The 54010-nt window shown below is 73.1% G+C and carries 58 protein-coding genes, 3 tRNA genes, 1 pseudogene and 1 riboswitch (1 of these 63 running past the window's edge); of the genes and pseudogenes, 18 read left to right on the forward strand and 44 right to left on the reverse strand.

Features of this window, described 5'->3' with window-relative positions; all coding sequences use genetic code 11:
* Positions 1–4: 4 nt before the first annotated feature.
* The 3 genes from ABT160_RS02995 (at position 5) to ABT160_RS03005 (ending at position 1813) form a co-directional block, all read left to right on the forward strand.
* Complete coding sequence (locus ABT160_RS02995; protein WP_351643049.1) at positions 5–733, forward strand: amino acid ABC transporter ATP-binding protein; 729 nt, start codon at positions 5–7, stop codon at positions 731–733.
* Positions 734–909: 176 nt separating this feature from the next.
* Complete coding sequence (locus ABT160_RS03000) at positions 910–1668, forward strand: IclR family transcriptional regulator (protein WP_351642701.1); 759 nt, start codon at positions 910–912, stop codon at positions 1666–1668.
* A gap of 71 nt (positions 1669–1739) precedes the next feature.
* Positions 1740–1813: transfer RNA gene (locus tag ABT160_RS03005), tRNA-Lys, on the forward strand.
* Between the two features lie 55 nt (positions 1814–1868).
* Here ABT160_RS03005 and ABT160_RS03010 read toward each other — a convergent pair.
* The 5 genes and pseudogenes from ABT160_RS03010 to ABT160_RS03030 form a co-directional block, all read right to left on the reverse strand.
* Positions 1869–2324 (reverse strand): phospholipase, encoded by a 456-nt coding sequence (locus ABT160_RS03010; RefSeq protein ID WP_351642704.1) that lies wholly within the window; start codon positions 2322–2324, stop codon positions 1869–1871.
* 158 nt (positions 2325–2482) lie between these two features.
* Entirely contained in the window at positions 2483–4144 is a 1662-nt protein-coding gene (locus ABT160_RS03015; RefSeq protein ID WP_351642707.1) for an AMP-binding protein, read from the reverse strand.
* A gap of 64 nt (positions 4145–4208) precedes the next feature.
* On the reverse strand, positions 4209–4799 hold the full coding sequence (locus tag ABT160_RS03020; RefSeq protein WP_351642710.1) for a lytic polysaccharide monooxygenase auxiliary activity family 9 protein: 591 nt from the start codon (positions 4797–4799) through the stop codon (positions 4209–4211).
* A gap of 145 nt (positions 4800–4944) precedes the next feature.
* Positions 4945–6018: pseudogene (locus ABT160_RS03025) on the reverse strand (SPFH domain-containing protein); the annotation flags it as partial.
* Positions 6019–6184: 166 nt separating this feature from the next.
* Entirely contained in the window at positions 6185–7513 is a 1329-nt protein-coding gene (locus tag ABT160_RS03030) for a peptidoglycan-binding protein (RefSeq protein WP_351642713.1), read from the reverse strand.
* Between the two features lie 184 nt (positions 7514–7697).
* Between ABT160_RS03030 and ABT160_RS03035 the strand changes: the two genes are divergently transcribed.
* Positions 7698–7771: transfer RNA gene (locus ABT160_RS03035), tRNA-Lys, on the forward strand.
* Between the two features lie 65 nt (positions 7772–7836).
* On the opposite strand, the gene ABT160_RS03040 is transcribed toward ABT160_RS03035, so the two are convergent.
* The 14 genes from ABT160_RS03040 to ABT160_RS03105 form a co-directional block, all read right to left on the reverse strand.
* Positions 7837–8841 (reverse strand): glycoside hydrolase family 6 protein, encoded by a 1005-nt coding sequence (locus tag ABT160_RS03040; RefSeq protein WP_351642715.1) that lies wholly within the window; start codon positions 8839–8841, stop codon positions 7837–7839.
* Positions 8842–9146: 305 nt separating this feature from the next.
* On the reverse strand, positions 9147–9824 hold the full coding sequence (locus tag ABT160_RS03045; protein WP_351642718.1) for a class F sortase: 678 nt from the start codon (positions 9822–9824) through the stop codon (positions 9147–9149).
* 1 nt (position 9825) lies between these two features.
* Entirely contained in the window at positions 9826–10323 is a 498-nt protein-coding gene (locus tag ABT160_RS03050; protein WP_351642721.1) for a hypothetical protein, read from the reverse strand.
* A 173-nt stretch (positions 10324–10496) separates the two neighbouring features.
* Positions 10497–11276, reverse strand: a complete 780-nt coding sequence (locus tag ABT160_RS03055) for an HAD-IIA family hydrolase (RefSeq protein ID WP_351642723.1) — start codon at positions 11274–11276, stop codon at positions 10497–10499.
* Between the two features lie 79 nt (positions 11277–11355).
* Positions 11356–12924 (reverse strand): alkaline phosphatase family protein, encoded by a 1569-nt coding sequence (locus ABT160_RS03060; protein WP_351642725.1) that lies wholly within the window; start codon positions 12922–12924, stop codon positions 11356–11358.
* Positions 12925–13031: 107 nt separating this feature from the next.
* Positions 13032–14090 (reverse strand): 2-aminoethylphosphonate ABC transporter substrate-binding protein, encoded by a 1059-nt coding sequence (locus ABT160_RS03065; RefSeq protein ID WP_351642728.1) that lies wholly within the window; start codon positions 14088–14090, stop codon positions 13032–13034.
* Positions 14091–14160: 70 nt separating this feature from the next.
* Positions 14161–14958, reverse strand: coding sequence for an ABC transporter permease (locus ABT160_RS03070; RefSeq protein ID WP_351642731.1), 798 nt, complete (start codon positions 14956–14958; stop codon positions 14161–14163).
* Positions 14939–15841 (reverse strand): 2-aminoethylphosphonate ABC transporter permease subunit, encoded by a 903-nt coding sequence (locus ABT160_RS03075; protein WP_351642733.1) that lies wholly within the window; start codon positions 15839–15841, stop codon positions 14939–14941. The genes ABT160_RS03070 and ABT160_RS03075 overlap by 20 nt, the downstream gene beginning before the upstream one ends.
* A complete protein-coding gene (locus tag ABT160_RS03080) occupies positions 15834–16886 on the reverse strand; it encodes an ABC transporter ATP-binding protein (protein WP_351642736.1) in 1053 nt (350 codons plus the stop codon). Before ABT160_RS03080 ends, ABT160_RS03075 begins: the two co-directional genes overlap by 8 nt.
* A complete protein-coding gene (locus ABT160_RS03085) occupies positions 16883–17584 on the reverse strand; it encodes a phosphonatase-like hydrolase (protein WP_351642738.1) in 702 nt (233 codons plus the stop codon). Before ABT160_RS03085 ends, ABT160_RS03080 begins: the two co-directional genes overlap by 4 nt.
* A gap of 5 nt (positions 17585–17589) precedes the next feature.
* On the reverse strand, positions 17590–18711 hold the full coding sequence (locus tag ABT160_RS03090; RefSeq protein WP_351642740.1) for a TIGR03364 family FAD-dependent oxidoreductase: 1122 nt from the start codon (positions 18709–18711) through the stop codon (positions 17590–17592).
* A 156-nt stretch (positions 18712–18867) separates the two neighbouring features.
* Positions 18868–19626, reverse strand: coding sequence for a GntR family transcriptional regulator (locus ABT160_RS03095; protein WP_351642743.1), 759 nt, complete (start codon positions 19624–19626; stop codon positions 18868–18870).
* Between the two features lie 152 nt (positions 19627–19778).
* On the reverse strand, positions 19779–20873 hold the full coding sequence (locus tag ABT160_RS03100; RefSeq protein ID WP_351642745.1) for a hypothetical protein: 1095 nt from the start codon (positions 20871–20873) through the stop codon (positions 19779–19781).
* A gap of 177 nt (positions 20874–21050) precedes the next feature.
* Positions 21051–22205, reverse strand: coding sequence for an ROK family transcriptional regulator (locus ABT160_RS03105; RefSeq protein WP_351642748.1), 1155 nt, complete (start codon positions 22203–22205; stop codon positions 21051–21053).
* Positions 22206–22261: 56 nt separating this feature from the next.
* On the opposite strand from ABT160_RS03105, the gene ABT160_RS03110 reads away from it, so the two are divergent.
* Both ABT160_RS03110 and ABT160_RS03115 read left to right on the forward strand, forming a co-directional pair.
* Positions 22262–23341 carry a Gfo/Idh/MocA family oxidoreductase gene (locus tag ABT160_RS03110; protein WP_351642750.1) on the forward strand — a complete coding sequence of 360 codons (1080 nt, stop codon included), beginning with the start codon at positions 22262–22264 and terminating at the stop codon, positions 23339–23341.
* A complete protein-coding gene (locus tag ABT160_RS03115; protein ID WP_351642752.1) occupies positions 23338–23808 on the forward strand; it encodes a heme-degrading domain-containing protein in 471 nt (156 codons plus the stop codon). The genes ABT160_RS03110 and ABT160_RS03115 overlap by 4 nt, the downstream gene beginning before the upstream one ends.
* A 61-nt stretch (positions 23809–23869) precedes the next feature.
* On the opposite strand, the gene ABT160_RS03120 is transcribed toward ABT160_RS03115, so the two are convergent.
* The 6 genes from ABT160_RS03120 to ABT160_RS03145 all read right to left on the reverse strand — a co-directional run bounded on the left by ABT160_RS03120 (position 23870) and on the right by ABT160_RS03145 (position 28728).
* Complete coding sequence (locus tag ABT160_RS03120; protein WP_351642755.1) at positions 23870–24727, reverse strand: fumarylacetoacetate hydrolase family protein; 858 nt, start codon at positions 24725–24727, stop codon at positions 23870–23872.
* A 160-nt stretch (positions 24728–24887) separates the two neighbouring features.
* Positions 24888–25634: a YidC/Oxa1 family membrane protein insertase gene (locus tag ABT160_RS03125; RefSeq protein ID WP_351642757.1), complete on the reverse strand. Its 747-nt coding sequence runs from the start codon at positions 25632–25634 to the stop codon at positions 24888–24890.
* Between the two features lie 129 nt (positions 25635–25763).
* Positions 25764–26081 carry a DUF6412 domain-containing protein gene (locus tag ABT160_RS03130; RefSeq protein WP_351642760.1) on the reverse strand — a complete coding sequence of 106 codons (318 nt, stop codon included), beginning with the start codon at positions 26079–26081 and terminating at the stop codon, positions 25764–25766.
* 129 nt (positions 26082–26210) lie between these two features.
* Positions 26211–27680: a sodium:solute symporter family protein gene (locus ABT160_RS03135; protein WP_351642763.1), complete on the reverse strand. Its 1470-nt coding sequence runs from the start codon at positions 27678–27680 to the stop codon at positions 26211–26213.
* Positions 27677–27865: a DUF3311 domain-containing protein gene (locus ABT160_RS03140; protein WP_502984151.1), complete on the reverse strand. Its 189-nt coding sequence runs from the start codon at positions 27863–27865 to the stop codon at positions 27677–27679. Before ABT160_RS03140 ends, ABT160_RS03135 begins: the two co-directional genes overlap by 4 nt.
* A gap of 50 nt (positions 27866–27915) precedes the next feature.
* Entirely contained in the window at positions 27916–28728 is an 813-nt protein-coding gene (locus ABT160_RS03145) for a class E sortase (RefSeq protein WP_351642766.1), read from the reverse strand.
* A gap of 113 nt (positions 28729–28841) precedes the next feature.
* Here ABT160_RS03145 and ABT160_RS03150 point away from each other — a divergent pair, with 113 nt between their 5' ends.
* From ABT160_RS03150 to ABT160_RS03165, 4 genes are all read left to right on the forward strand, one after another.
* Entirely contained in the window at positions 28842–29843 is a 1002-nt protein-coding gene (locus ABT160_RS03150; RefSeq protein ID WP_351642769.1) for a tetratricopeptide repeat protein, read from the forward strand.
* Positions 29844–29982: 139 nt separating this feature from the next.
* Positions 29983–30450 carry a hypothetical protein gene (locus ABT160_RS03155; RefSeq protein ID WP_351642771.1) on the forward strand — a complete coding sequence of 156 codons (468 nt, stop codon included), beginning with the start codon at positions 29983–29985 and terminating at the stop codon, positions 30448–30450.
* A gap of 13 nt (positions 30451–30463) precedes the next feature.
* The gene (locus tag ABT160_RS03160; RefSeq protein ID WP_351642773.1) at positions 30464–30706 is read left to right on the forward strand and encodes a hypothetical protein; all 243 of its coding nucleotides are present in this window, start codon (positions 30464–30466) and stop codon (positions 30704–30706) included.
* A gap of 39 nt (positions 30707–30745) precedes the next feature.
* Positions 30746–31054 carry a hypothetical protein gene (locus ABT160_RS03165; RefSeq protein ID WP_351642776.1) on the forward strand — a complete coding sequence of 103 codons (309 nt, stop codon included), beginning with the start codon at positions 30746–30748 and terminating at the stop codon, positions 31052–31054.
* Positions 31055–31145: 91 nt separating this feature from the next.
* On the opposite strand, the gene ABT160_RS03170 is transcribed toward ABT160_RS03165, so the two are convergent.
* From ABT160_RS03170 to ABT160_RS03190, 5 genes are all read right to left on the reverse strand, one after another.
* A complete protein-coding gene (locus ABT160_RS03170) occupies positions 31146–32450 on the reverse strand; it encodes a DUF445 domain-containing protein (protein WP_351642778.1) in 1305 nt (434 codons plus the stop codon).
* 142 nt (positions 32451–32592) lie between these two features.
* Positions 32593–33306: a DUF1707 SHOCT-like domain-containing protein gene (locus ABT160_RS03175; RefSeq protein WP_351642781.1), complete on the reverse strand. Its 714-nt coding sequence runs from the start codon at positions 33304–33306 to the stop codon at positions 32593–32595.
* A 9-nt stretch (positions 33307–33315) separates the two neighbouring features.
* Positions 33316–34374 carry an ABC transporter ATP-binding protein gene (locus ABT160_RS03180; protein ID WP_351642784.1) on the reverse strand — a complete coding sequence of 353 codons (1059 nt, stop codon included), beginning with the start codon at positions 34372–34374 and terminating at the stop codon, positions 33316–33318.
* 39 nt (positions 34375–34413) lie between these two features.
* Positions 34414–35250: an ABC transporter permease gene (locus tag ABT160_RS03185; protein ID WP_502984152.1), complete on the reverse strand. Its 837-nt coding sequence runs from the start codon at positions 35248–35250 to the stop codon at positions 34414–34416.
* Positions 35243–36043, reverse strand: coding sequence for an ABC transporter permease (locus tag ABT160_RS03190; RefSeq protein WP_351643055.1), 801 nt, complete (start codon positions 36041–36043; stop codon positions 35243–35245). Before ABT160_RS03190 ends, ABT160_RS03185 begins: the two co-directional genes overlap by 8 nt.
* 265 nt (positions 36044–36308) lie before the next feature.
* On the opposite strand from ABT160_RS03190, the gene ABT160_RS03195 reads away from it, so the two are divergent.
* Positions 36309–38759 (forward strand): transglycosylase domain-containing protein, encoded by a 2451-nt coding sequence (locus tag ABT160_RS03195; RefSeq protein ID WP_351642786.1) that lies wholly within the window; start codon positions 36309–36311, stop codon positions 38757–38759.
* 38 nt (positions 38760–38797) lie between these two features.
* Here the strand turns inward: ABT160_RS03195 and ABT160_RS03200 are convergent, their stop codons facing one another.
* The 3 genes from ABT160_RS03200 to ABT160_RS03210 all read right to left on the reverse strand — a co-directional run bounded on the left by ABT160_RS03200 (position 38798) and on the right by ABT160_RS03210 (position 40035).
* Positions 38798–39118 (reverse strand): DMT family transporter, encoded by a 321-nt coding sequence (locus ABT160_RS03200; protein WP_351642789.1) that lies wholly within the window; start codon positions 39116–39118, stop codon positions 38798–38800.
* 35 nt (positions 39119–39153) lie between these two features.
* A riboswitch (guanidine-III (ykkC-III) riboswitch) is annotated at positions 39154–39220 on the reverse strand.
* Positions 39221–39315: 95 nt separating this feature from the next.
* Positions 39316–39654 (reverse strand): GroES family chaperonin, encoded by a 339-nt coding sequence (locus tag ABT160_RS03205; protein WP_351642791.1) that lies wholly within the window; start codon positions 39652–39654, stop codon positions 39316–39318.
* Positions 39655–39711: 57 nt separating this feature from the next.
* Entirely contained in the window at positions 39712–40035 is a 324-nt protein-coding gene (locus tag ABT160_RS03210) for a DUF3618 domain-containing protein (RefSeq protein WP_351642792.1), read from the reverse strand.
* A gap of 134 nt (positions 40036–40169) precedes the next feature.
* Between ABT160_RS03210 and bcp the strand changes: the two genes are divergently transcribed.
* Complete coding sequence (gene bcp / locus ABT160_RS03215; protein ID WP_351642793.1) at positions 40170–40637, forward strand: thioredoxin-dependent thiol peroxidase; 468 nt, start codon at positions 40170–40172, stop codon at positions 40635–40637.
* A gap of 251 nt (positions 40638–40888) precedes the next feature.
* Positions 40889–40972 (forward strand) — tRNA-Leu (locus ABT160_RS03220).
* Between the two features lie 17 nt (positions 40973–40989).
* Here the strand turns inward: ABT160_RS03220 and rdgB are convergent.
* The 4 genes from rdgB to ABT160_RS03240 all read right to left on the reverse strand — a co-directional run bounded on the left by rdgB (position 40990) and on the right by ABT160_RS03240 (position 43220).
* Positions 40990–41592, reverse strand: coding sequence for an RdgB/HAM1 family non-canonical purine NTP pyrophosphatase (rdgB, locus tag ABT160_RS03225; RefSeq protein WP_351642796.1), 603 nt, complete (start codon positions 41590–41592; stop codon positions 40990–40992).
* A 53-nt stretch (positions 41593–41645) separates the two neighbouring features.
* On the reverse strand, positions 41646–42029 hold the full coding sequence (locus ABT160_RS03230) for a hypothetical protein (protein WP_351642798.1): 384 nt from the start codon (positions 42027–42029) through the stop codon (positions 41646–41648).
* A 122-nt stretch (positions 42030–42151) separates the two neighbouring features.
* Positions 42152–42883 (reverse strand): ribonuclease PH, encoded by a 732-nt coding sequence (gene rph / locus ABT160_RS03235; protein ID WP_351642800.1) that lies wholly within the window; start codon positions 42881–42883, stop codon positions 42152–42154.
* A gap of 103 nt (positions 42884–42986) precedes the next feature.
* Complete coding sequence (locus tag ABT160_RS03240) at positions 42987–43220, reverse strand: PTS sugar transporter subunit IIB (protein ID WP_351642803.1); 234 nt, start codon at positions 43218–43220, stop codon at positions 42987–42989.
* 201 nt (positions 43221–43421) lie between these two features.
* Here ABT160_RS03240 and ABT160_RS03245 point away from each other — a divergent pair, with 201 nt between their 5' ends.
* The 4 genes from ABT160_RS03245 (at position 43422) to ABT160_RS03260 (ending at position 48675) form a co-directional block, all read left to right on the forward strand.
* Complete coding sequence (locus ABT160_RS03245) at positions 43422–44717, forward strand: PTS transporter subunit EIIC (protein ID WP_351642805.1); 1296 nt, start codon at positions 43422–43424, stop codon at positions 44715–44717.
* Positions 44718–44913: 196 nt separating this feature from the next.
* Entirely contained in the window at positions 44914–46155 is a 1242-nt protein-coding gene (locus tag ABT160_RS03250; RefSeq protein ID WP_351643057.1) for a PTS transporter subunit EIIC, read from the forward strand.
* 245 nt (positions 46156–46400) lie between these two features.
* Entirely contained in the window at positions 46401–47666 is a 1266-nt protein-coding gene (locus ABT160_RS03255; protein ID WP_351642807.1) for a PTS transporter subunit EIIC, read from the forward strand.
* A 97-nt stretch (positions 47667–47763) separates the two neighbouring features.
* Entirely contained in the window at positions 47764–48675 is a 912-nt protein-coding gene (locus tag ABT160_RS03260; RefSeq protein ID WP_351642810.1) for a DUF7916 family protein, read from the forward strand.
* A 10-nt stretch (positions 48676–48685) separates the two neighbouring features.
* On the opposite strand, the gene ABT160_RS03265 is transcribed toward ABT160_RS03260, so the two are convergent.
* Positions 48686–49438 (reverse strand): MBL fold metallo-hydrolase, encoded by a 753-nt coding sequence (locus ABT160_RS03265; protein ID WP_351642812.1) that lies wholly within the window; start codon positions 49436–49438, stop codon positions 48686–48688.
* A 226-nt stretch (positions 49439–49664) separates the two neighbouring features.
* Here ABT160_RS03265 and ABT160_RS03270 point away from each other — a divergent pair, with 226 nt between their 5' ends.
* Positions 49665–50129 carry a type II toxin-antitoxin system PemK/MazF family toxin gene (locus ABT160_RS03270; RefSeq protein WP_351642814.1) on the forward strand — a complete coding sequence of 155 codons (465 nt, stop codon included), beginning with the start codon at positions 49665–49667 and terminating at the stop codon, positions 50127–50129.
* A gap of 17 nt (positions 50130–50146) precedes the next feature.
* Here the strand turns inward: ABT160_RS03270 and ABT160_RS03275 are convergent, their stop codons facing one another.
* The 6 genes from ABT160_RS03275 to ABT160_RS03300 all read right to left on the reverse strand — a co-directional run.
* On the reverse strand, positions 50147–51097 hold the full coding sequence (locus tag ABT160_RS03275; RefSeq protein WP_351642817.1) for a PLP-dependent cysteine synthase family protein: 951 nt from the start codon (positions 51095–51097) through the stop codon (positions 50147–50149).
* Between the two features lie 7 nt (positions 51098–51104).
* Entirely contained in the window at positions 51105–51383 is a 279-nt protein-coding gene (locus ABT160_RS03280) for a MoaD/ThiS family protein (protein ID WP_351642819.1), read from the reverse strand.
* Between the two features lie 107 nt (positions 51384–51490).
* The gene (locus ABT160_RS03285; protein WP_351642822.1) at positions 51491–51610 is read right to left on the reverse strand and encodes a putative leader peptide; all 120 of its coding nucleotides are present in this window, start codon (positions 51608–51610) and stop codon (positions 51491–51493) included.
* Between the two features lie 69 nt (positions 51611–51679).
* Complete coding sequence (locus tag ABT160_RS03290) at positions 51680–52453, reverse strand: ABC transporter ATP-binding protein (RefSeq protein ID WP_351642824.1); 774 nt, start codon at positions 52451–52453, stop codon at positions 51680–51682.
* 34 nt (positions 52454–52487) lie between these two features.
* Positions 52488–53534, reverse strand: coding sequence for a FecCD family ABC transporter permease (locus ABT160_RS03295; protein WP_351642827.1), 1047 nt, complete (start codon positions 53532–53534; stop codon positions 52488–52490).
* Between the two features lie 2 nt (positions 53535–53536).
* On the reverse strand, positions 53537–54010 hold the 3' portion of the coding sequence (locus ABT160_RS03300) for an ABC transporter substrate-binding protein (RefSeq protein WP_351642830.1). 504 nt of this gene lie beyond the right edge of the window; only the last 474 of its 978 coding nucleotides appear in the window; the start codon falls outside the window, past its right edge; its stop codon occupies positions 53537–53539.

A 54010-nucleotide genomic window follows, 5' to 3' on the forward strand; every position in this document is an offset into this window, starting at 1 on the left:
GGCCCTGGTCGAGCTGCGGGACGTGACCAAGCGCTTCGGGGACAACACCGTCCTGGACGACCTGTGCATGTCGGTGCGGCCCGGCCGGCACGTCACCCTGATCGGCCCGTCCGGCTCCGGCAAGACCACCATCCTGCGGATGCTGATGACGCTGGAGCGGCCCGACTCGGGCACGATCCGGGTGAACGGCAGCACCCTGTACCCGGCGGGCGAGAAGGAGCGCCGGGAGGCCCGCAGGAAGATCGGCATGGTCTTCCAGCAGTTCAACCTCTTCCCCAACATGAGCGTCCTGCGCAACATCACCGAGGCGCCGGTGCGGGCCCTGGGCCTGGACCGCGACGAGGCCGAGGCGCGCGCCCTGGACCTGCTGGACCTGGTCGGCCTGAAGGACCGCAGGGACGCCAGGCCGAACCAGCTGTCCGGCGGGCAGCAGCAGCGGGTGGCCATCGCCCGGGCGCTCGCGATGCGGCCGAAAGTCCTCTTGCTGGACGAGGTGACCTCCGCCCTCGACCCGGAGCTGGTGGCCGGGGTGCTGGACCTGCTGCGGTCGATCGCGACCAGTACGGACATCACGATGCTGTGCGTGACGCACGAGATGACCTTCGCCCGGGACATCTCCGACGAGGTGCTGATGTTCGATTCCGGCAAGGTCATCGAGTCGGGAGCGCCGGAAAAAATCTTCTCGGATCCGGTGCACGAACGCACGCGCGAGTTCCTCGGGGCGGTCCTCTGACCTGAGATTCTGCGGTACAGGCATGACCTGGGCATATGCCAACCGGGCCCGCCCCCGCCGGGGACGCTTGGGCGGGCCATCAATCTCGCCAACAGCCGCACCGGAAACGGTTCTTGACGGCTATCGTGGTACGGAAGCTTGCGGTCGCTACCTGCTGGATCTGCTAGGGGGAAACCGTGGCGCTGAAGCCCGAGCCCACCGCACCGTTCCACTCGGTGCAATACGCGCTGCGCGTACTCGAAGCCGTCGCACGGCACGGTGGCGGGGTGACCGACGTCCAGATCGGCCGCGAGACGGGACTGCCGACCGGCCACCTGACCTCCCTCCTGCGCATGCTGCGCCGCGAGGGGTACGTCGAGCAGGTGGCCGACGGCGCCTACGTGATCGGCGACTCCACCGTCCTGCTCGGCTCCGGGGTCACCCGCCGCGAGGCCCTGGAGCGCAAGCTCCAGGAGACCCTCACCGAGCTGCGCGACTCGGTCGGCGCCGCCGTCTACATCAGCCGGTACATCGACGGCGAGGTCAAGATCACGCAGTACGCGGACGGGCCGCGCGCCCCGAAGGTCAACGAGTGGGTGGACTTCCGCTCGGCGGCCCACGCCAGCGCGGTCGGCAAGTGCCTGCTCACCCAGCTCGACTCCAACGGGCGCCGCGACCACCTGTCCCGCCACAAGATCGCCCGGCTCACCTCGCGGACGATCACCAACGAGAAGGTCCTCTTCTCCAAGCTGGACAGCCAGCCCCCGACCGTGCCGGTCCTGGACCTCCAGGAGTACGCGGTGGGCACGGTCTGCGCGGCGGTGCCGCTGACCGCGGGCTCCGCCGTGGGCTGCCTGGCCCTGTCGCTCCCCATCGAGCACGCGCACCGGCTGCGCTCGGCGGCGGACACGCTCAACCGCAGGGCCGCCCCGGTGGTGCTCTCGCTGGCGATCTAGGGCCCGGCGGGGCCCTGGGGCAGTGGTCACGAGCACCCCCGGGGACCAGGTAGTATTAACCCTGTCAGCACGCGCCGCTAGCTCAGTTGGTTAGAGCAGCTGACTCTTAATCAGCGGGTCCGGGGTTCGAGTCCCTGGCGGCGCACAGACGGTCGAAGGCCCCCCACTCCGGTGGGGGGCCTTCTTCGTGCCTCCGGGCCTCAGCTGCCGAGGTTCTTCACGGCCTGGTAGTAGGTCCAGGCCGTGCCGTTGCACGAGGCCTTCTTGACCGCGCCGTAGCCGCTGCAGACCCGCTTGAGGTCCTCGTAGAAGGCCGAGTCGATTCTCGCCTTGTTCGCCGGGAAGATCCCGGCGGCCTTGTGGTTGCGGTAGCCGAAGTCGTGCCGGGCGCAGGCGTTCTTGAAGGGGAAGCCGAGCGGGTTGTCCGGGGACTTGGAGCAGTAGTCGGTGGACCAGTCGAAGGCGTACGCGCTCCAGGCGGACGGGTTGGCCCGGGCGGCGGCCCAGGCGTTGTAGCTGGCGGCGCTGGTCTGGGTCCAGCTGCTGAGCACCTGGGGCTTGTCGGCGGGGGCGGCGGCGGCCTGCCCGGCCGTCACCAGTACTGCGGGCACGGCCAGAACGGCGGCGGCCAGCGAGAGGCCTTTCACGCGGCGCATGGGGGGACCCTTCCGTCACAGAGAGCAGCGGGCGCCCGGGAGTTGGGTCCGGGCGCCCACACTGTGCCGTGCCGGGCGGTGGATCCACTCGGGTTTTCCTCGAACTGGTGCCGTCCGTACGGGAATTGTTCGCGCCCCTGTCCCCGTGCCGGACCCGTTCAGCGGCCCAGCAGGTCCGCGCGGCCCGCCTCCTCGTACCGCGCGCGCAGCTCCGCCACGTCGTCCGCGGCCAGCTCCCGGTACCCGGGCTCCCCCGGCGGGCGCCACCACACGCCCTCCCCCACCAGGAACCCCTCGCGCCGCAGCCCCACCCGGTGCACCTTGTTGGTCGCCGTCACCGGCATCCGCGGGACCACCCGCACGAAGCGCGGGGCCATCTTGGTGCCCAGGTCCGGCTGGGCGGCCAGGAACGCGGCGAAGGCCTCCGGGGCGAACGGCCCGTCCAGCACCAGCGCCGCCATCACCTGGTCCCCGGCGACCGGGTCCGGCACCGCGTACACCGCGACCCCGGCCGCCCGCTCCCAGCGCGCCAGGATCGCCTCGATCACCGCGGCGGCCAGGTTCTCGCTGTCCACCCGCAGCCGGTCGTCGGTGCGCCCGGCGAAGTAGAGGAAGCCGTCGGCGTCCCGGAAGAACAGGTCCCCGGTCCAGTACCAGCCGCCGCGGCGGCGCTCGGCCTCCGCCTCCGGGTTGCGCCAGTACCCCTCGAAGGGGTTGGCGCCCCGGTTCACCAGCTCCCCGATCGCCGCGTCCCCGTTGAGCAGCCGCCCCGAGGCCGAGAAGCGCGCCGCCTCGCGCTCCTCGCCCGTCTCCGGGTCCACCACGGCCAGGTCGCCCCCGGCCGCCCGGCCGACCGCGCCCGCCGGGGTGCCGGGGGTGCGCTGGACCGCCGCGCCGCCCTCGGAGGAGCCGTACCCCTCCACCAGCGGCACCCCGAAGCGGCGCCGGAAGCGCTCGGCGTCCACCGCGCCCGCCTCGGTGCCGAAGCCCAGCCGCAGGGCGTGGTCGCGGTCGTCCGGGCCCTCCGGGGTGGCCAGCAGGTACTGGACCGCGCGGCCCACGTAGGTGAAGTACGTGGCGCCGAACTCCCGTACGTCGGCCAGGAAGCCGGAGGCGGAGAACCGGCTCCGCAGGGCCACCGCCGCGCCGGTGACCAGCGCGGGGGCCCAGTTGGCGATGACGGCGTTGCCGTGGAAGAGCGGCATGCAGACGTAGTGCACCCCGTCGCCGGACAGCTCCAGCTGGCGGGCCAGCGAGGCGCCGGCGGCGGCCAGCCTGCCCTGGGTGCACAGCGCGGCCTTGGGCGCCCCGGTGGAGCCCGAGGTGAAGTAGAGCAGCAGCCGGCTGCCGGGGCCCACGGGGGCGGCGACCGCGTCGCCGGGCCGGGCTCCCGCATAGCCGGCGAGCAGGGTCGCGTACGCCTCCGTGTCGGTCACCAGCACGCGCACGCCCGGCAGCGCGAGGCCGTCGAGCAGGGGAAGGAGCGCGCGCTCGGTGACCAGCACCCGGCAGTCGGTGTGCAGCACGTCGCGGGCCAGCTCGGGGCCGCGCCGGGTCGGGTTGACGCCCGCGACGGCGGCCCCGGCCAGGGCCGCCGCGCCCAGCCACAGGGGGAACTCCGGGGTGTTGTCGAGCAGGACGCCGACGTGCGGCTCGGCTCCCGGTGGCAGCAGGTCCACCAGGAGCGCGGCGCGCGCGGCGGCGCCCGCGGCGACCTCGTGGCGGGTGAGGGTCAGGCCGTGCGCGCGCAGGCCCGTCCTGCCGTCGCCCCACATCCGCCGTACGAGCTCCGCCGCGGTGTCCGCACCGTCCGCACCCATGCGGCGGACCATAACTGACACGGCGTCAGAAATGAATGCCCCGGTCCGGCTCCGACCGGACCGCTCAGAACTGCACGTCCGAGCAGGAGTAGAAGGCGTTGCCGGTGTCCGCGATCGTCCAGACCGCGAGGATCAGGTGCCGCCCGGTCTTGCCCGCCGGGACGGTCCCGGAGTGCGAGAGCGTGGCCGGGGGCTGCTGGTTGTTGTAGGGGACGGTGAGGAACGGCTGCGGGTCCAGGGAGGCCCGGGTGAGCTTGGCGTTGCTGTTCCAGCCGTTCTTGGTGATGTAGTAGCGGAAGTCGGTCGTGGCGTGGCGCGCCGTGAACTGCCAGCGGAAGGTGTAGCTCTGCCCGCTGGTCAGCCTGGTGGTCGGCCACGCCCCGCCGCGCGGGTCGTCGAGCTGGGAGAACCTGCTGTTGCCACCCGCGCAGAGGGTGCCGTCCGCGGGCCCGCCGGACGGGAAGCCCTTGGGCCCCTCGACCGACTGCGGTTCCCACTGGATGTCGCCGCAGTTGGAGACGGTCTTGTTGGCGCAGAGCTTCTGGCGGCTGATCGGCAGGTCCGTGTAGCCGTGGCTGGTGGCCGTTCCGGAGGCGAGGAAGGACATCCCCGCCACACCGAGGGCCACGGCGGCCGTAGCTGTCTTGTGTCGCATGCTGTCGCTCCAGGAGAACGTGGGGGAGTTCCGTGAACCGTGCTGCACGCGTGCGTGTGGGACTGCGCTAGCGAATGCCGAACTGGGGATTCCGGTCTAGACCAAGTACCAATGTATTAACGGGACTTGAACATGTCCAGACCAGTCACAACCCCTCTCCACCAGGGCGCGAGCCGGTGTAGAAGGCCACCGTCAGGTCCTTCACCAGCGCCTTGCGCTCGTAGTCGTCCAGCTCGACCAGACCACGCGTGGTCAGCCGGTGGACCATGTCGTCCACGGCGTCCACCACGGACGTCAGCACGCTGTCGCGGTGCTTGGCGTCGATCGCCGCGATCCGCCGCCGCTGCATCGCCCCCGCGATCTCCGGCGCGTACTCGATCCGGGTCGGCTGCGCCGAGAACACCTCGATCCCCACCGGCGCGCACTCCGCCGACAGCATCCGGGTCAGCGCCTCGCCCACCGCCTCCGCGTCCCGCAGCGTGGGCGCGTCCTCGTGGAAGGCGTCGGCGGGCAGCTGCGAGAGCACCCGGGCCATCGCCGACTCCACCTGCTCGCGCAGGTACTCCTCGTGGTCGGCCACCCCCAGCGCCGCCCGCACCGTGTCGCCGACCCGCCACACCACGAGCACCACGACCCGCAGCGCGGTGCCGTTCATGTCGACCGCGGGCAGCGGCTCGCTGCGCCAGTGCCGCAGCCGCACGTCGACCCGGCGGCGCAGCAGCAGCGGGCTCACCCACACCAGGCCGGTGCGGCGCACGCTGCCCCGGTAGTCGCCGAACAGGGTGAGCACCCAGGCGTACCCGACCCGGCCCCGGCCCAGGCCGCCCACCGCGAACAGCAGCGCGGTCACCCCGAGCGCGAGCAGCGCCCAGGAGCCCAGGCCGATCCCCTCGTACGGGCGCGGGGGCAGCCGGAGCAGCGCGGCCACCGGCTCCGGCACCGCCCCCGCCCCCCACACCACCGCCGCGCACCCGGCCGCGGCGACCGCCCCGGCGGCCACTCCGGCCCAGCCCGGCAGCACCGGCCCGGGACGCTCGGCGAGGCCCGGGTCCACCGGCGGCGCCGGCCGCGCGGCGGCGGCCCGCACCGGGGTCTTGGGCCGGGGCACCGACTGGCGCGGCGCGTCCGCCCCGTCCCCGGCCGGGCCGCCCTCGTCGCGGAAGAGCAGGTGGACCGGGATGGAGCCGTTGCTGCCGTCGCTGATCACCGGGGTGCGCCGGACCGGCCCGGACGCCTCGCGCTCCGGCCCGACGGGGGCCAGCGGCTGGGTGTCCAGGCGCCAGACCGGCACCCGCTCGCCCGAGGACTCCGTACTCATCGCAGCCACCTCACGTCGTCGTGCGCGCGGGCCGGGGCGGCGCCGCTCGGGTCATCGGGGGTTCCCGTCACCGGAAGAGCCGCCGCCAGGTCTCGGGCCCCGGGTAGCCGTCGGCCGCCGCGCCCCGCCAGCCCTGGGCCCGCTGGAACGCCTCGACCGCGCGCCGGTCGGCCTCGCCCCAGCGCGGCCCCGGGCCCTGCGCGTAGTACTTGCCGAAGCCCTTCCTCACCAGCTGCTGTCCGAGCCGGGTGACGTCGGCGCTGCTCCGGCCGGGCCGGAAGACGCCCTTGCCCGGGTAGCCGGGCAGCGCCTGCGCGGGGGCCGGGGCGCCCGCCGCCGGGGGCGCACCGGTGACCGGGGCGATGTCCTTGCCCGCCCCCTCGACCAGCAGCTTCCAGGTCTTCGGGCCGGGCAGCCCGTCCGCGTCGGAGCCCGCCCAGCCCTGGGCCTTCTGGAAGGCCTGGGTGGCCCGCCGGTCCGCGTCGCCCCAGCGCGGCCCCGGGCCCTTGGCGTAGAAGCGCTTGCCGCCGCGCTCGACGAGCATCTCGCCGAGCCGGGTGACGTGGGCGTTGCTGGTGCCGGGGCCGAAGGCGGCGTCCCCGGGGTAGCCGGCCGACGCCGGGCCCGCGGTGCTGCCGGGCACCAGGCCCTTGTAGCGGTAGGCCAGGTAGCGGGCGGAGTTGTTCCAGTACGCCATGGGCGTCGACTGCTTGCGGGTGTGCGGCTTCGCCTGCTCGTACGCGATGTAGTAGGTGTGCGTGTAGTCGGTCCAGCCGCCGAAGATCGTGACGTGCGAGCCCTTGGTCGGGTCGTCGGGGTTGTGGAAGAGCAGGATGTCGCCGGGCTGGAGGTCCTCGCGGCCGATCCGGGCGGCGAACCGGTCCAGGCTGCCGGTCCACTCGTTCCCGCTGAGCCCCCAGGCCATCGACACGAACCCCGAGCAGTCCTGGCGGTACCCGTCCGACCAGTACTTCTCCATCGAGTACGGGACCTCCGCGGTGACCCAGACCTTGGCCCGGTTGATGATGTCGGCCCGGGTGGCGCGGCGCAGCTGGTCCACCGGGACCTTGGCGGTCGTCGGACCGGCCGAGGGGCGGCCGTGCAGCGGGCCCGCGCCGCCCTGCGGCGTGCCGGGGTCGGTGTCGCGGCCGGGCAGGTCGACGGAGAGCGGCGGCGCGGTGGTGTGGACGGCGGCCTGCGCGGCGCCCGCTCCCCCGCCGCCGAGGACCACGCCGGCGGCGGTGGCCAGGACCAGGGCGCGGCGGGCGCCGTGCGCGCCGGGGTGGCCGCCCGCGCGGACGGGCAGGCCGAGGGCCAGCTCGCGGCGGTGGTGCGCGCAGCCGGCGCAGGGACAGTCGGCGGGGGCCTCGTACTCCTCGAAGACCGGTTCGGTCATGCGCGTCCCCTCCACACTCATCAAGATCTTTCGGCTCTTCCGCACGGGCGCCAGTGTCTCAACTGTCCGGACAAATTGCATTTTGACGGATCAACGGGAAAAAACGACCGTGCGACGGGCCCGGCGCGGCGGGTGACGGTCGGGATCACCCCCGGACATCGGGTAGAGTTACGCAGGTCAGCAGGCGCCGCTAGCTCAGTTGGTTAGAGCAGCTGACTCTTAATCAGCGGGTCCGGGGTTCGAGTCCCTGGCGGCGCACAGACGGTCGAAGGCCCCCCACTCCGGTGGGGGGCCTTCTTCGTGCCTCCGGCGCCTCCCGGGCGTCAGGGGCGGCGCGCCCGGGCGTTGCGGACCAGGTCGAGGGCGTACTCCTCGAACCAGGCCCCGGCCGGTGGGCCGCCCTTGCAGGGGCCGTCCGACTCGCCGGGGCGCTTGATCCACAGGTACGCCTTCACCAGCGGGTCCCCGGTGGCGGTGGTGGGCGGCTCGCCGAGCGCCCGCCCGGGCGGGTTGCACCAGTTCTCGGCCGGGTCGCCGCCGGTGTAGGGGCCGTTGCCGTTGCGGCTGGTGTCGACGACGAAGGGCTTGCCGCCGACGAGCGCCGAGACCTTCCTGCCGTACTCCGTACTGGCCCGTGTGGTCTGGAAGTTGGAGACGTTGACCGCGAAGCCGTCGGCCGCCGCGACCCCGGCCCTGCGCAGCGGCTCGCGCAGCTCCTCCGGCCTGGCCCAGCCCGCGTTGCCCGCGTCCAGGTAGACCGTGGTGCCCGGCTGCCGCTTCAGCCGCTCCACCGCGCCCCTCAGCAGCGCGTACCGCTCCTCGTGGTAGGCGGCGTCGGTGCACCGGTCGACCATGTGCATCACCGCGTCCGGCTCCAGGACCACGGTCGCGGACCGCTCTCCGACGGCCCCGGCGACCTCATCAACCCACTCCCGGTACGCGTCCGCGTCCTCGGCGCCGCCCGCGGAGTGCTGGCCGCAGTCGCGGTGCGGGATGTCGTAGAGCACGAACACCGGCTGCCGCCCGGCCGCGGCCGCCGCCTCCACCGAGTCGCGCACCTGCTCGCCCGGGTCCTGGGAGCCGACCCACTCGGCGACCGGACGGTCGGCGATCTCGCGGATCAGGGCGGCCTCCGCGGTGCGCCCCTGGCGGGTGTATTCGGCCACCTGCCGGGCCGCGCTGCCCTCCGGGTTCACCCAGAACGGGCCGTCCGCGACCGGGCCCGGCGCGGCCGGGGCGCCGGGCGCTCCGCCGTCCGCCGCGCACCCCGCGAGCAGCAGGGCCGCCAGCGCCAGCGCACCCGTACGGGCGCCGCGCGTGCCGTTCATCGATCTCCCCCTCGGTGGACCGGGGCCATGGTGGCACAGCCGTCCGGGACGTCCCGGCGCCGCACCGGCGGGCACGGTGGGCGACCGGTTCGCGACATGGCGTCAGATACCCACTAGGCCGGGGCGCCCCGGCCGTCCTACAGTGGGAGCCCGGCAAGCCCTGGCCCCCGGCTCGCTCTGTGCAACCGATCCGTGATGACCTCCCGCGCCGGAGCCGGGCTCCTCCCGCAGTCCGGGCACCCGCGGTCGAGGACCCGGCTCGGCCGGCGGCTCCGGGGGGAGCGGGCCGTCGGCCGGGACCGGCGTCACGCGGCGGACGGCTTGTGGACGTCCGTCAGGTACGCGGAGACCACCACGTTCGCCGTGTAGGCGCCCGCCTCCTTGTCGAAGGTGCCGCCGCAGGTGATCAGCCGCAGCTCGGCGCGGCCCGGCCGGTGCTGTCCGTACACCTTCTTCGCGTCGAAGGCGTCGCGGTCGACGACCTGGACGTCCTCGACGGTGAACTCGGTGACCTTGCCGTCGGCGCGGCTGACGTTCACCTTGTCGCCGGGGCGGGCCGAGCTCAGCCCGTAGAAGACGGCCGGCTTGGTCCTGGTGTCGACGTGCCCGACCAGCAGGGCCGCGCCGTCCTCGCCCGGCTGCGCGCCGCGCTCGTACCAGCCGACCGTCTGCGGCGTGTCGAACGGCGGCGGGTCCACCGCCCCGTCCCCGTCGAGCCCGCGCGCCACCACCGGGGCGGTCACCCCGATCGAGGGGAACTCCACCCGGGACGGCCGGGCGGGCCCGATCGGGTCGTGCGGATCCGGCAGCGCGATCCCCAGGACCGGCCGTCCGACCGCCGCGACGTCACCGGTGGTCGGCGCCCCGGTGCCGAACGGGCCGCTGGTGACGTCCTTGCCCCACAGCCAGAGGCCGACCAGCAGCACCGCCCAGGCGACGCCGGTGAGCAGCCGCCCGGTGCCCGAGGACCGCTCCCCGGCCATCTCAGTCCGAGCCCGCGCCCACGCGCCTGCGCCGGACGCTGCGGAACGCCACGGCGACCGCCGCCACGCCCGCAAGCACCAGGCCGATCACGGTGTGCGGGGTGCCCGGGCCCTCCTCGGTCGCGCCCGCGTCCGAGGCCAGCTGCGCCGAGGCGCCGCCACCGCCCGCGTGCACCGGGTGCACCGGCATCGGGTCCTTGTGGAAGACGTGGACGACGCCGACGTTGTCGTGGTTGTGGCCGTCGCAGGTCACGCTGACGTCGTAGGTGCCGTCGGAGACCTGCGACCTGATGGTGGTGTCGCCGAACAGCGGGTAGTCCCCGCCGTCGCGGCCCGAGAGCTCGGCCTCGGAGACGAACGCCTTGGACTTCGCGGCACCGGTGGTGCCCTTGCAGCCCGAGACGCGGACGTCGACGTCGGTGCCGGCCGTCGCCGAGGACGGGGTGACGGTGACGCTCACCCCGTCGTGGGCGGCGGCGGTGCCGGCGGGTGCCAGCACGAGGAAAGCGGCCGCCCCTGCGGCACGGAGAGCAAGCAAGCCTGAACGCATCGTGAACCTCCTGGTACCCGAAGGTTCACCCGCACCGCGCCGTTCCGCATCCGCTCCGGGCGGCCGCTGGGCCGTCCGGGGTGGTCACCGCCGCGACCGCCCGGGACCGGTGCGCCCGTGGGTCAGATCCGCTCGACCAGGTCGGCGATCGAGTCGACCACCTCGGACGGGCGGAACGGGTAGCGGTCGATCTCCTCGCGCGTGGTGAGACCGGTGAGCACCAGGAACGTCTGCATGCCCGCCTCCAGGCCGGCCAGCACGTCGGTGTCCATCCGGTCGCCGATCATGGCGCTGGTCTCGGAGTGCGCGCCGATCGCGTTCAGGCCGGTGCGCATCATCAGCGGGTTGGGCTTGCCCGCGAAGTAAGGCTCCTTGCCGGTGGCCTTGGTGATCAGCGCGGCGACCGAGCCGGTGGCGGGCAGCGGGCCCTCGATGGACGGGCCGGTCTCGTCGGGGTTGGTGCAGATGAACCGGGCCCCGGCGTTGATCAGCCGGACCGCCTTGGTCATCGCCTCGAAGCTGTACGTACGGGTCTCGCCGAGCACCACGTAGTCCGGGTCGTGGTCGGTGAGCACGTACCCGATGTCGTGCAGCGCGGTGGTCAGGCCCGCCTCGCCGATCACGTACGCCGTGCCGCCGGGGCGCTGGTCGTCCAGGAACCGCGCGGTGGCCAGCGCGGAGGTCCAGATGTTCTCCACCGGCACGTCCAGGCCCATCCGGGACAGCCGCGCGTGCAGGTCGCGGGCGGTGTAGATGGAGTTGTTGGTCAGCACCAGGAACGGCTTGCCGGTGTCCCTGAGCTTCTTGATGAAGGAGTCCGCGCCGGGGATCGGTACGCCCTCGTGGATGAGGACCCCGTCCATGTCGGTGAGCCAGGATTCGATCGGCTTGCGCTCTGCCATGGGACTGGGACTCCTGACGTGCCTGGTGCGCTGGTGCTGGGGACGCCGCGACGACACTGTGGCGACGCCCCCAGCCTAGTCAGGAAGTGCTGATCTTGACCCCGTCGACCACCCAGTACCAGTTGTTGGACCCGGTGTAGCGGAACCGGAAGCTGACGCTGGACGCGCCCGCCGGGACGGCCACGGACAGCGACTGGGGCTGCGAGACGACGTCCGAGGAGTAGGACTTCACCACCGTCGGGGTGGCCCCGTTGAAGGAGGCGAGCACCTGGGCGGTCTGGCTGCCGTCCTGGCGGTAGAAGGTCGTGTAGTCCAGGGTCACCTTGGCCTTGCCCCGCACGTCGTACGCCGGGGTGACCAGGGTCGAGTCGTAGCTGCCCGAGGAGGCCTTGTCGGCCCACTCGTCGGAGTCGGCGACCGCGAACACGCCGCGCGCGCGGACGTTCAGCTCGCGGGACTGGTCGCGCTGGCTGCGGGACCAGAACTCGTCCGTGGCGAACGCCCAGCCGCGCCACTCGGCGACCCCGCCGGTGCCCATCGCGCTGTTGATGACCGACCAGCCGCTGGGCGCGGTGTGCGTGAAGCCCAGTACGCCCGCCGGGATGCCGGTCTCGTCGACGCGGCCCGACAGCGAGCCCTGGAGGGTGTCGAACGGGTCCGTGGAGCGCTCCTGCACCGGCTTGCCGTCCAGGCCCCAGGCCGGGTCCGGGGTGATGCCCAGCTGGCGGAAGACCGTCGCGGCGACGTCCACCAGGCGGGTGTCGGCCGGGCGGGCGCCCGCCGCGATGCCCGGGCCCTGGGCGAGGACGAAGGTGCGGCGCTCCTCGATGGTGGAGCCGCCGTGGCCGCCCGCGTCGGTGTGGCCGTGGTCGGTGGCGACGATGACGGTCCAGCGCTCGGTGGCGTAGGACGGGCGGGCCTTGACCGCGGCCAGCAGCCGGCCCAGGTAGCCGTCCTGGACGGCGATGGCGTCCAGGTACTTCTGGCTGGCCGCGCCGTTGTTGTGGCCGATCTCGTCGGTCTCGCCGAAGTAGACGAACAGGACGTCGGGGTTCTGCGTGCGCAGGACCTGCTCGGTCTGGTCCGTGATCAGCTTGTCGTTGACGACGTAGTTGTTGTCGTAGACCAGCTTGGCGTCGGCGCCGGGGGTGACGGTGCCGTAGGTGTCCAGCTCCGGCCAGTCCACGGCGGCGAACAGCGACAGGTCCGGGCGGACCTGGTTCAGGCGGGCCAGGAAGCCCGGGTAGCGGCCGTAGTCGCGGCCGGTGAAGGTGTTGTCCTTCACGCCGTGCTTGTCGGGCCACACCCCGGTGGAGATGGTCGACCAGCCGGGGCCCGAGGAGGTGGCGGCCATCGGGTTGGCGTACAGCAGCGAGGTGCCGTACGTGCCGTTGGCCATCAGGGACTTGAGCGTGGGGGCGACGGCCGCGTCGATGCGGTCGTGGCGCAGCCCGTCCATGCCGACGACCAGGACCTTGTCCTTGCTGGTGCCGTCGGGCAGCGTCGGCGCGGCCGCGAGGGCCGAGGGGGCGGTGGCGAGGCCGGTGGCGGCGGCCGCGGCGGTCGCGGCCGTGGCGGCGAGAACGGTGCGGCGGGAGATGCCGGTGATCGGCACGGGGGTTCCTCCGTCGAGAGTCTCAGGCGACATGCCAACTCCCCTGAAGCCTCAGGGGAGTTGGGCTTTGGTCCGTACCCGTTATCATTCCGCGATGATGCGCGGCGGGCGAGGGACGGCGGGTGAACTCCAGTGGACCGTCAGCTTCCGGTGGCCGACTTCCAGGCGTCGACGTACCCGGACAGGTTCTTGTCGATGTCGGCCCAGTCCGGCTCGAAGACCTCGACGCCGTCCAGCAGCTTCGCCAGCTCGATCGCGTTGGCGTCGGTGGCCTTGACGTCCGTACGGGCCGGGAAGCCGCCGCCGATCGCGCTGACGTCCTGCTGCGCCCGCTCGGCCAGCATGAAGTCGAGCAGCTTCTTGGCGTTCTCCGCGTGCGGGGCCTTGTCCACCAGGCCGGCCGCGTAGGGCAGCGCGAACGTGGTCGGCTTGCCGCCCTCCTTCGCCGGGAACCAGATCTTGAGGTTCGGCATCGACTTGCCCTGCGCGAAGTTCATCTGCACGTCGCCGTTGGCCACCAGGATCTCGCCCTTGTCGACCTTCGGGGCCAGCTTGGAGGTGGACGAGGACGGGCCGACGTTGTTGGCCTGGAGCTTCTTCAGGTACTCCATCGCCGGCTCCTTGCCGCCGAAGTCGTGCATCGCCTTGATGAGCACGGCCGTGCCGTCGCCCGCGACGCCCGGGGTGGAGTACTGGAGCTTGTTCTTGAACGTGCCGTCGAGCAGCTGCTCCCAGGTGGTGGGCGCCTGCGCCAGCTCCTTCTTGTTCTGGATGAAGCCGAAGTAGTTGTTGACCACCGAGGTCCACGTGCCGTCGGCCGCCTTGTCGGCGCCGTCGACCTTGTCGGAGCCCTTCGGCCGGTACTCCTGGAGCAGCCCCTTGGAGTCGGCCTGCTGGATGAAGGGCGGCAGCGTGACCAGCAGGTCGGCCTGGGTGTTGCTCTTCTCGCGCAGCGCCCGCTGCACCATCTCGCCCGAACCCCCCTCCACGTACTTGACCTTGATCCCGGTCTCCTTCTCGAAGTCCTTGAAGACCTTGTCGTACCAGCCGTCGCCCTTCTCGCCCTTGAGGCCGTCGGCGCTGTAGACGGTGACGACCTTCTCGTCGGAGGCGGCGGAGGAACCCCCGCAGGCGGTGAGGGCGGTGGCGAGGGCGAGGGAGCCGGCCACGGCGGCGATCGGCTTGGCGTACTTGGGCATGGCGTCGTCTTCTCCTGGCGAAGTGGGGTGGCTGGTGCCGGGGGGTGGGGGTGCGGTGTGCGGTGGACGACTAGCGGTACGTCGCCCTGGTACGGACGCGGGAGACGGCGAGCAGGACCACGAGGGTCGCCGCCATCAGCACCACGGCCAGGGCCGAACCGGTGAACAGCGAGCCGCGGTCGGTGGCGGTGAAGATCAGCACCGGCAGCGGCGTCCAGTCCGGCGGGTAGAGCATCATCGTGGCGCTCAGCTCGCCCATGGACAGGGCGAAGCAGAGCCCGGCCGCCGCGTTCAGCGACGGCAGCAGGAGGGGCAGCCTGACCCGCCACAGCACGTACCAGGGGCGGGCGCCGAGGCTCGCCGCCGCCTGCTCGTACACCGGGTCCAGGCGCACGACGGCGGCCGAGACCGACTGGTAGGCGAACGCGGTGACCAGCACGGTGTGCGCGAGGACCACGATCCAGCGGGTGCCGTTCAGGAGCACCGGCGGCTGGGAGAAGGCGACCAGGACCGCGAGGCCGACGACCACCGAGGGCACCGCCACCGGCAGCACGAACAGCGCGTCCATCACCCGCCGCCCCCGCTTGCGCAGGGCGGCCGCCGACAGCGCGGCCCAGGTGCCGATGAGCAGCGCCAGGGCGCTCGCCGTCACGGCGGTGACCAGGCTGGTGGTCAGCGCCCGCAGGGACTCCCCGCGCACCGCGGCCGCGTAGTGCTCGGTCGTCGGGCCGGACGGGAAGGCGCCCGACCAGTGCGTGGAGAACGAGGCGGTCACGATGACCAGGAGCGGGAGGGCGAAGAGCGGGGCGAACAGGACCAGGAACAACGCCCAGGCGCCCCACCTGCCCCTACGGCTGTGCACCAACACGGCGGCTGACCAATCGGTAGAGGCCGTACAGGCCCACGGAGATCGCGACGTTGACGACGGCGACCACGCACGCCGCCGCGTAGTCGGATTCGAGGATCGCCTTGCTGTAGACCAGCATCGGCAGGGTGGTGACGCCCTTGGCACCGGTGAAGAGCACGATGCCGAACTCGTTGAGGCACATCACCAGGACCAGGCTGCCGCCCGCGGCGAGCGCGGGCAGCGCCTCGGGCAGGATCACCTGCCGCACGATCCGCAGCGGCCGGGCGCCCAGCGAACCGGCCACCTCCAGCTGCGCGGTGTCGATCTGGGAGAACGCGGCGAGCAGGGGGCGCATCACGAACGGCGTGAAGTACGTGATCTCGGCGAGCAGGACGCCCCACGGGGTGGTCAGGAACCGGAAGGGCCCCTCGGCGGCCCCGGTGACGTCGGTCCACACCCCGTTGGCCATGCCGACGGTGCCGTAGACGAACAGCAGCGCCAGCGTGATCAGGAAGGACGGGAAGGAGAGGAAGACGTCGATGAACTTGGAGACCGCGCGCCCCCCGGGGAACGGCACGAACGCGATCACCAGGGCGAGCACGAAGCCCAGGACCAGGCATCCGACGGTGGCCCCGACGGCCAGCCAGACGGTGGTGACCAGCGCGTCCCGGAACGCCTCGGACGCGAACACGTCCCCGTACGCCCCGGGCGCGAGCGACTCCTGGACGACGAGCCCGAGCGGGTAGAGGAAGATGAGCGCGAGGGCGATGACGGGCGGCAGCGCCCAGAGCGCCGTGGGTACTTTCCTCGCCCGCCGCGGGCGGTCGTCCTGCGGTACGGAACGGGTGGGCGCGGCCCCCGGAGCCGGAGGCGCCTTCAGCAGGCCCGCGCCCCGGCTACCCATCGGACACCCCGGCCCCGATCAGCACCGCGTCCTCCGGCGCGAAGTGCAGGACCACGGAGTCCCCCAGCGCCGGGGTCACCCGCAGCTCCCGCACGTCGGCCTTCACCCGGTGGCCGCCCACGTCCACGAGCAGCCGGTGCGTCGCGCCCCTCCACTGCACCTCCGCCACCCGCCCCGGCAGCGCGTTGGGCCCGTCGCCGAGCCCGACCAGGTGCGGCCGTACGCAGAGGGTGGCGCGGGACCCGGCCCCGGCCCCGCCGGTGTCGACCTCCAGCTCCCGCTCCCCCAGGGACACCGCGCCCGTCCCGACGGTCACCGGGAGCAGGTTGGCGTTGCCGACGAAGGACGCCGTGAACTCCGTGCGCGGCCTGCGGTACAGCTCCTGCGGGGTGCCGCAGTCCTGGAGCCTGGCCTTGTCCATCACCGCGATCCGGTCGGCGAGGGTGAGCGCCTCGACCTGGTCGTGGGTGACGTAGAGCATCGAGACGTCGGGCAGTTCGCGGTGCAGGCGGGCGAGTTCGGCGAGCATCCCGGAGCGCAGCTGGGCGTCGAGCGCGGACAGCGGCTCGTCCAGGAGCAGCACGTCCGGGCGGATCGCCAGCGCGCGGGCGATGGCGACGCGCTGCTGCTGGCCGCCGGAGAGCTCGCGCGGGTAGCGCTTGGCGTACCCGCCCATGCCGGTCATCTCCAGGGCCTCGGCGACCCGGCCCGGGATCTCGGCCCGGGCGGCCTTGCGGGCCTTGAGGCCGAAGGCGACGTTGTCCTCGACGCGCAGGTGCGGGAAGAGGGCGTACTGCTGGACGACCATCCCGATGCCCCTGCGGTGCGGCGGCAGGTCGGTGACGTCGCGGCCGCCGATGTGCACCCGGCCCGACACCGGCTTCACGAAGCCGGCGACGGCGCGCAGGGCGGTGGTCTTGCCCGATCCCGAGGGCCCGAGCAGCGCCATGACCTCGCCGGGCTCGACGGTCAGGTCGAGCGCGTCCAGGACGGTGGTGCCGCCGTAGGCGACGGACACCGCGTCGAAGCGTATGCCGCTGCTCATGACCCGTACTCCGCGAGCAGCCGCGGCAGTTCGGCCACCGAGGCGAGGACGTGGGTCGCGCCGTGCTCCTTCAGCTGCCCCTCGCCGTGCGCCCCGGTGAGCACGCCCGCGACCACCCCGGCCCCGGAGCGGGCGCCGCTGAGCATGTCGTACGAGGTGTCGCCGGCGACCACCACGTCGCGGACGTCGTCCACGGCGCCGGTGCGCAGGAAGGCGGCGAGGACCATGTCCGGGTAGGGGCGGCCGCGACCGCCCGCGTCGGCCGGGCAGAGGGTGAGCTCCACCAGGTCGCGCCAGCCGAGGGCGTCCAGGATGGCGTCCTGGGTGACCCGGGCGAAGCCGGTGCTCAGGGCGACCGTGCGGCCCTGGGCCTTCAGGTCCTCGATCGCGGCGCGGGCGCCGGGGACCTCGGCGACGGAGCCGCCGTCGACCAGCTCCCCGTACGCCTGCTCGAAGGCGGTGCTGGCCTGCTGGGCGCGCTGCTCGTCGCCGTCGAAGAGGTGCCGGAAGACGGAGATCTTGGACTCGCCCATGGTGGCCCGGACGTAGTCGATCATCGTGGCGGGGTCCTCGCCGAGGCGCTCCGCGGCGGCCGTGAAGGCCCGCTCGACCAGGCCGCCGTCGGCGACGGTGGTGCCGGCCATGTCGAGGACGACGAGGCCGTGGGTGCGGGGGGTTCGGGGGTTCTGCGTGGTCATGTGGTTCACCAGCCCAGTTCGTCGGCGGTCGTCTCGGCGATGGCGGGCGAGCAGGTCATGCCGCGCCCACCGGGCCCGGTCACCAGCCACACGCCGTCGCGCACCCGCTGGCGGTGCACCACGCGGGAGGTGTCGGTGCACTGCGCGTACACCCCGGCCCAGCGGCGGCGCACGGCCGGCAGCGGGCGGCCCAGGAAGCCCTCGACCACCCGTGTCAGGTGCTCGTAGGGGTCCTCCAGGGTGTCGAAGGCGAACGGGTGCTCGTACTCGTGGGTGTCGCCGATGGTCAGTCCGCCGTCCAGGCGCTGCACCATCAGCAGCTGCATCTTGTGCGCGGCGGCCGTGGGGTCCTGCGGCTGCCCCGAGTTGAGGGCCTCCAGGGCCCCGGAGGCGTACGCCGGGTAGTAGCGGAAGGAGTCGGCGTCGGCGACCGAGGTGGTGAGCGGCTCGCCGAGCGGGGCGGTCTGCATCATCTGGAGCCGGACGCGGCGCACCGGCACCTCGCCCGCCACCTCGCGCACCAGGCCGCTCAGCCAGGCGCCGGTGCACAGCACCACGGCGTCGCCGGTGTGGGTGTCGCCGTGGTCGTCGCGCACCGCGTGCTCGCCGACCACCTCGCGGACCTCGCGGTGCGGCAGGAACGTGTACCGCCCGCTCGCGAGCAGTGCCCGGCGCAGCTCGACCTGGGCGGTGCGCGGCTCGACGGCCGCGTCCCGCTCGCACCACAGGGCGGCGTCGAAGGCGCCCCGCAGGGCCGGGTTGACCGCGCGGGCCTCCTCGGCGGTGAGCAGCTTGTAGCCGCGGGCCGCGGCGTCCGGGCGGGCCACGGCGGCCTCGGCGACGGCGAGTTCGAGGTCGCCGCGCACCGGGGTGAGGGAGCCGATGGCGCGGAAGCCCAGGCCGGGCACCCGGGCGCCGATGCCCTCCCACAGCTCGCGGGCCCGCAGGGCGGTGTCCAGCTCCTCGCCCCCGGCGCGCCCGCTGACCCATATCTGGCCGAAGTTGCGCAGCGAGGCGCCCCGGGCCTCGGCCTCCCGCTCGATCTGTACGACCTCGTGGCCGCGTTCCACTGCCTGCCAGGCGTGCATGGTTCCCACCACGCCGCCCCCTACGACGATCACCTTCATGACGGTCACGCTCCTCGCGGCGGGTGACCCGCGCCGGACCGCTCGGGAACGGGACGGTGAACGGGCCCCCAAACTTGGACTAGACCCGTTACCTTAGCGTGACCAAATGGCCCCGTGCAGGGGCCCCGGCCCCCAGCCGTCGGGGCCGGTGGCCCGTCAGCCGTCCAGGCGCGTGGTGAAGGAGAAGCGGTCGCCGCGGTAGAGCGTGCGCACCCGCTCCAGCGGGCGCCCCGCGGTGTCCCGGGAGAGCCGGTGGATCAGCAGCATCGGCAGCGCGGGCGGGGTGCCGATCAGCAGCGCCTCGCGCGGGGTGGCCAGCACCGTCTCGATCCGCTCGTCGGCGTCCCCGAAGGCGATCCCGAGCCGGTCGCGCAGATAGCCGTAGAAGGAGGAGTCGGGGTCGAAGTCCTCGTCCAGGCGCGGCACCCGGGCCTCGGAGACGTACGTGCTCTCCAGGCCGACCCGCTCGTCGTCGGCGAGCAGCACGCGCTCCATGTGCCAGACGGGCTCGCCCCGTTCGGCGCCGATCTCGGCGGCCAGCGCGGGCGGGCACGGGAAGCGCTCCAGGGAGATCAGCGAGCGGCCCGGCCTGCGGCCCTGGCGGCGCACGCCCTCGGTGTAGCTGGCCAGCGAGAGCGGCTGCTCCAGCTTGGGCCCGGCGACCACGGTGCCCCGGCCCCGGCGGCGCAGCCGCCCCTCCAGGAGGAGTTCGCGCAGGGCCTGGCGCACGGTCTCGCGGGAGACCTCGAAGCGGGTCGCCAGGTCGCGCTCGGTCGGCAGCAGTCCCCCCTCGCCCAACTCCTCGACGAGTGCGGCCACCTGGGCCTTCACCGCGTAGTACTTGGGAACGCGGCCGTGCTCCGGGATGCCGGAGCGCACGGGTGCGCCGGGTGCCTGGTCGTTCGGGTAGTCCACCTCGCGATCGTGCCAGACGCGGGTGAACGGCTCGGTGAACACCCGGTGCCCGGACGCCGGTACCGGTACCGGTACGACAGTGCCCGTGCCGCCGAACTGCTCGGCTGGGGCGGCACGGGCACTGTCTCCGGGTGTGGTGGGAGGCGGCTGGTTCAGCGCCCCCTCAGGGGGAGGCGCCTGGATCCCACCACGAGGGCCCCGCCGCCGAGGAGGAAGGCGCCGGCGGCGGCCCCAAGCCCGAGCAGGGAGCCCGGGCCCGTCTCTGCGAGTTCGCCGGCGAGGGCCGCGGGGGCGGCACCGTCCTCGGCGAGGGTGAAGCGGTAGTCGTTCGACTCCCCGACCCAGTCGCCGTCGTCGCCCTTGCGCTGGACGACGGCGGCGTTGGCGACGACCTCGTTGTCACCGGTGGCGGGGGCGAAGGCGAGCCGGACCGGGACGGTGACCGTCCGCCCGGGGCCGACGACGAAGCCGGGGAAGCCGTCGTCGAAGACGCCGATGTTCTCGTCCTCGTCGGTGCGGGTGAACGGGACCGGGTGCCAGACGCCCCCGGTGTCCCGGAACTCCATGCGGATCGCGGAGGCCCTCAGGTCCCGGTCGCGGTCCACGAGCACGACGACCGGGTGGATGGCGCGGCACGCCTCGGCCGTGGTGTTGGTCAGCTCCAGGCTCCAGGCGCGGAAGCCGCCGCCGGGGACGTAGTCGGCCGGGCCGCCGTGGATCCGGGTGTCGATCGGGAAGTCCGGGTCGGCGGGCACCCCGCACTCGGGTCCGCGCGCGGCGCCGGGGCGGGCGGCCCCGCCGGGGCGGGCGGGCAGCACCGCGGGGGCCACCTCCACGCGGGCCGGGGCGGCGGCCAGGACCTGGTCGGCGGTGCGGGCCGGGGTGCGGGTGGAGGGGTGCGCGCGGGACAGGTCGGGGGCCGACTCCTCGTCGGGGGCGGCCAGTTGCTGCCGCGCGGGCGGCTGCTCCGGTACGGATCCGGGGGCGGCGGCGCCCTGCGGACGCGGCCCGTCCGCCCGCTGCTCCGGGGCCTCGGCCAGACCGCCGCGGCCCGGGTCGGCCGCGCCCACCTGGCGGGCGTCGGCCGCGCACCCGGCGTCGGGCCCGGCGCCGACCAGGCCGGTCAGTGCGCAGAGCTGGGTGTCGACCAGCCCCTTCTCGTCGGCGACCGCGGCCGTGCCCGCCAGCGCGGCGGGCGCGAGCGTGGCGGCGGTCATTCCGATGGCGAGGGCACTGCGCAGTCGCATGGGGGGCCTTTGAGGGGGGAAGCCGGGGGCGGACTCGTGCGGACGACGCGGGATTTCCGCTGGGTGATCACCCTGCCGTGGCCCGAGACCCTGCCACGCGCACGCGGCCCGCCACAGCCGCCACGACCCCGTACGGCCGAACAGCGCCCGAACTCCCCCCTATCAGCCCAGTTTCAGTCATTTCCGATTGGCAGAAACGGCCACGTTCATATGGCCGAACAGAGGAGCGAGCACCAGCTGGGCCGCGCCCTCCGCCACCGGGTGGGCGTCCGCGGGCGCGACGGCCACCGGGATCGGCGCGGTGGCGCCCAGCCGGGCCGCGCGGGACCCGAGCACCTCGCCAACTCCCCGTACGAAGAGCTCGGTTGAGGCCATCACGGTGCGGCCGCCGAGCAGCACCAGGTCGATGTCGAGCAGCCCGGCGAGGTTGGCCGCGCCGGTGCCGAGCACCCGGGCCGCCTCGGCCAGGTCGCCCCGGGCGACGGCGGCCAGGCACAGCGCCTCCAGGCAGCCGCGCCCACCGCAGCCGCACGCGGGCCCGTCCAGCTGGAGGGTCTGGTGGCCGAATTCGCCCGCCCCGGTGCGCGCGCCACGGTAGAGGGAGCCGCCGAGGACGAGCCCGGCGCCCACCCCCGTACCGAGGTGGAGGTACGCGAAGGAGTCCGCGCTCTCGCCGCGCCGGGCCAGGCCCAGGGCGGCGGCGTTGGTGTCCTTGTCCAGCACCACCGGCAGGCCCAGGCGCCGGGCCAGCGCGTCCCGCAGCGGAAAGCCGTCCCACTCGGGGAAGCCGGTGACCCGGTGGGTGGTCCCGGCCGCGTGGTCGAGCGGGCCCGGCATGGCGACGCCCACGCCGAGGGCCCGCCCCGGGGCCCCGGCGAGCAGCGCCCCGACCTCGCGGGCGACGTGCTCCACGACCGCCCCGGTGCCGCCGCCCAGGTCCAGCGGGAGGGTGCGGACCGCGTCGGGGGCGCCGGTCAGGCCGGTGCGCACGGCGGTGAGCCGGTCGCGGTCGAGGTGGACGCCGACGGCGTGGCCGGCCCCGGGGACCAGGCGCAGCACGGTGCGCGGCTTGCCGCCGGTGGAGGCGCGCCGCCCGGCCTCGGCCGCCAGGCCCTCGGCCCGCAGCCGCGCGGTGATCTTGCTGACAGCCTGCGGGGTGAGGCCGGTGCGCTCGGCGAGCTCAAGGCGGCTTATGCCGCCGTCGCCCGCGGTGCGCAGCAGCTCCAGGACGAGGGCGTCGTTGTGGCCGCGCAGGGCGGGCAGGTTCACCCCGGCGGGGTGCGGGGACAGGTGCCCGGCCGGGGTTCTGGGGTCCGTACCGCTGGTGTTCACGCGCCCATTGTCCCCGTCGCTTGCACTTTGGCAACAGCGTTGCTTAAGTGGGAGGCATGACTGGCACCGACTCCCCCCTGCGCGTCGGACTCGTCGGCTACGGCCTGGCGGGTTCGGTCTTCCACGCCCCGCTGATCGCCGCCACCGAGGGCCTCGCCCTCGACACCGTCGTGACCACCGACCCCGAGCGGCGCGCCCAGGCGGAGGGCGAGTTCCCCGGAGTGCGCTTCGCCGGCTCCGCGGACGAGCTGTGGGACCGCGCCGACGAGCTCGACCTCGTCGTGATCGCCTCCCCCAACAAGACCCACGTGCCCGTCGCCACGGCCGCCCTGAAGGCGGGCCTGCCGGTCGTCGTCGACAAGCCCGTCGCGGGCACCGCCGCCGAGGCGCGCGGCCTCGCCGCGCTGGCCGAGGAGCGCGGGCTGCTGCTCTCGGTCTTCCAGAACCGCCGCTGGGACAACGACTTCCTCACCCTGCGCGCCCTGATCGCCCAGGGCGAGCTCGGCGAGGTGCAGCGCTTCGAGTCCCGCTTCGAGCGGTGGCGCCCCCGGCTCAAGGGCGGCTGGCGCGAGTCCGGCGACCCGGGCGAGATCGGCGGCCTGCTCTACGACCTGGGCAGCCACGTGGTCGACCAGGCGCTGGTGCTGTTCGGGCCCGCCGTCCAGGTGTACGCCGAGGCGGACGTGCGCAGGCCGGGCGCGGAGGCCGACGACGACACGTTCATCGCGGTCACCCACGCGGGCGGGGTGCGCTCGCACCTGTACGTGAGCGCCACCACGGCCCAGCTCGGCCCGCGCTTCCGGGTCCTCGGCTCGGCCGCCGGGTACGTGAAGTACGGCCTCGACCCGCAGGAGGCGGCGCTGCGCGACGGAAGCCGCCCGCGGACCGGCGAGGCCTGGGGCGTCGAGCCCGCCGAGCTCTGGGGCCGGGTCGGCTCCGGCGAGTCCCCGCTCACCGGGGGCGGCCGGCCGGTCGAGACGGTGCCGGGCGACTACCCCGCGTACTACGCGGCCGTCGCCGCCGCGCTGCGCGGCGAGGGCGAGAACCCGGTGACCGCGCACCAGGCCGCCGACGCCCTGGACGTCATCGAGGCGGCCCGGCGCTCGGCCCGCGAGGGCGTGGCGGTGAAGCTGTGAGCGCCGCCCCGACCACCGCGGAGCTGGCGGCCCAGGAGGCCCGGCTGACCCTGCGCCGCTTCACGTACGACGACGCCTGGGCGCTCGGCTCGCTCCTGGTGGAGCTGGCGCGCGAGCGCCGCGCCCCGGTCGCGATCGACATCCGGCGCGGCACCCAGCAGTTGTTCCACTGCGCGCTGCCGGGCTCCAGCGCGGACAACGACGCCTGGATCGACCGCAAGCGCCGGGTCGTGGAGCGCTACGGCGTCTCGTCCCTGCACGTCGGCACCCGCTTCCGCGAGCGCGGCAAGGACTTCGACGCCGACTCCCGCCTGGACCCGGACGCCTACGCGGCGCACGGCGGCTCGTTCCCGCTGGCGGTGCGCGACACGGGCGTGATCGGCACGGTCACGGTCTCCGGCCTGCCCCAGCTGGACGACCACGCCCTGGTGGTGGAGGCCCTGGAACGCTTCACCGCCGAGGGTTAGCCGCCGGGCGGTACGCGGACGGGGCCCGGGGTCATCACGACCCCGGGCCCCGTCCGCGTACTCAGGCGTCCTTCAGCTCCTGGCGCTGGCGTCCCAGCCCCTCGACCTCCAGCTCCACCACGTCGCCGCCGCGCAGGTACGGCTTGGGCTCCGGCTGGCCCATGGCCACGCCCGCCGGGGTGCCCGTGTTGATCACGTCGCCCGGGTGGAGGGTCATGAACCGGCTCAGGTACCGCACCACCTCGGCGACCGGGAAGATCTGGTCCGCGGTCGTGCCGTCCTGCTTCAGCTCGCCGTTGACCCACAGCCGCAGCCGCAGCGCCTGCGGGTCCGGCACCTCGTCGGCGGTGACCAGCCAGGGGCCCAGCGGGTTGAACGTCTCGCAGTTCTTGCCCTTGTCCCAGGTGCCGCCGCGCTCGATCTGCCACTCGCGCTCGGAGACGTCGTGGGCGACCGCGTACCCGGCGACGTACGCCAGCGGGTCCTCCTCGTCCGAGAGGTAGCGCGCCGTGCGTCCGATGACCACGGCCAGCTCCACCTCCCAGTCCGTCTTCACGCTGCCGCGCGGTACGAGCACGGTGTCGTCCGGGCCGACCACCGTGTCCGCGGCCTTGAGGAACACCACCGGCTCCGCGGGCGGCTGCTGCCCGGTCTCGGCGGCGTGGTCGTGGTAGTTCAGCCCGATGCACACCACTTTGCCGATCCGGGCCAGCGGCGGCCCGACGCGCAGCCCGGCCGGGTCCAGCGGCGGCAGGATGCCGGCGCCGAGCCCGGCCCGGATCCGGTCGAGCGCCGCCGGGTCGGCGAGCAGGTTCCCGTCGATGTCGCCGACCAGGGAGGACAGGTCGCGGAGCGTCCCGTCCTCGTCGAGCAGGGCGGGACGCTCCGCGCCCGCGGTGCCGACTCGCAGCAGCTTCATGGTCATCTCCCTGTGGTCGAGGTGGGCCCCGGCCGATGGAGTGCGGCCATCGGAGGATCGTTCGATCCTCCAAGAGAACCGGTCACCCCGCAAGACCCCGTTCACAACCTGGACCATTACGCTCCGGTAGCCCCCACCGCCCCGACCTGCGGCGACGGACCTACACGGCCGGGGTCAGCGCCCCCGCCGCCGGCATGTCCCGGTACAGGAAGTAGCGCTCCACCGCGGTCCAGGTGGTGCTGGTGACCACGTACAGCGCCGCCGCGAGCGGCACCACGGCCACCGTGAACAGCGTCGCGAAGGACATCAGCGGCATGAACTTCAGCATCGCCCCCATCCCCGGCACCTCCGCGCCCTGGGCGGCCTGCTGCGGCGCGGCGGCCATCTGCGCCTTGGAGCGCCGGTAGTTGAACGTCGCCACCGCGGCCACCAGCGCGAACAGCGCCAGGTAGACCAGCCCGGCCGGGCCGAACACCCCGCCGTCGCCCAGCGCGTCGTGCCAGCGGCCGCCCAGCGGCGCCGCGAACAGGCTGTGGCCGAGCAGCCCGTTGGGCCCGCCGCCGATGCTGGTGTTCGAGAACAGGTGGTACATCAGGAAGAACGCGGGCAGCTGCAGCAGGCTCGGCAGGCAGCCGGAGAACGGCGACACCTTCTCCCGGGCGTGCAGCTCCATCGTGGCCTTCTGCAGCTTCTGCGCGTCCTTGCCGTGCTTGCGGCGCAGCTCGGCCAGCTCGGGCGCGAGCCGCGCCCTGGCCTTCTGGCCGCGCGCGGCGGCCCGGGACAGCGGGTGCACCGCGAGCCGTACGAGCGCGGTGAAGAGGATGATCGCGGCGGCCGTCGCCGAGGCGTGGAACAGCGGCGAGAGCAGGTCGGCGAGGTGCTCGACCAGCGAGGCGAAGACGGACAAGGGAGCCCTCCGAGGGGTTCGTCGTGCCGGGGGCGCAACCGGGAGCGGCCGTGGGCGGCCGGGTTGCGGAGGATCGTCGGCATGACGGAACCGCGCAGGGGCGTACGCGGTGTGACCTGCGGAGAGCCCCTATGCGGCCGTCGGGAGGAGGCGGCCGGGTGCTCGGGGGCGCCGGCGCCCGGAGGCGTCCGGATCGCGCTGCGGCAGGAACGCGGTGCGCTGTTCCCGGTCGCGGATGGCCGTGCGGACCCGGGTGGGCGGCACGGCGGGCGCGCAGCGCGCGCTGACCAGGGCGGCCGCGGCGAGCGCGGAGCCCGCGGCGGCGGTGGCGGCGAGCGCCACGGCGGCGGACAGGCTGCCGCCCTCGGCGAGCAGCACGTCGGTGAAGGCGAGCAGGAAGAGGAGGAGCGCGCCGAAGCGGCGCAGTCGTACGACGGTGCCGGTCACGGGGTCCTCCTCTCGTGCGTGCCTGTGCACGTGCTCTCGCTCCGTGCGTGCCTGCGTACGTGCTCGCACGCGTGTGTTCTCGTGCGTCCGCGCGGGTGTGGATGACACGTACACGTACATGTGCGCGTCCTACGCTACCCGCTCGCCCTCCGCACCGGTACGGCCCCCGGACTTGATCCCGGTCACGGTCGCCGTCACCCCGAGCACCACCGCCAGGTTCGCGACGAGGGCGACGAGCCCGGCGTTGACGCCCCACACGGGGTCGTTGCCGCTGAAGACCAGCGCGCAGACGACGGCGACCCCGACCACCAGCCCGGAGGCCGCCGCGGCCAGCGTGAGCCGCCGCCACAGCAGCCCGAGGAGCAGCATCGGGAGCAGCTGGGCCATCCCCTCGTACGAGATGAGGGAGAGGCGTACGAGGGTGTTGGGCGCCGTGTACGTCATCAGCAGCGCCAGCGCCCCCGCGGCCACCACGACGACCTGCGAGGCGCCCTTCTGGCGGGTGCGCAGGCGCGGCGCGAGCGAGAGCACGCTGCGGCCCCACATGGTGCCGATCACCAGCATGAACACGGCCATCGGCACCACCGAGGACAGCGCGGCGGCCACCCCGATCACGCCCACCGCCCAGGCCGGCAGCGAGTCGACGACCAGCTCGAACAGGGCGAGGTTGGAGCCCGCGCCGGTGAGGCCGGGCACGACGAAGAGGGCCGCCATGCCGAGCAGCATCGGCACGAACAGCAGGACGTTGTAGGCGGGCAGCCAGATGGCGTTGCGGCGCAGGGTATCGGCGTCGCGGGCGCCGAGGTACCCGGCGACGGTGGTCGGGAAGATGACGACGGTGAGGGCGTTGAGCAGGGTGGTGGAGGCGAACCAGGCGGTCCCGTACGTCCCGCCGCCCGCGCCCGGCAGGGTCAGCCACTCGGGCTTCTCCGCGACGAGCCGGCCGAGGAAGTCCCCGTACCCGCCGAAGTAGTGCACCGGGACGTACACGGCGAGGAACCCGAGCGTGCCGATGACCAGCAGGTCCTTCAGGACGGACACCCAGGCGCTGCCGCGCAGCCCGCTGACGACGACGAAGCCGGTGGTGACGGCGAAGGCGATGAAGTACGCCCAGTCCAGGCTGATCGCGCCGTACGAGACGGTGGAGACGACCACGCCCATGCCGGTGATCTGGAGCTGGATGTAGGGCAGCAGGAAGACCGTGGCGAGGACGGCGACGGCGGCGCCCAGCCAGGGCCTCCCGTAGCGGTGGGCGACCATGTCGGTGATGCCGACGAGCCCGTGCTCGCGGGCGTACGACCAGAGCAGCGGCCCGACCACGTACCCGACGGCGTAGCCGCAGGACATGTACGCGACGACGTACAGGACGGGCGCCCCGAAGTCGTACCCCCAGCCCGCGGCGCCCAGGTAGCTGAAGCTGGTGTAGCCCTCGCCGGCCATCAGCACCCAGATGAAGACGGGCCCCAGGCTCCGCCCGCCCACCGACCACTCGGCGAGCCCACCGCCCCCGCCCCCGCGCCCGCGCACGGCGAGCAGCCCGAGGGCGACGGTCAGGACCATGAACACCCCGAGGACCGAGGTGGCGACGACCGCGTTCACCGCCGCTCCCCCCGCCAGGTGAGCCACACCGCGAGCGGGGTGAGGAGGGTGGCGCCGAGCAGCCAGACGAAGAGGAAGGGCAGCCCGAACACGACGGGGCCGACCCGGTTCACCAGGGGCAGCGCGACGACGTAGAGGAGGAAGGGGACGAGCAGCCAGAGGGTGGGCGGGGGGCGTTTGTTCACGGGGGCGACCCTAGGACATGGACGTGGCGGAGGGTCTCAGGCCCGGGGGCTCAGCCGCGCGGCTTCACGGCCTTGAGCGTGCCCCAGACGACGAGGCGGTAGGTGGAGGTGAACTCCGGGGTGCAGGTGGTGAGGGTCAGGTAGGTGCCGGGCCCCGCGTAGCCCCGCGAGGGGTGGACCAGGCTGCGGGGCACGGGGGCGATGACGCCGGTGTCCCGGGGGGAGGTCTGGGCGAGGGTGCTGTCGACGGCGTACGTGTAGACGGCCTCCCGGGTGCTCACCTCGACCAGGTCGCCCGGGCGGAGGCGGTTCACGTGGCGGAAGGGCTCGCCGTGGGTGTTGCGGTGCCCGGCGAGGGCGAAGTTGCCGGGGCGGCCGGGCGCGGCGGTGCCGGGGTAGTGCCCGGCGTACCCCTTGTCGAGCACGCCGCGCTTGCTGACGCCCTCGGCGACGGGGACGGTGAGGCCGAGGCGGGGGATGCGGAGGACGGCGTAGGCGTGGTCGGGCTCCTCGACGGCGCCCGGGGCCCGGGCCGACGGCACCGCACCTTCCCCCGCCTCCCCTTCCCCCTCCGGCACCCCGGACCCCTCCGGCACCCCGGAATCGGACGCCCCGCCCCCTTCCTCCTCTCCCTGCCCCACCCCCGGGTCCTCCTCCCACTGCCGCTCCAGGGCGTGCACGCCCTCGCGGGCCTCGGCGACGGCCTGGCGGTTGGTCCACCACAGCTGGTGGACGACGAGCAGCAGGACGACGACGCCGAGGGTGACGGTGACCTCGGCCCCGGCCCAGAGGCCGCGCGCGAGCCGGACGCGGCGGCGGGCGGCGGGGCCCTGGACGCGTACGGGGATCCGGGACGTTCGCACGGCGGCAAGATAGGCGGGAGGGCGCCAACTCGCCAGGGCCGCGCCGGGATCCGGTGGTCCGGGACCTGAACACCTCTGCGCCTGTCAGGGGGTACGGCAGTACGGTGTGGAGCATGCGCCCCGACACGCCTGCCGATCACACCACCGAAGCCGAGCGTCTGCTGCGCACCGCGGCGCAGTACCCGGAGGACCACGAACCGCTGCTGCTGCAAGCCGCGGCCCACCTGGAGCTGGCCGGTGACCGGCCCCGCGCCACGACCCTGTACGACGAGCTGCTGGCCGCCTCGCCGGACGACCCGCACCTGGTGAAGGCCCTGAAGGCGGCCAACCTGTGGGAGTACGGCCACGAGGCGGAGGCCCGCGCGATCATCGAGGGCGTGGTGGCCGCGGAGCCGCAGGACGCGCGGGCGTGGGAGGTGGTGGCCGAGACCCTGGAGTCGCACGACGAACTGGAGCGCGCGGAGGAGGTCTTCACGCGCGCGGCGACGCTGCTGCTGCCCGCCGGCCCGGACGAGCCCGTCCCCTACGCCACCCAGTCCCTGCTGGCCTCGCGGCACCGGGTGCGGCGGATGCTGGCCCTGCCGCACGACGAGGGCGACGCGCAGGCGGACCGGCTGCACCAGGGCGAGGTGGCCCTGGACGAACTCCACGACCCCAAGCGGCTGTGGGCCCTGGGCTCCTCGGACCCGGGCGAGCTGAAGGCGGAGATCGCCCGGCTGCGCAGCGAGCTGGGCACGTACCGCACGGCACTGTCGCGGCCGTTCCCGGTGGCGGTGCTGCACTGGCCGGCGGAGGAACTGGCGGAACTCCTGGCGGCGTACCCGGAGCTGGAGTCGGAGTACCCCACGCACGAGGCGCACCTGACGGACATCGAGGCGTCCCTGCGCGAACTCGCGGCGGCGGGCACCCCGAACCTGGGCATCGTCACGGCCACGGTCCCGAGCTACGAGGCCTTCGCCGCCTCCGAGTCCACCTCCCCCTCCCACCCGGACCTGCTCCCCCAGTACGCCACCACCCTCGCCGCCCGCGCCCGCGCCACCCCTTGGCCCCCGCCCCGGGGGGCGTCGTGCTGGTGCGGGTCGGGGAGGGGGTACGGGGGGTGCCACGGGGTGTGACGCCCCCGTGACAGGAAGGGTTCTGCTTCACCCTCGGTGGTGATCTTCTGTCACCGGGGCGTCACCCGGGGCTTCGTCGCGCGGGGTGGGCGGAAGGACGTCGGCGTACGTCCACCGTCCCCACCCCGATCGGAGCCCCATGCGCCGAGTCGTCCGCCGTCTCCACGTCGTCCTCGCCGCCGTCGCCCTCGTCGCGACCGCCGCCGGGCCCGCCGCCGCGAGCGCGGTCGGGTACGCCAAAGTCGTCGGGTTCTGCCAGGACTTCAGGGGCACGACGCTGTGCGCCCCCGTGACGACCCTGGGGCACTTCGTGCAGGGCAGGGGCCGGACCATCACGCGGCAAGAGGCCTCGGTGCAGGACATCGCCGGCGGGGACAGCGCGGGTGGGCGGTGGTGCCACTGGCGCATCGACTGGCGCTACACCGACATCGAGGGCCGGACCTACCGGGTCAGCAAGGGGCCGGTGCACCGGCGGTGCGACTGGCTCGGGTCCATCGGCCGTGTCGACAGGACGAAGCGCACGTTGAAGCACTACGGCAAGGCTTGCGCGGACTTCCACGTGGCTGGCGAGAGGCGCGCTTCCCAGTGCCACTACATCACCAAGTGAGTGGAGCACCCCCATGGCCGACCGCCCCCTGAACTCCCTGCAGTCCCGCACCCTGCGGTGGCTGCTCCTCATCTGCCTCTGCGGCGTGGCCGCGGGCCTCGCCGCGCCCGTCCTGCTGGGCGCCGTGCTGCCCGCGCACGTCTACCGCGACGTACCCGACGGCGCGGTCTTCTGGGCCGTCGTGGTCCTCGCCGCGGCGCTCTGCGCCCTCATCGCCGTACGGACCCGCCGTCGGCGTGGGGGTGGTGCCGGTTAGGCTCGCGGGGCCCAGACGCTTCGGTCGAAGGAGACCCTCATGCCCCGCATCCCCGCATCCCTCCCCGCCGCCGCCGGTCTCCTCGGTGGTTACGGGGTCGCCCGGTGGAGCGGGAAGCGGGAGCTCGGTGGGGTGGTGCTGGCCATCGGGGGTGGGCTGGCCGCGCGGGAGTGGGGGCGCAGGGGCGGGGTCGCGGCCGCCGTCGGGATGAGTGCGCTGTACGTGGGCGCCTTCGGCGGGTCCCATCCGCTGGCGAAGAAGCTCGGCGCCTGGCCCTCCGTGTTCGCCGTCACCGGGGGTGTCGTCGCCGCCTCCGTCCTGGTGGAGCGGCGCGAGCGGGCCGCCTAGGGCCGCGCCGGGCCCGTCGCCTGAACCGGCCTCCTCACCCGGGGCCCGGGCCAGATCGCTGCCCGGGCCCGCCGCCCGGCGGCAACAGGTCCTAAGCCCCCAGCCCCCGCGACACCGTGTAGATCAGCAGGCCCGCCAGGGCGCCCACCACCGTGCCGTTGATGCGGATGAACTGCAGGTCCCGGCCGATGTGCGCCTCGATCTTCTTCGACGTCTGGTCCGCGTCCCAGCTCGCCACCGTGTCGCTGATCAGCGACGTGATCTCGGTGCGGTAGGTGGTCACCACGTACACCGCCGCGTCCTCCAGCCAGCCCTCCAGCTTCGACTGGAGCTTGCCGTCGGTGGCCAGGCGGGAGCCGAGGGAGAGCAGGGACGAGCGGGCCCTGCGGCGCAGTTCGCTCTGCTCGTCCTCCGCCGCCGCCATCACCATCCCCCGTACCGACGCCCACGCCGACGCGATGATGTCCTGCACCTCCGGGCGGGTGAGCAGGTCCGACTTCAGGCGCTCCACCCGGGCCCGGGTGTCCGTGTCGCCCTGGAGGTCCGCCGCGAAGTCCGTCAGGAAGCGGTCGATCGCGCCGCGCGCCGGGTGCTCCGGCATGTCCCGCATCTCGGTGACGAAGCGCAGGAGCTCCTTGTAGACCCGTTCGCCCACCTTCTTGTCGACGAAGCGGGGCGTCCAGCCGGGCGCGCCGCCCTGCACCGCGTCCATCACCGAGTCCGCGTGCTCCACCAGCCAGCCGTGCGCCCGGGCGCACACCAGGTCCACGGCCCGGTGGTGCGCCCCGTCGGCCACCACCTTCTCCAGGGTCTTGCCGACGCCCGGCGCCACCTCCGCGGTGTCCGCCCTGCGGGTGATCGCCTCGCCGACGACCGCCTGCACGTCGGAGTCGCGCAGCACCGTCAGGGCGCCGCGCAGGGCCGTCGCGAGTTCGGCGGTCACCCGGTCCGCGTTGCGCGGCTCGGCCAGCCAGGCGCCGAGCCGGCCGCCGATGCCGAGGGCGTGCAGCCGGGTCCGCACCACCTCGCCGGAGAGGAAGTTCTCCCCCACGAACGAGCCCAGCGACGCCCCCAGCTGGTCCTTCTTCGTCGGGATGATCGCGGTGTGCGGGATCGGCAGGCCCAGCGGGCGCCGGAACAGCGCGGTGACCGCGAACCAGTCCGCCAGGGCGCCCACCATGCCGGCCTCCGCCGCCGCCGCGACGTACCCCGGCCAGCCCGTCCAGCCCGCGTGCTCCGCCCAGGTCGCCAGTACGTACACCACCGCGACCAGGAGCAGCAGCCCGGTGGCCGTCGCCTTCATCCGGCGCACCCCGCGGCGCTTCTCCTCGTCGGCCTCGGTGTACGAGAAGGCGACCAGCGGCTTCGGCGCCTGGCCCCGCTCCGTACGGCTCATTCCGTCCCGCCCGTCCGCTCTCGTACCGTGTTCCGTCGTCTCGTCCCTACCTCAGGGACTCCCGGGGCGCACGTCGAGTTCCCGGCCGGGCGAGTGTTCCCGGCCGGGCGAGCGGCGAACGGGGGAACGCCGGCGGGGAACGTCAGCCGAGTTCCCTGCGGTCCCGCTTCTCCAGCTTCCCCCACTTGTCCGACCGCTCCCGCTGCTCCAGCTTCTCCAGGCGGGCCTGCTCCCTCAGCCTGAGCTTCTCGGCCCTGCGCAGCTTGCGGTCCACCCCGATGCCGCCCATCAGGGCGAAGCCGGTGATCCGCACCCGCGGCGAGCCCGGCGTGCCCGCGCCCGCGCCCCCGTCGTCGAAGCCGCCCATGATCCCGAACCCGCTGACCTGCACGTCCAGGTCCGGCGGCACGATGACCTGGATGCCGCCCATCACCGCGAAGCACCGGATGACCACCTCGCGGTCCTCGAAGTCGGCCTCGCGCAGGTCGATCTCGCCGCCCGCCTGGAGGACCACCGCGGTGAACTCGCGCGGCACCGTCCACCGGCCCTTGCGCCCGAAGCCGCTCCAGAACGCGAACGCGCCCCGGGAGGTGGGCCGCCCGCCGATCCGGGCCGCCCAGTCCCCCGCCTCCGGCGCCACCGCGGGCACCCCGGGCGCGGCCGTCCCCGTGGGCGCGGGCAGGTCGCGCACGAGCGGTTCGAGCTCCGCGTGGGTGCGGGCCAGGTAGGCCGCCTCCAGGCGCTCCTCGAACTCCTTCATGTCCAGGCGGCCCTCGGCCACCGCGTCGCGCAGCCGCTCGGCGATCCGCTCGCGCTCGGCGTCGGAGGCCCGCATCTCCGGGAGCTCGTTCGTCATACGAACAGATTAAACCGGGTCCGGGCCGGAACGGTCGCCGTCCGAACGACCTTCGCCCACAGGGGCCTTGGAGTCGGGGCCGTGCGCCCCGGCGCCCCGCGGCCCCCCGTACCCCTCCTCGTACATCTTCGCGATCACCGCCTCGATGTCCGGCTCCCGCACCGACAGGTCCACCAGCGGGTACTCCGCCGCGATCCGCGCCACCAGCGGCGCCGCCGACTGCGAGGCGGGGAAGGCCAGCCACTGGCGCGGGCCCTCCGTCCGCACCGGGCGCACCGGGCCGAAGGCGATCGGCGGGACCTCCCGCTCCAGGTCCACCACCAGGGTCCGTTCGCTCGCCCCCACCTCGTGCAGCCCGGACAGCGCGCCGTCGTACACCAGGCGCCCGTGGTCGATCACCATCACGCGCTTGCACAGCTGCTCGATGTCGGTGAGGTCGTGGGTGGTGAGCAGGACGGTGGTGCCGCGCTCGGCGTTGAGGTCGCGCAGGAACTCCCTGACCTTCGCCTTGGAGACCACGTCGAGGCCGATCGTCGGCTCGTCCAGGTAAAGCACCTCGGGGTCGTGCAGCAGCGCCGCCGCGATGTCGCCGCGCATCCGCTGGCCGAGCGAGAGCTGGCGGACCGGTACGTCCAGCAGGGCGGCCAGGTCGAGGAGTTCGACGCAGCGGTCGAGGTTCTCGCGGAAGCGGTCGTCGGGGATCCGGTACATCCGGTGCACCAGGCGGTAGGAGTCGCGCAGCGGCAGGTCCCACCACAGGGTGGTGCGCTGGCCGAAGACGACGCCGATGCGGCGGGCCAGCCGGGTGCGCTCGCGGGAGGGGTCGATGCCTGCGACGCGCAGCCGCCCGCCGCTGGGGGTGAGGATGCCGGTGAGCATCTTGATGGTGGTCGACTTGCCCGCGCCGTTGGGGCCGATGTAGCCGACCACCTCGCCGCGCGGCACGGTGAAGCTGATCCCGTCGACGGCGCGCACCTCGTGCCGCTCGCGCCGCAGGCGCCCGGCGCGGCGGCGGACCCGGAACACCTTCTCCACGCCGTCGAGTTCGATGAAGTCGGTGCTGGTCACGGTGGGTTCCCCCAGGGGTGCGGAGTGGGCACGGGCGGCTCAGCTGCCGGTGCTGCGGTACGAGCGCAGGGCGACCCGCCACGCGAGCCCGGCCGCCGTGCAGCAGGCCAGGGCCACCGGCAGGGACAGGAAGGCGGCCCAGCCGGGGACGCCGGGCGGGGCCGGGCGGCCCAGGACGTACAGCGCGGGCAGCCAGTTGACGAAGGCCAGCGGTACGACGTAGACGACGCCGCGCACCAGGTCCTTCGCGAAGATGGTGGGCGGGTACTGGAGCAGCGTGTTGCCGCCGTAGGTGAAGGAGTTGACGACCTCGGAGGCGTCCTGGGCCCAGAACTGGAAGGCGGCGCCCGCGACCATCACGGCCGCGTAGATCAGCGCCCCGAAGAGCACCGTGCAGGGCACCAGGGCGATCCGCGCGGGCGTCCAGTCGACGTCCAGGACGACCAGCGACCAGACCAGGACGAGGAGCCCCTGGGTGACCCGGCCGAGGCGGCGCGGGGCGAAGTGGTCGGCGGCGACCTGCGCGAGCACCGGGACGGGCCGCACGAGGAGGGTGTCGAAGGTGCCGTCGCGCACCCGGCGGCCGAGCCGGTTGGCCTGGCCCAAGGTGAGGTCGGCGAGGCCGAAGGAGGTGCCGGTGGTGCCGTAGAGGAAGGCGACCTCCGGGAAGGAGAACCCGCCGAGGCCCTTGACCTGGCTGAACATCAGGACGATGACGACGAAGTCGAAGAGGGTCGCGGTGAAGTTGGCGAACAGGGTCATCGCGAAGGAGAAGCGGTAGGCCAGGGCGGAGCGGATCCACATCCCGGCGATCATCCGGTACGTACGCCAGGAGTCCGCCGTCGTCGCGAGCGCACCCGTGCCGGGCTCAGCCACCCTGGACCACCACCCGGCGCGTCGCGACCGCCTGGACGAGCCGGCCGAGGGCGAGCAGGGCGACGGCCCAGGCCAGCTGGAAGCCGTACGCCCGCGCCAGCGCCCAGCCGGTGCGCTTCTCCAGGAAGACGTCGGCGGGCAGCTGGAGCATCGAGGCCCAGGGCAGCGCCCGCGCCACCTCGCCGAGCAGCCCGGGGAAGACGGTGAGCGGCAGCAGCATCCCGGAGAAGAACACCCCGGACAGCCAGGCGACCTGGGCCGCGCCCGCCCCGTCCATCAGCCAGAAGGCGCTGAGCGCGACCAGGTACCAGATGCCGAAGCTGACCGTCGCGCCGAGGAGCACGGCCAGCAGGAAGGCCGGCCAGGTGGTCCAGTGCGAGGGCAGCGCCAGGTCGAAGACCAGGCTGCCGAAGACCATCGGGAGCACTCCGCGGCCGAGCAGCTGGAAGGCCCCGCGGCCCAGGCTGGTGGCGAGCCACCAGAGCTGGAGGTCGGCGGGGCGGTAGAGGTCGACCGCGATGTCGCCGGTCCTGATCCGCTCCATCAGCTCGTCCTCGAAGCCGCCGCCCATCAGGCCGACCACGGCGATCAGGCCCTGGCCCACCCAGACGAAGGACAGCGCCTCGGAGACGTCGTAGCCGCCGAGCGCCGGGCGCTCGTGCCACAGGGCGGTGTAGGTGTACGCCAGGATGAATCCGAACACGGTGTTCGTGAAGACCCCCGCCGCGGTGGCCGTGCGATAGGTGGCGTGGCGGCGGAAGCCGCCCGCGGCGACGAGCGCGTACAGGCGCAGCACCCGGGGTTCCTCTCGACGACGGGGCAGGTGGGACCGCACGGGGCGGGTGCGGCGGGGCCCCTTCGGGCAGGGGCGGGCGGACTCCGGTGGAGTGGAGCCGGCGAAATCGGCAAGGGGCGACCGAGGGCGGTCGCGACGAAGCCCACGACCCTAGACCCGTGACCGGCGGTGCCGCGACCGGTTTTCCCGGGAGAGGGCGTGCACTATGTGGGGGGACCACGCGAATCGCCCGATAACAGGACCTTCTCCGGGAGCGCCACACATGAGCGACGAGCCACAGCAGCAGGGCTGGGAGCCCCGGGACCCCACGGTCGCGGGCTCCCCCGACGGGGGCCGCCCCGGAGGGAAGGCCAAGCGCAGGCGCACGGGCTGGCGGCGGCTGCTGCCGACCTGGCGGATGCTGCTGGGCGCCCTGGTGCTGGGCGTGCTGCTGCTGGTGGGCGGCTTCCTGGCCGGGTACCTGCTGGTGGACATCCCGGCGGCCAACTCGGCGGCCACCGCGCAGTCGAACGTGTACCTGTACGACGACGGCTCGCTGATCGCCAGGGACGGCGACGTGAACCGCGAGAACGTGAAGCTGGCGCAGATCCCGCTGACCGTGCAGCACGCCGTACTGGCCGCGGAGGACAGGGACTTCTACTCGGAGCGGGCGGTCGACCCCAAGGCGATGGTCCGGGCCGCCTGGAACACCCTGACGGGCAAGGGCAAGCAGTCCGGCTCGACCATCACCCAGCAGTACGTGAAGAACTACTACCTGGGCCAGGAGCAGACGGTCAGCCGCAAGGTGAAGGAGTTCTTCATCGCGATCAAGCTCAACCGCGAGGAGAGCAAGGAGTCCATCCTGGAGGGCTACCTCAACACCAGCTACTTCGGCCGCAACGCGTACGGCATCCAGGCCGCCGCCCAGGCGTACTACGGCAAGGACGTGGAGGACCTGAACACCGCCCAGGGCGCCTACCTCGCCTCGCTCCTGAACGCGCCCAGCGCCTTCGACGTGGCCACCCACCCGGAGAACAAGCCCCGGGCGCTGGCCCGCTGGAACTACACGCTGGACGGCATGGTCAAGGAGAAGTGGCTGGGCGCGGCCGAGCGGGCGCGGACCACGTTCCCCGCGCCGCAGACCGCCAAGCCGGCCACCGGCCTGTCCGGCCAGCGCGGCTACATCGTGCAGGCCGTCGAGGAGTACCTGACCAGCCACAAGGTCATCGACGACAACACGCTGGCGGCGGGCGGCTACCGGATCACCACGACGCTGCAGAAGAAGAAGCAGGACGCGTTCGTGAAGGCGGCGGACGAGCAGGTCATCGACAAGCTGGACCGGGACGACAAGGACGACCGCAACGTGCGGGTGGGCGGCGCGTCCATCGACCCGGCGAGCGGCAAGGTCGTGGCGATGTACGGCGGCATCGACTACACGAAGCAGTACGTCAACAACGCCACGCGCCGCGACTACCAGGTGGGCTCGACGTTCAAGCCGTTCGTCTTCACCTCGGCCGTGCAGAACGGCTCGACCACCCAGGACGGCCGCACGATCACCCCGAACACGGTCTACGACGGCACCAACAAGCGCCCGGTGCAGGGCTGGGACGGCGGCAGCTACGCGCCGGAGAACGAGGACCAGCAGTCGTACGGCCCGGTCTCGGTGCGCACCGCCATGGACCGGTCGGTGAACGCGGTCTTCGCGCAGATGGCCGTGGACGTGGGCTCGGCGAAGGTGAAGCGGACGGCGGTGGACCTGGGCCTGCCCGCGGACACCCCGGACCTCAACCCCTCGCCGTCGATCGCGCTCGGCCCGGCCACCGCGAGCGTGCTGGACATGACGCAGGCGTACGCGACGCTGGCCAACCACGGCAAGCACGGCGCGTACACGCTGGTGGCGAAGGTCTCCAAGGACGGCGAGGACGTCGAACTGCCGTCGGACGAGCCGGAGCAGGCGGTGAGCCGGGAGGCGGCCGACACCACGACGCAGATCCTGCGGGGCGTGGTCGAGGGCGGCACCGGCACGGCGGCGCGCGAGGCGGGCCACCCGGCGGCCGGCAAGACCGGTACGGCGGAGGAGGACAAGGCGGCCTGGTTCGCGGGCTACACGCCGAACCTGGCGACGGTGGTGGCGGTGATGGGCCAGGACCCGGACACCGGCGCGCAGAAGCCGCTGTACGGGGCGCTGGGGCAGCAGCGCATCAACGGCGGCGGGGAACCCGCGCGGATCTGGGCGCAGTTCACCGGGGCGGCCCTGGAGGGCACCGAGCCCCAGGACTTCGACCTGGAACTGGAGGACGGCGCCGACGAGCCGCAGGTCCAGCCGCAGGAGCCGGGCGACGAGGGCGGCCGGACGGACGGCGGCCAGGCGCAGGGCGGCCAGGACCAGGGGGGCCAGGACCAAGGCGGCCAGGACCAGGGTGGTCAGGCGCAGGGCGGGCAGGACCAGGGCGGCCAGGCACAGGGCGGGCAGCAGGGCGGCCAGGACCAAGGGGGCCAGGCCCAGGGCGGTCAGCAAGGCGGGCAGCAGGGCGGCCAGCAAGGGGGCCAGCAGGGCGGCACCGCGGACGGCGGCCAGGACGGCGGGACGGCCGACGGCGGCCAGCAGGGCGGAACGGCGGACGGCGGCCGGGACGGCGGCGCGGACGGCGGCAGCCAGCAGGGCGGCGGCGCGGACGGCGGGGCACCGGGCAACAAGCCGGCCCGCTCAGGCCGGTCCCCCTCGGCACGCTGAGCACGCTGAGGGGGACCGGCCGGCGCGGGCCGCGCGGGTCAGTGGCCGCTGGTCGCCTTGAGGCCGACCACGGCGACCAGGAGCAGGACGACGAAGAAGATCCGGGCGGCGGTGGCGGGCTCGCCGAGCACCACCATGCCGAGCACCGCCGCACCGGCCGCGCCGATGCCGACCCACACGCCGTAGGCGGTGCCGATGGGCAGGGACTTCGCGGCCTGCGAGAGCAGCATCATCGAGGCGACGATGCCGAGGCCGGTGAACACACTGGGCCAGAGCCGGGTGAAGCCTTCGGTGTACTTCATTCCGATCGACCAGCCGACCTCGAGCAGACCGGCGACGACGAGCAGGAACCAGGCCATGGGGAGCACCTCCGGGACGCGGACACTTCTTGCGGGGTGCGTCGTCTTGTCCTGACCCGGTACGACGCGTCTCGTCGGGGTGCTCGTCCACCCTAGCAAAGGGCAGGCAAAAGGCCTGGTGACACCGGTCACCAGGCCTCTTCGCGAACCGCGTACGCCACCGCGCCACGGCGTTACCGCACTACAGCGCTACCGCACTACAGGTAGAGCCCCGTGGAGTCCTCGGAGCCCTCGAAGCGGTCCGCGGCCACCGCGTGCAGGTCCCGCTCGCGCATCAGGACGTACGCCACGCCCCGCACCTCGACCTCGGCGCGGTCCTCGGGGTCGTACAGCACCCGGTCGCCGGGCTCCACCGTGCGCACGTTCTGCCCGACCGCGACGACCTCGGCCCAGGCCAGCCGGCGCCCGACGGCCGCGGTCGCGGGGATCAGGATGCCGCCGCCGGAGCGCCGCTCGCCCTCGGGCGTGTCGGTGCGCACCAGCACGCGGTCGTGGAGCATCCGGATGGGCAGCTTGTCGTGCGTGTTCTCGCTCACGCCCAGAAACCTACCGGTCCCGCCGCGATCCGTAAGCCCCAGGGGCTTCCGTCCGGCTCAGGCCCGGCGGCGGCGGGCGGAGGAGACGACGAGGAGGCCCACGACGCCGACGACCACCAGGGCCACCGGGACCAGGCGCTCCAGGCGCGGGGCGCCCTGCTCGTCGGTGAAGCGGGACTTCACGTCGGTGACGGCGCGGTTGGCGGCGACGAAGGCGCGTCCGGCGGTCTCGTCGACCGTGGACGCCACCTTGGCCTTGGCGTCCCCGATGATCGTCCTGGGGTGCACGCGCACGCCGATCTCGTCGAGCGTGACGGCGAGCTGGTCGCGCCGGCGGACGATGTCCGCCTCGATCTGCGCAGGGGTCCTGGCGTCCGACACCGCGCTGCCTCCGTGGTCGTGTGGGTCCTGATGGCTGGGTCCTGGTCGACAGTCTGTCAGCTCACCGCGCGGACCACTGTCACAGACCCCCATTAGGCTCTGACGGCGTACGCCCCACACTTGCGAGGAGAGCCATGAGCGAGCGACTTCAGCCCGGCGACACCGCCCCGGCCTTCACCCTGCCCGACGCGGACGGGAACGAGGTCTCCCTCGCGGACCACAAGGGCCGCAAGGTCATCGTCTACTTCTACCCGGCCGCGCTCACCCCGGGCTGCACCAAGCAGGCCTGCGATTTCACGGACAACCTGGAGCTGCTGGCGGGCGCGGGGTACGACGTCATCGGCGTCTCGCCGGACAAGCCGGAGAAGCTGGCGAAGTTCCGCGAGAAGGAGTCCCTGAAGGTGACGCTGGTGGGCGACCCGGAGAAGAAGGTCCTGGAGGCCTACGGCGCGTACGGCGAGAAGAAGCTGTACGGGAAGGTCGTCACCGGTGTCATCCGCTCGACGGTGGTCGTGGACGAGGACGGCAAGGTCGAGCGCGCGCTGTACAACGTGAAGGCGACCGGGCACGTCGCCAAGATCATCAAGGACCTGGGGATCTAGGACCTGTCCGGTCGATCATGCCGGCATCGGTGCCGGGTGGCTTCTGGTCCGGGTGAGCGGTGGCTGGTGCGTGCGATCGCAAGGCGGAGGAGGGAGGCAACGCGGAGCGTTGTCGACCGACGACAACGCCGCGAGCGTGCGTGCCAGCCACCGCGGCCCAGGCGTGAGCGACCGGACAGGTCCTAGGCCCCGGGTTCCCGGGGCTCTCGCCCCGGGTGGGCCGCCCGGCCAGTAGCATGACCGGGCGGCAGGCGGCCGTGGTGGAATTGGCAGTCACGCTGGGTTTAGGTCCCAGTGGGTTAACACCCGTGGGGGTTCGAGTCCCCCCGGCCGCACTCGGAACGGTCGGCGTTCAGCCGACCAGCTCCCGTACGACGGGGACCAGCGCGCGGAAGGCCTGGCCCCGGTGGCTGATGGCGTTCTTCTGCTCCGGGGTCAGCTCGGCGCAGGTCTTGTCGTACCCCTCGGGCTGCAGGATCGGGTCGTAGCCGAAGCCGTGCGTGCCGGCGGGGGCGTGCCGCAGGGTGCCGAGCAGCCGCCCCTCGACGACGCGTTCGGTGCCGTCGGGCAGGGCGAGGGCGGCGGCGCACATGAAGTGGGCGCCGCGGTGCTCGTCGGCGATGTCGCCGAGCTGGGCGAGCAGCAGGTCGAGGTTGGCCCGGTCGTCGCCGTGGGTGCCGGACCAGCGGGCGGAGAAGATGCCGGGGGCGCCGTTCAGGACGTCCACGCACAGGCCGGAGTCGTCGGCGACCGCGGGCAGTCCGGTGGCCCTGGCCAGGGCGTGCGCCTTGAGCAGGGCGTTCTCGGCGAAGGTGACGCCGGTTTCCTTGACGTCGGGGACCTCGGGGTAGGCGTCGGCGCCCACCAGTTCGTGGCCGATCCCGGCCTCGGCGAGGATGGCGTGCAGTTCGGTGATCTTCCCGGCGTTGCGGGTGGCGAGGATCAGACGGGTCATGCCCCGATTATCCGCGAGCCGCGGCAGGACCCGCCCTCCCCCCGTGTCGCGGGCTACCCGGGGGTGCAGACCTTGCCGATCTCGCCGGCCGCGTCGGTGATCGGCTTGATGTCCGGGGTGGTGTCGCCGTTCTTCACGGCCGTGCGGACGCTGTCGACCCCCTTGCCGAGGTCGTCGACCGCCTTGGACAGGTCGGCGTCGCCGGTCCGGTTCTTGAGGTTGCCGAGCTCGGTGGAGATGGAGTCCAGGGCCTCGTCGATCTGCGTGACGTCGTTGCTCGCCGAGGAGACGGCCTGCTGGAGGTTGCCGACGCTGGTGGCGATGGCGTCGGCGGTACGGGCGCAGTCCAGCGCCTTGTCGAGGGCGCCGCAGCCGACGAGCCCGGTCAGGGCGGCGGCGGTGACGGCGGCGAGTGCGATGCGGCGCGTGGAACGCATGGACTGGTCCTCCCCAGGGTGTACGGACGGGCGCCCGGTTCGAACCGAGCGCCCGTGTACGGGAGGACGCCGTGCGGGGCCGCGGGGTTGCGGTGCCCGCCCGGCCGCCGGGGAGGGACCCGTCAGAGAGTGCCCTCCAGGGCGGCGAGCTGGATGCGGGCGAGGTCGGCGCAGCCGCCCGACGCCAGGTCCAGGAGCGCGTTGAGCTCCTTGCGGTCGAACGGCTCGGCCTCGGCGGTGCCCTGGACCTCGACGAAGCGGCCGTCGCCGGTGCAGACGACGTTCATGTCGGTCTCGGCGCGCACGTCCTCCTCGTAGCGGAGGTCGAGCAGCGGGGCGCCGTCGACGATGCCGACGGAGACGGCGGAGACGGTGCCGGTGAGCGGCTTGCGGCCGGCCTTGACGAGCTTCTTGCCCTGGGCCCAGGCGACGGCGTCGGCCAGGGCGACGTACGCGCCGGTGATGGCGGCGGTGCGGGTGCCGCCGTCGGCCTGGAGCACGTCGCAGTCGAGCACGATCGTGTTCTCGCCGAGGGCCTTGTAGTCGATGACGGCGCGCAGCGAACGGCCGATGAGCCGGGAGATCTCGTGGGTGCGGCCGCCGATCTTGCCGCGCACGGACTCGCGGTCGCCGCGGGTGTTGGTGGAGCGCGGGAGCATCGAGTACTCGGCGGTGACCCAGCCCTCGCCGCTGCCCTTGCGCCAGCGCGGGACGCCCTCGGTCACGGAGGCGGTGCAGAAGACCTTGGTGTCGCCGAAGGAGACGAGGACGGAGCCCTCGGCGTGCTTGCTCCATCCGCGCTCGATGGTGACCGGGCGGAGCTGTTCGGGGGTGCGGCCGTCGATACGAGACATGGGCACGAGCCTATCCGCACGCACCGGCGGGCCCGTACGCGAAGGGCCCGCCCCCGGGACGGGGGGCGGGCCCTTCACACGTGGATCGCTGTGGGTCAGCGACTCACATCATGTCCTCGATGTCCGCGGCGATCGGGTCCGCGTCCGTGCCGATGACGACCTGGATGGCCGTGCCCATCTTGACGACACCGTGGGCGCCGGCGGCCTTGAGGGCGACCTCGTCGACCTTGCTCGGGTCCACGACCTCGGTGCGGAGGCGGGTGATGCAGCCCTCGACCTCTTCGATGTTCTCGATGCCGCCGAGTCCGGCGACGATCTTCTCAGCCTTGGTGGCCATGTCTGACTCCTGAGTGTCTCGGCACCGGCGACCCGGTCCGTTTCATCAAGGTAACGCACGTTTGGACCACTTATGCGAGCGGTGGGAAGCGGTGGACCGCAGGATGACGATCACCGGTACCGCGCGCCGTACGACAAGTGGTCTACACCAGTGTACGGCGCCCGGTGGACCGACCCGGCCAGCACCAGCAGGAGGACGCCGATGAGTTCGGACAGCGCGGCCGTGCCGCGGCAGAAGTGGTGGAACGGGCTGTTCCAGGGCCTGCAGAAGATGGGCCGCAGCCTGCAGCTGCCGATCGCCGTGCTGCCCGCGGCGGGCATCCTGACCCGGCTCGGCCAGGACGACGTCTTCGGCAAGGACGGGCTGAACTGGACGAACGTCGCCAAGGTCATCGCGGGCGCCGGCGGCGCCCTGCTCGACCCGAACATCGGCCTGCCGCTCCTCTTCTGCATCGGCGTCGCGATCGGCATGGCCAAGAAGGCCGACGGCTCCACGGCGCTGGCCGCCGTCGCGGGCTTCCTCGTCTACTACGGCGTGCTCCGCCAGTTCCCCAAGGACTGCGCCCCGGGGCAGACCTTCGCGAGCGGCGTCTGCGTCGCCCAGGACGCGAGCGTGACCGCCGCGGCCTACCAGAACCCGGGCGTCTTCGGCGGCATCGTGATGGGCCTGCTCGCCGCCTGGTTCTGGCAGCGCTACCACCGGGTGAAGCTGGTGGACTGGCTCGGCTTCTTCAACGGCCGCCGGCTGGTGCCGATCATCATGGCCTTCGTGGCGATCGCCTTCGCCGCGATCTGCCTGTGGATCTGGCCGCCGATCGGCGACGCGCTGGAGAGCTTCAGCGACTGGCTGGTGGGCCTGGGCGCCTGGGGTTCGGGCATCTTCGGCATCGCCAACCGCGCGCTGCTGGTGATCGGCCTGCACCAGTTCCTGAACGTCCCGCTCTGGTTCCAGCTGGGCAGCTACACCAAGCCCGACGGCCAGACCGTGCACGGCGACATCTCGATGTTCCTGGCGGGCGACGGGGACGCCGGCCAGTTCACCACCGGCTTCTTCCCGATCATGATGTTCGCCCTCCCGGCGGCGGCCCTGGCGATCGCGCACTGCGCCAAGCCGCACCGCCGCAAGGAGATCGGCGGCATGATGCTCTCGGTCGGCCTGACCTCGTTCGTCACCGGCATCACCGAGCCGCTGGAGTACTCGTTCCTGTTCATCGCGCCGCTGCTGTACGCGATCCACGCGGTGCTCACCGGTGTGTCCATGGCGCTGACCTGGGCGCTCGGCGTGAAGGACGGCTTCACCTTCTCGGCCGGCCTGATCGACTACGTACTGAACTGGAACCTGGCGACCAAGCCGTGGCTGATCATCCCGATCGGCCTGGGCTTCGCGGTCGTCTACTACGTCCTCTTCCGCATCGTGATCACCAAGTTCAACCTCCCCACCCCCGGCCGCGAGCCGGAGGAGCTGGAGGCGGAGCTGGAGCGCGAGAACGTGAAGTGACCGGGACGGCTGCCGGGAAGCGGCCCGGGGCCTAGGCCCCGCTCCCCCGCCCCCTCGAAGGGCCTTCGGACCTCGCGGTCCGGGGGCCCTTCGCCCTTTTCCTCCGTAAAGAGGTCATAAGCGCGAACAGATGCGTTTCCAGGGTGATTTCACCGTGTTACGAATGGTCTATACCACTCGCACCATGGAGGACGTCATGAGTACGGCCAACGCCGAAGCTCCCGCGAAGAAGCGGGGCGCCGGCCTGATGCAGGGCATGCAGAAGGTCGGGCGCAGCCTGCAGCTCCCCGTCGCCGTCCTGCCGGCCGCGGCCATCCTGCTCCGCCTGGGCCAGCCCGACGTGTTCGGTGACGACGGACTCGGCTGGCACAAGGTCGCCTCCGTGTTCGACGCCGCCGGCGGCGCGATCTTCTCCAACCTGCCGCTGCTGTTCTGCATCGGCGTGGCCATCGGCTACGCGAAGAAGGCCGACGGCTCCACCGCGCTGGCGGCCCTGGTGGGCTTCCTCGTCTACAAGAACGTGCTCACCGCGTTCCCGGTGGACGGCAGCGTCACCGAGGCCCTGCCCAAGGGCACCCCGCAGGACCCGGGCGTGCTGGGCGGCATCATCATGGGCCTGGTCAGCGCGATGCTGTGGCAGCGCTTCCACCGCACCAAGCTGGTGGACTGGCTCGGCTTCTTCAACGGCCGCCGGCTGGTCCCGATCATCATGTCCTTCGTGGGCGCGGCCTTCGGCGTGGTCTTCGGCCTGGCGTGGCAGCCGATCGGTGACGCCCTGACCTCCTTCGGCGACTGGCTGGTCGGCCTGGGCGCGGTGGGCTCCGGCATCTACGGCGTCTTCAACCGCGGTCTGATCCCGGTCGGCATGCACCAGTTCCTGAACACCTTCTTCCAGCAGCAGCTGGGCACCTTCACGGACTCGGCGGGCCAGGTCTGGCACGGCGAGATCCCGCGCTTCTTCCACGGCGACCCGACTTCGGGCCAGTTCATGTCGGGCTTCTTCCCGATCATGATGTTCGGCCTGCCGGCCGCGGCCATCGCCATCGCGCACGCCGCCAAGCCGCACCGCCGCAAGGCCGTGCTCGGCATGATGATCTCGCTGGCCCTGACCTCGTTCGTCACCGGCATCACCGAGCCGATCGAGTTCACCTTCCTCTTCATCGCCCCGGCGCTGTACGCGGTGCACGCGATCCTCACCGGCATCTCGATGGCCGTCACCTGGGCCCTCGGGGTGCACGCGGGCTTCGGCTTCTCGGCCGGCCTGATCGACTACCTGCTGAACTGGAAGCTGGCCACCAACCCGGTCCTGATCATCCCGATCGGCCTGGTCTTCGCGGTGGTCTACTACTTCGCCTTCCGGTTCCTGATCGTGAAGTTCGACATCCCGACGCCCGGCCGCGAGCCGGACGACGAGGTGGAGGACCTGACCAAGGCGTAGGTCCCGGAGACACCCTCCACGACCGGCCCGTACGGCCCCGGGAAGACCCCCGGGGCCGTACGCGTGTCATGTGGTCCAGACCACAGAGATTCGAAGGTTCCTTATCTAACCCTCACCGTGCTACAACTGGTCTACACCACTCATTGGTGTAGACCACGCGGCCTGCCCGCGTTCCCCCCTTGAGACGCCGCCGTCCCCCGCATGTCCCTGTCCCCGGGCGGCCTCTTGCCTTACTGGAGGAAGTTGTGACCACGGCTAGCGCCGCTCCCGCGGCCGACAAGAAGAAGGGCGCGGGCGCGATGGCTGTCATGCAGCGCATCGGCCGCAGCCTCATGCTGCCGGTCGCGGTGCTGCCCGCCGCCGCGCTGCTCGTCCGGTTCGGCCAGCCCGACATGCTGGGCCGCGAGTCCTTCCCGGACTTCATCAACAAGCTGGCGAGCTACATGGCCGCGGGCGGCGGTGCGCTGCTCGACAACATGGCGCTGCTGTTCTGCGTCGGCATCGCCATCGGCTTCGCCAAGAAGTCGGACGGCACCACCGCGCTGGCCGCCGTCAGCGGTTACCTGGTCTTCCAGAAGGTGCTCGCCACCTTCACCGACAAGAACCTGCCCAAGGTCGCCGCGGTGGCCGACGGCAAGATCGTCATGAACGAGGCCCCGGTCAACGCCGGCGTGCTCGGCGGCGTCGTCATGGGCATCGTCGTGGCGCTGCTCTACCAGAAGTTCTACCGGACCAAGCTGCCGGACTGGGCGGGCTTCTTCGGCGGCCGCCGCCTGGTCCCGATCCTGTCCGCCTTCGCGGGCCTGGTCATCGGCATCGTCTTCGGCCTGATCTGGCCGGTCCTCGGCACCGGTCTGCACAACTTCGGTGAGTGGCTGGTCGGTTCCGGCGCCGTCGGCGCGGGCATCTTCGGCGTCGCCAACCGCGCGCTGATCCCGATCGGCATGCACCACCTGCTCAACTCCTTCCCGTGGTTCCAGGCGGGCGAGTTCGAGGGCAAGCACGGCGACATCGCCCGCTTCCTCCAGGGCGACCCGAGCGCCGGACAGTTCATGACCGGCTTCTTCCCGATCATGATGTTCGCCCTCCCGGCGGCCTGCCTCGCGATCACCCACGCCGCCCGCCCGGAGCGCCGCAAGGTCGTCGGCGGCATGATGTTCTCGCTCGCCCTCACCGCCTTCGTGACCGGCGTGACCGAGCCCATCGAGTTCACCTTCATGTTCATCGCCCCGGTGCTGTACGCGATCCACGCGGTGCTCACCGGTGTCTCCCTGGCGCTGACCTGGGCGCTCGGCATGAAGGACGGCTTCGGCTTCTCGGCCGGCGCGGTGGACTACTTCCTGAACCTGGGCATCGCCACCAACCCGTGGGGCCTGGCGCTGGTCGGCCTCTGCTTCGCGGCGGTCTACTACGTGATCTTCCGGTTCGCGATCACCAAGTTCAACATCCCGACGCCGGGCCGCGAGTCCGACGAGGAGCTGGCCGAGCTGCAGAAGGCCGAGGCCAAGTAGGCCCCGCGCCCCACTCGCCGAACGCGGTACCGAAGCCCCTGACTTTCCCTACGAAAGTCGGGGGCTTCGCCCTTTTCGTACCCATAGGGTCGAATGCATGATGAACTCCCCCACCCCCCGCATCCTCGACCTCGACCGCGAGGGCCTCGCCGCGCTGCGCGGCCGCGCGCTGACCGCCTCCGTCGCCGCCGCCGAGGGGCGCACCGTGGTCGCCGAGGTGTTCGCCGAGCGGGCCGCGATGATGCCCGACCCCAACGGGTGGGGCGTGCACAACGCCGAACTGGTCGCCGCCTTCGGCGCGGACGTCGTCGTCCTCAACCTGATCGAGCGGGCCTGGGACGGCGAGCGGCTGACCCTGCCCGGCCTGGGCACCTTCACCAGCATCACCGACCTCGCCGCGACCATCGGCCGCCCGGTCGGCATCAACCTGGAGCCGGGCGACGTGCCCGAGATCCGCCGCGCCAAGCCGGAGTACGCCAAGCGCCTGGTCGACATGGGCGCCGCGATGCTCTGCCTGACCGCCAACCCCGGCACCGGCGGCTCCTACGAGGGGCTGGCCCGGGTCACCGAGGAGCTGCGCGCCGGTCTCGGCGACGACGTGGCCCTGTGGAGCGGCAAGATGCACCACGCCGGGCACCCCGAGCGGGTCACCAAGGAGCGGCTGACCTCGCTGGTCTCGGCCGGCGCCGACGGCGTCGTGATGCCGCTGCCGGGCACCCTGCCGGGCGTCACCAAGGAGCTGGCCGCCGAGGCGGTGGCCGCGGTGCAGGACGCCGGGGCGGTGGTGATGGGCGCGATCGGCACCAGCCAGGAGGGCTCGCACCCGAACGTGGTGCCGCAGCTGGCGCTGAACGCCAAGGAGATCGGCGTGGACGCCCACCACTTCGGCGACTCCTACATCCCGGGCATGTGCGACCCGGAGGTGATGTACGCGTACTCGGTGGCGATCCGCGGGCGGCGCCACACCTGGAACCGGATGGCGCTGGGCGGCCGGGGCGTGCGCGCCTGAGGGCCGCGCCTCAGACCTCGTACACCGCGCCCGGCACCGCCAGTTCCGCCGGGCCGGTGTACACCGCGCGGGCGTCGGCCAGGTTGCGCTCGCCGTCCGTCCACGGCGGGATGTGCGTGAGCACCAGCCGCCCCACCCCGGCGCGCGCCGCCTGCTCCCCCGCCTCGCGCCCGTTGAGGTGCAGGTCCGGCACGTCCTCCTTGCCGTACGTGAAGGAGGCCTCGCACAGGAACAGGTCCGCGCCGTCCGCCAGCTCGTGCAGGCCCTCGCAGACCCCGGTGTCCCCGGAGTAGGCCAGGGTCCGGCCGCCGTGCTCGACCCGGATGCCGTACGCCTCGACCGGGTGGCACACCTTCTCGACGCGCACCTGGAGCGGGCCGATGTCGAAGCTGCCCGGCTTGAGGGTGTGGAAGTCGAAGACCTCGCTCATCGAGCGCTCCGAGGGCGTGTCCGCGTACGCCGTGGTCAGCCGGGTCTCGGCGCCCTCCGGCGCGTACACCGGCAGCGCGTCGCAGCGGCCGCCCTCGTGGCGGTAGTAGCGGGCCACGAAGTAGCCGCACATGTCGATGCAGTGGTCGGCGTGCAGGTGCGAGAGGAAGATCGCGTCCAGGTCGTACAGGCCGATGTGGCGCTGCAGCTCGCCGAGGGCGCCATTGCCCATGTCGAGGAGCAGCCGGAAGCCGTCGGCCTCTACGAGGTAGCCCGAGCAGGCCGATTCCGCGGACGGGAACGACCCCGAGCAGCCGACGACGGTGAGCTTCATGGAGCGTGAACCTCCGGGGGCAAGGAGAAGCGGCGTGGGAGGCGTGCGGTCCGTCGAGCCTACGGCGCGTGACGGCCCCCCCGCTCCTCCGTGGTGCCCCGTTGTGGGCGAACTCACCTGCGCTGTCACCGGTTCGGATGGACGCCGTACGGGTCCGGTGCGCGGGGTGGACGGAAGATGCGAACGGGAGAGCGAACCGGGCGGTACGCCGGTACCGTCTTGAGCCATGGACACGTCCTGGTGGCTCGCGGTGGCCGCGGTGGTGGTGCTGGCGCTCGTCGCCGCGCTCGCCGACGGCTGGGGGCGCTCCGGGCGCCGCCCGGGCGGCCGGACCCGGCCGCCCGCCCGTCCGTCCCGGCCCCGCGGGCCCCGGCCCGAGCGGACGCCCCGGCCGGGCGAGATCTGGTGGGCGCAGGTGCCGTACGAGGACCGGGCGGGCGCCAAGGACCGGCCCTGCCTGGTGCTCTCGGTACGGGGCGACGAGGTGCTGGTCGCCAAGATCACCAGCAAGTACCACGAGGAGCTGACCGGGGTGATCCCGCTGCCGCCCGGCTCGGTGGGCGACGCCCAGGGGCGGCCCAGCTTCCTGGAGACCGACGAGCTGCGCCCGGTGCCGGTGTGGGACTTCCGGCGCCGGGTCGGGGTGGTGGACCCGGTCGTCTGGGACCAGGTCCGCCACCTCGCGGCCTAGGCTTCAGGCCCCGCCCGTCAGGCCCAGAGCTGGCCCTGGAGGGTCTCGATGGCCTCTTCGGTGGTGGCCGCCGTGTAGACGCCGGTGGAGAGGTACTTCCAGCCGCCGTCGGCGACGACGAACACGATGTCCGCGCTCTCCCCCGCCGTCACGGCCTTGCGCCCCACGCCGATGGCCGCGTGCAGCGCCGCCCCGGTGGAGACGCCCGCGAAGATGCCCTCCTGCTGGAGCAGCTCCCGGGTGCGGGTGACCGCGTCCGCCGAGCCCACCGAGAAGCGGGTGGTCAGCACCGAGGCGTCGTACAGCTCGGGCACGAAGCCCTCGTCCAGGTTGCGCAGCCCGTAGACCAGGTCGTCGTAGCGCGGCTCGGCGGCCACGATCCGCACGTCCGGCACGTGCTCGCGCAGGTAGCGGCCGACGCCCATCAGGGTGCCGGTGGTGCCCAGGCCCGCCACGAAGTGGGTGATCGAGGGCAGGTCCGCGAGGATCTCGGGGCCGGTCGTGGCGTAGTGCGCGCCGGCGTTGTCCGGGTTGCCGTACTGGTAGAGCATCACCCAGTCCGGGTGCTCCGCGGAGAGCTCCTTGGCGACCCGGACGGCCGTGTTGGAGCCGCCCGCGGCGGGCGAGGAGATGATCTCCGCGCCCCACATGGCGAGCAGCTGGCGCCGCTCCTCGCTGGTGTTCTCCGGCATCACGCAGACGATCCGGTAGCCCTTGAGGCGGGCCGCCATGGCGAGCGAGATGCCGGTGTTGCCGCTGGTCGGCTCCAGGATGGTGCAGCCGGGCGTGAGACGGCCGTCCTTCTCCGCCTGCTCGATCATGTGCAGGGCGGGGCGGTCCTTGACCGAGCCGGTGGGGTTGCGGTCCTCCAGCTTGGCCCAGATCCGCACGTCGTCCGAGGGCGACAGACGCGGCAGCCGCACCAGGGGCGTGTTGCCGACCGCGGCGAGCGGGGAGTCGTAGCGCATGGCGCGATCAGGCCATTCCGCCGGCCACGGCCGGGAGGATCGTGACGTTGTCGCCGTCGGCCAGCTTGGTGGAGATGCCGTCCAGGAAGCGGACGTCCTCGTCGTTGAGGTAGACGTTCACGAAGCGGCGCAGCTGGTCGCCGTCGACGATGCGGGCCTCGATGCCGGTGTGCCGCGTCTCCAGGTCCTTGAACAGCTCGGCGAGGGTCTCCCCGCTGCCCTCGACGGCCTTGGCGCCGTCGGTGTAGGTGCGGAGGATGGTCGGGATGCGGACCTCGATGGCCATGGCGTGGGCTCCTGTTGTCGGGAGGGTGACGTCGGTGCGCGCGGCTCGGCCCCCCGCGCTCGGGGTGGTGCGTGGTGCTGGGAGGTACGCGCTCGGGCCTTCGGACGTCAGGCGGCGGCGCGGGCCGGACACATCGCGCTGGCGAGGCGGCACAGGTCGACGTGCAGCCGCGCGACGAGCAGCGGGGTGCTGCCCGGCGTCCGTTCGCTCACGTCGTGGGAAACCATGCGGTCATCGTATCGATTCCCGGTTCGGATTCCCGAGTGTGATCCCACATCCTGGACGCCGACCGTTCGTCACGTGGACGCCGGCAGATAGACGACCGTCGGGGCCCCGGTCGTCGGATGCGTCGTGACCTCGGCCTTCACCTCGTACACCGAGGCGAGCAGCGCCGGGGTGAGGACCTCGGCGGGCGGGCCCGAGGCGACGACCCGGCCGCCCTTGAGCACGTACAGCCGGTCGCAGTACAGCGCCGCCAGGTTCAGGTCGTGCAGGGCCAGCAGGTTGGTGGTGCCCAACTCCCGCACCAGCGAGAGCACTTCCAGCTGGTAGCGGATGTCCAGGTGGTTGGTCGGCTCGTCCAGCACCACGAGCTCGGGACGCTGCACCAGGGCCCGGGCCACCAGCGCCCGCTGCCGCTCCCCGCCCGACAGCGAGGGGAACGACCGGTCCGCCAGGTCCGCGACCCCGACCCGCTCCAGGGCGGCCCGCACCAGCGCGTCGTCCGCCGCCGTGTCCGCCTCCCAGAACCGCTTGTGCGGGGAGCGGCCCATCGCGGCCACCTCGTGGACGGTCAGCTCGAAGACCCCCTGGCCGTCCTGCGGCACGGTGGCCACCCGCTTCGCCCGCGCCTTGGTGCCCATCGCGTGCAGGTCCTCGCCGTCCAGCAGGGCGCGGCCCGCGGTGGGGCGCAGGGTGCCGTACACGCAGCGCAGCAGGGTGGTCTTGCCGCTGCCGTTGGGGCCGACGACCCCGACGGTCTCCCCGGCGCCCGCCCGGAGCGCCACGCCGTCGACGAGGGCGCGGCCCCCGGTCTCGTACGAGAGGTCCTCCAGGCTCAGGACGGCCATGCGGGGCTCCTTCGCGCGCCGTGGGTACGGGTCTTCACAGCGGGGCCCCTTCCGGGCGGCGGCGCAGCAGCCACAGGAAGAACGGGCCGCCGATCAGCGCGGTCAGGATCCCCACCGGCACGTCCTGCGGGATCGCCACCAGCCGCGCGGCCAGGTCCGCGAGCACCAGGAACGCGGCGCCCGCCAGCGCCACCACCGGCAGCAGGGTGCGGTGCGGGGCGCCGACCAGCATCCGGGCGGCGTGCGGCACCAGGAGGCCGACGAAGCCGACCGCGCCGCTGACCGCGACGAGCACCCCGGTCACCAGCGAGGCCAGCACGAACACGGCGGCCCGGAAGCGCGAGGTGTCCAGGCCGAGCACGGTGGCGCCCTCCTCGCCGACCAGCATCAGGTCCAGCGGGCGGGCCAGCGCGATCAGCAGGGCGGTGCCCGCGACCAGCACCACCGAGGGCAGCGCGAGCATGTCCCAGCGGGCCGCGCCGAGGCCGCCGAGCGTCCAGTACACGGCCTCCTTGAAGTTCTCGGCGCGCGGCGACATCACCAGGACCAGGCTGGTCAGGGCGGAGAAGACGTACGCCACGGCGACCCCGGAGAGCACCAGGCGGGAGCCCGTCATCCGGCCGCCGCGCCGGGCCAGGCCGTAGACCAGGACCAGGGCGAGCAGCGAGCCGGCGAAGGCCCCGGCGGGCAGGGTCACCGTGGTCGCCAGGCCCAGGCCGCTGCCGAGGCCGAAGACGATCACCAGGGAGACGCCGGCCGAGGCGCCGGAGGAGACGCCGAGCAGGTACGGGTCGGCCAGCGGGTTGCGCACCAGGGCCTGGAGCACGGTGCCGGTGACCGCGAGGCCCGCGCCGACGACCGCGCCCAGCAGGACGCGCGGCAGCCGCACGTCGAGCACGATCGTGCGGAAGGGGCCGGGTCCCGCGCCGCCGGTGAGGATCTCCAGGACCTGGCCGGGCGGGATGCGGACCTGGCCGAGCGCGAGGGCCGCGACCACCGCCGCGGCCAGGGCCGCGACGAGGACGGCGAGCACGGTGCCGTAGCGCAGGGGGCCCCGGACGGGCGGGGTCGCGCGTGCCACGGCTAGCGCTTGCGGTCGGGGTGGAGCTGGTCCGCGAGCTTGTCGACCGCGGCCGGGGCGCGCACGCCGAGGACCACGTCCGACAGCGGCATCACGGCGAACCGCCGGTTCTTCACGGCGGGCACGTCCTTGAGCGCCGGGTCCTCGATCAGCCGCTTCTTCTTCTGCTCCACGGTGGTGGAGCCGTAGTCGTAGATGACGATCACGTCCGGCGCACGCTGGACGACCTGCTCCCAGGAGGCGTCGGCGAAGGGCTTGGGCAGGTCGGCGAAGACGTTGCGGCCGCCGGCCCGGGTGATCATCTCGTTGCCGATGCCCCCGCCGCCCGCGGTGGAGGCGGTCTTGTCGCCGCCGTCGTAGACGAAGACGGAGACCGGCTCCGCGCCCTTGAGCCGGGCCGCGGTGGCGGCGGCCCGCGCCTTCGCCCCGTCGATCCACTCCTCGGCGCGCTCGCCCGCCCCGAAGGTGCGGCCGAC

The sequence above is a fragment of the Streptomyces sp. NPDC001941 genome, assembly GCF_040296945.1.
Lineage (GTDB): Bacteria > Actinomycetota > Actinomycetes > Streptomycetales > Streptomycetaceae > Streptomyces.

Coding starts and splice junctions, on each gene's coding strand:
- ABT160_RS03010 (WP_351642704.1), bottom strand. CDS start 2,324: ATGCGCCGCGTGAAAGGCCTCTCGCTGGCCGCCGCCGTTCTGGCCGTG.
- ABT160_RS03015 (WP_351642707.1), bottom strand. CDS start 4,144: ATGGGTGCGGACGGTGCGGACACCGCGGCGGAGCTCGTACGGCGGATG.
- ABT160_RS03020 (WP_351642710.1), bottom strand. CDS start 4,799: ATGCGACACAAGACAGCTACGGCCGCCGTGGCCCTCGGTGTGGCGGGG.
- ABT160_RS03030 (WP_351642713.1), bottom strand. CDS start 7,513: ATGACCGAACCGGTCTTCGAGGAGTACGAGGCCCCCGCCGACTGTCCC.
- ABT160_RS03040 (WP_351642715.1), bottom strand. CDS start 8,841: ATGAACGGCACGCGCGGCGCCCGTACGGGTGCGCTGGCGCTGGCGGCC.
- ABT160_RS03045 (WP_351642718.1), bottom strand. CDS start 9,824: ATGGCCGGGGAGCGGTCCTCGGGCACCGGGCGGCTGCTCACCGGCGTC.
- ABT160_RS03055 (WP_351642723.1), bottom strand. CDS start 11,276: ATGGCAGAGCGCAAGCCGATCGAATCCTGGCTCACCGACATGGACGGG.
- ABT160_RS03060 (WP_351642725.1), bottom strand. CDS start 12,924: ATGTCGCCTGAGACTCTCGACGGAGGAACCCCCGTGCCGATCACCGGC.
- ABT160_RS03065 (WP_351642728.1), bottom strand. CDS start 14,090: ATGCCCAAGTACGCCAAGCCGATCGCCGCCGTGGCCGGCTCCCTCGCC.
- ABT160_RS03075 (WP_351642733.1), bottom strand. CDS start 15,841: ATGGGTAGCCGGGGCGCGGGCCTGCTGAAGGCGCCTCCGGCTCCGGGG.
- ABT160_RS03080 (WP_351642736.1), bottom strand. CDS start 16,886: ATGAGCAGCGGCATACGCTTCGACGCGGTGTCCGTCGCCTACGGCGGC.
- ABT160_RS03085 (WP_351642738.1), bottom strand. CDS start 17,584: ATGACCACGCAGAACCCCCGAACCCCCCGCACCCACGGCCTCGTCGTC.
- ABT160_RS03090 (WP_351642740.1), bottom strand. CDS start 18,711: ATGAAGGTGATCGTCGTAGGGGGCGGCGTGGTGGGAACCATGCACGCC.
- ABT160_RS03100 (WP_351642745.1), bottom strand. CDS start 20,873: ATGCGACTGCGCAGTGCCCTCGCCATCGGAATGACCGCCGCCACGCTC.
- ABT160_RS03110 (WP_351642750.1), top strand. CDS start 22,262: ATGACTGGCACCGACTCCCCCCTGCGCGTCGGACTCGTCGGCTACGGC.
- ABT160_RS03120 (WP_351642755.1), bottom strand. CDS start 24,727: ATGAAGCTGCTGCGAGTCGGCACCGCGGGCGCGGAGCGTCCCGCCCTG.
- ABT160_RS03150 (WP_351642769.1), top strand. CDS start 28,842: ATGCGCCCCGACACGCCTGCCGATCACACCACCGAAGCCGAGCGTCTG.
- ABT160_RS03155 (WP_351642771.1), top strand. CDS start 29,983: ATGCGCCGAGTCGTCCGCCGTCTCCACGTCGTCCTCGCCGCCGTCGCC.
- ABT160_RS03160 (WP_351642773.1), top strand. CDS start 30,464: ATGGCCGACCGCCCCCTGAACTCCCTGCAGTCCCGCACCCTGCGGTGG.
- ABT160_RS03165 (WP_351642776.1), top strand. CDS start 30,746: ATGCCCCGCATCCCCGCATCCCTCCCCGCCGCCGCCGGTCTCCTCGGT.
- ABT160_RS03170 (WP_351642778.1), bottom strand. CDS start 32,450: ATGAGCCGTACGGAGCGGGGCCAGGCGCCGAAGCCGCTGGTCGCCTTC.
- ABT160_RS03175 (WP_351642781.1), bottom strand. CDS start 33,306: ATGACGAACGAGCTCCCGGAGATGCGGGCCTCCGACGCCGAGCGCGAG.
- ABT160_RS03195 (WP_351642786.1), top strand. CDS start 36,309: ATGAGCGACGAGCCACAGCAGCAGGGCTGGGAGCCCCGGGACCCCACG.
- ABT160_RS03200 (WP_351642789.1), bottom strand. CDS start 39,118: ATGGCCTGGTTCCTGCTCGTCGTCGCCGGTCTGCTCGAGGTCGGCTGG.
- bcp (WP_351642793.1), top strand. CDS start 40,170: ATGAGCGAGCGACTTCAGCCCGGCGACACCGCCCCGGCCTTCACCCTG.
- rdgB (WP_351642796.1), bottom strand. CDS start 41,592: ATGACCCGTCTGATCCTCGCCACCCGCAACGCCGGGAAGATCACCGAA.
- ABT160_RS03230 (WP_351642798.1), bottom strand. CDS start 42,029: ATGCGTTCCACGCGCCGCATCGCACTCGCCGCCGTCACCGCCGCCGCC.
- rph (WP_351642800.1), bottom strand. CDS start 42,883: ATGTCTCGTATCGACGGCCGCACCCCCGAACAGCTCCGCCCGGTCACC.
- ABT160_RS03240 (WP_351642803.1), bottom strand. CDS start 43,220: ATGGCCACCAAGGCTGAGAAGATCGTCGCCGGACTCGGCGGCATCGAG.
- ABT160_RS03245 (WP_351642805.1), top strand. CDS start 43,422: ATGAGTTCGGACAGCGCGGCCGTGCCGCGGCAGAAGTGGTGGAACGGG.
- ABT160_RS03250 (WP_351643057.1), top strand. CDS start 44,914: ATGAGTACGGCCAACGCCGAAGCTCCCGCGAAGAAGCGGGGCGCCGGC.
- ABT160_RS03260 (WP_351642810.1), top strand. CDS start 47,764: ATGATGAACTCCCCCACCCCCCGCATCCTCGACCTCGACCGCGAGGGC.
- ABT160_RS03265 (WP_351642812.1), bottom strand. CDS start 49,438: ATGAAGCTCACCGTCGTCGGCTGCTCGGGGTCGTTCCCGTCCGCGGAA.
- ABT160_RS03270 (WP_351642814.1), top strand. CDS start 49,665: ATGGACACGTCCTGGTGGCTCGCGGTGGCCGCGGTGGTGGTGCTGGCG.
- ABT160_RS03275 (WP_351642817.1), bottom strand. CDS start 51,097: ATGCGCTACGACTCCCCGCTCGCCGCGGTCGGCAACACGCCCCTGGTG.
- ABT160_RS03280 (WP_351642819.1), bottom strand. CDS start 51,383: ATGGCCATCGAGGTCCGCATCCCGACCATCCTCCGCACCTACACCGAC.
- ABT160_RS03285 (WP_351642822.1), bottom strand. CDS start 51,610: ATGGTTTCCCACGACGTGAGCGAACGGACGCCGGGCAGCACCCCGCTG.
- ABT160_RS03290 (WP_351642824.1), bottom strand. CDS start 52,453: ATGGCCGTCCTGAGCCTGGAGGACCTCTCGTACGAGACCGGGGGCCGC.